This is a genomic window from Lentzea californiensis (assembly GCF_024648825.1).
Lineage (GTDB): Bacteria > Actinomycetota > Actinomycetes > Mycobacteriales > Pseudonocardiaceae > Lentzea > Lentzea californiensis.
In genome coordinates, this window is the sequence record NZ_JANBBE010000002.1 from 397,463 (window position 1) to 455,133 (window position 57,671).

Genomic DNA, 57,671 nt, shown 5'->3' on the forward strand with positions numbered 1-57,671 from the left:
CGATCAGCGTTGAACCCGCCGTGCAATGTGCACCGGAGACAACGTTGTCATCGTCGAAAATAGCGTCAACTTCGCATTGATTCAGGCGTGGTCGATGTTGATTCAGCGCCAATCAACATCGAGTCGATGTAGATCTGCGTCATCAACGTGGATTGGTTGTCGTCAACGAGCACCGGCGTTGTCGACGTGGACGGAGCTCGTCAACGTTGATCAGTCGGGATCAAAGTTGACTCGACATTGGTTGCCTGAGGTTGATTGCGGGAGCCGGGTGTCGACCGCGGGTCAGCTCGCCGCCGTGATCCGGATGCCCACCGATCCGGTCCGCCCGCGCCGCAGCTTGCTGCCGAACACCGTGATCCACCCGAACAGCCCGTACTTCTTGGTGATCCGCGACCGCACGGCATCGCTCTCGTCGTCGTCCAGCAGCGCCGCGTGCGCCTTGACCGAATCGCCCTTGGGGTTGCCGCGGACGTCGCACGGCCCGATCTCCACGTCCCCGCTGCGGCGGATCCGCTTGACCTTGCCGGTGTCCCGCCCGCTCCAGGCGTAGATGACGCCGTCGCTCTCGCCCGGCACGACCCAGACCGGGGTGGGCACCGGGGTGCCGTCCTTGCGGAACGTCGTCAACAGCAGGTACTTGCCCTCGCCCAACTCGGTGATCATGGCGCCGCAGCGTAGTCCCCAGGCCTCCCTTGTAGGCTTTCCCGCATGTCAGTCGCGGTCCGTGTCATCCCCTGTCTCGACGTCGACCGGGGCCGGGTGGTGAAGGGCGTCAACTTCACCAACCTCGTCGACGCGGGCGATCCCGTCGAGCTCGCGAGGGCGTACGACGCCGAGGGCGCGGACGAGCTGACGTTCCTCGACGTGACGGCCAGCAGCGGCGACCGCGAGACGACGTTCGACGTCGTGCGCCGCACGGCCGAGCAGGTGTTCATCCCCCTCACCGTCGGCGGCGGCGTGCGCAGCCCCGAGGACGTCAACAAGCTGCTCCGCGCCGGCGCGGACAAGGTCAGCCTCAACACCGCCGCCATCGCACGCCCCGAGCTGCTCAAGGAGTGCTCGGAGCGGTACGGCGCGCAGTGCATCGTGCTGTCGGTCGACGCACGGCGGGTGCCCGGCGGCACCGGCTTCGAGGTCACCACGCACGGAGGCCGCAACGGCACCGGCATCGACGCGATCGCCTGGGCCGCGAAGGGCCAGGAGCTGGGCGTCGGCGAGATCCTGCTGAACTCGATGGACGCCGACGGCACCAAGGCCGGGTTCGACCTGGAGCTCCTCGAACTGGTGCGCCGCGAGGTCGACGTCCCGCTGATCGCCAGCGGCGGCGCGGGCGCGATCGACCACTTCCCGCCGGCCGTGGCCGCGGGCGCCGACGCCGTGCTCGCCGCGAGCGTCTTCCACTTCGGCCAGCTCCGCATCAGCGAGGTCAAGGACGGCCTGCGCCAAGCCGGTGTCGTGGTGCGATGAAACCCGTCGAGGTGCGGGTCGCCTCGGCGGTCGCGTTCGGCGGCGCCCTGGTGTTCTTCGTGATCGGCCTGGTGCTGTGGCGCACGACCGGCGACCCGGACGTGCTGAAGCTGCCGTCGTTCATCGCGATCCTCGAACTGCCCGTCGCGGCGTCGCTGCTCATCAGGCTCCGGTTCATGCACTACCCGGCGATGATCGTGTTCATCCTCGTCGCCCTGCTGCACCTCGTCATCGTGCTGGCAGAGGGCCCGGCGTGGGCCCGCGTCGCGTCCGGGGTGCTGTCCGCCGTGCACATCTACGGAGTGGTCCTGCTCAACACCGGACCGGCTCGTGAACACCTGGGAGGTCCCCGTTGAGCGGCCAGCTCGATCCCGCCGTCGCCGATCGGCTCAAGCGCACCCCGGACGGCCTGGTGTGCGCGGTCGCCCAGCAGCGCGGCACCGGTGAGGTGCTCATGGTGGCGTGGATGGACGACGAGGCGCTGCACCGCACCCTCACCACCCGCCGCGCGACGTACTACTCGCGCAGCCGCGAGCAGCTGTGGGTGAAGGGCGAGACCTCAGGGCACACGCAGTACGTGCACGAGGTCAGGCTCGACTGCGACGGCGACACGCTGCTGCTGACGGTCGACCAGGTCGGCGCCGCCTGCCACACGGGCGACCGCACGTGCTTCGACGCCACGGTGCTGCTCGCCGAGGCGTGAGCGGTCAGTCCAGGTCGCCGGTCAGGTAGCGCTGGAGGTTCGGGGCGACCGTCCGGACGACGGTCTCCAGGTCGGTCGACGCCAGCGGCTCGAACTGCACGACGTACCGGACGATGCCGAGCCCGACCATCTGGGTCGCGCACAACGTGGCGCGGAGCTCGTGCTGCTCGGCACCGAGTTCCGCGATCACGTTCTTGAAGATCGCGTTGATGAGGAACGACTTCAGCGCGCCCGCCACCTCCGGCTGGCTGGTGACGCTGCGGATCAGGGCCGAGAACGTGCCGCCGCCGGTCGCGTCCCACACCGTCACGAAGGTGCGGACGATGCGTTCTCCCGCCTCTTCGGCCGGGCCGTCGAGAACCCGCTTGAGGATCTCGGCCGGGTCGAACGGGAGCTGCAGCACCGACTGCGCGAACAGGCCTTCCTTGCCGCCGAACCAGTGGTTGACCATGGCGGCGTCCACGCCCGCCTTGGCGGCGATCGCGCGTACCGTGGCGCCGTCGTAGCCCTTCTCGATGAACACCTCGCGGGCCGCTGCGACGAGCGCGGCCTTGGTGTCCTCGCCCGCGGCGCGACGGCCTCGGCGTTTCTGGTTGACTTGCTCCACGTGGGCCATAGTTCAACAGATGTTGAATTTATGCAACAATTGTCGGCATGGTGAGCGTCATCGGGGCTGTGGCCGCCGCTGGTCTGGGGACTGTGAGTCCTACGCGTGAGGAGTTCCGCGAGCTCGCGGTGAACCGTCGGGTCATCCCGGTGGTCCGCAAGCTGCTCGCGGACGCGGAGACCCCGGTCGGCCTGTACCGCAAGCTCGGGGCCAATCAGCCCGGCACGTTCCTCTTCGAGTCGGCGGAGAACGGGCGCTCCTGGTCGCGCTGGTCGTTCATCGGCGTGCGGTCGACGGCGGCGCTCACGGCGACGGGCGGTGAGGCGTTCTGGACGGGGACGCGGCCCGTCGGCCTGCCCGACGGCGGTGACCCGCTGGAGGCGTTGCGCGAGACCATCGAGGTGCTGCGCACCGACCCGTTGCCCGGCATGCCCCCACTGACCGGCGGCATGGTCGGCTACATCGGGTACGACGCGGTGCGGCGCCTGGAGCGGCTGCCCGTCATCGCCGAGGACGACCTGAAGATCCCCGAGCTGGTCATGCTCCTGGCGACCGACCTCGCCGCGCTCGACCACCACGAGGGCACCGTCACGCTCATCGCGAACGCGATCAACTGGGACGACTCGACCGAGCGGGTCGACGCCGCCTACGACGACGCGGTGCGCCGCCTCGACGAGATGACGACGGCGCTGCACACGCCCGCGCCGCCGACGGCCGCCGTGTTCTCGCGGCCCAAGCCGGAGTTCCGGCGCCGGCGCTCGCAGGCCGAGCACTTCGCGGCCGTCGAGAAGGCCAAGGAGGCCATCCGGGCGGGCGAGGCGTTCCAGGTCGTCGTGTCGCAGCGGTTCGAGATCGACACGGACGCCGACGCGCTCGACATCTACCGGGTGCTGCGTGCGACGAACCCCAGCCCGTACATGTACCTGCTGCGCCTCGACGGGTTCGACATCGTCGGGTCCAGCCCGGAGTCGCTGGTCACGGTGCGCGACGGCAAGGCGACCACACACCCCATCGCGGGCACCCGCTGGCGCAGCGAGGACCCCGAGGAAGACGCCCTGCTCGAGAAGGACCTCCTCGCGGACCACAAGGAACGCGCCGAGCACCTGATGCTCGTCGACCTGGGCCGCAACGACCTGGGGCGCGTCTGCAAGCCGGGGTCGGTGCACGTCGTCGACTTCTTCAAGGTCGAGCGGTACAGCCACGTCATGCACATCGTGTCGACCGTGACCGGTGAGCTGGCCGAGGGCAAAACGGCCTACGACGCGGTCGCGGCCTGCTTCCCGGCGGGCACGCTGTCCGGTGCGCCCAAGCCGCGCGCGATGGAGCTCATCGAGGAACTGGAGCCCACGCGCCGTGGCCTCTACGGCGGCGTCGTCGGCTACTTCGACTTCGCCGGGGACGCGGACACCGCCATCGCCATCCGCACCGCCCTGGTGCGCGACGGGGTGGCGTACGTGCAGGCCGGTGGCGGCATCGTGGCCGACTCGGACCCGCTGTCCGAGGACAACGAGTGCCTGAACAAGGCGGGCGCGGTGCTGGCCGCGATCGCCACCGCGCAGACGATGGCGCCGGCAGTTGAAAGCTAGCTCGCCGCTGTGGATCGCCGCGCTCCTGCTCGTGGGCGCGGCGGGTGCCTTCTGGGGCGCCGGCTCGGTGCCGGTCGCGTTGTTGTGCCTGGCCGCCGTCGCGGCGGTCGTGGCGCTGAGCGGGGTGACGCGCCGGATCCTCGGCGCGTTGCTGGTCGTCGTCGGCATCGCCGGTGCTTTCTCGGGCCACTGGCTGGCGATCGCCGGGGGCGTGCTCGTGGTGGCCTCCGGCGCGCTTCAGGTGGCTCTGGGGGCCCGGATGCCGAAGATCGGGATGGGCGGCCAGAAGCCCCGCGCGCACGACCCCGAGACGGACATGTGGCGCGCGCTGGAGCGCGGGGATGATCCGACCGACGATAAGACCCCTGGCGGGACGACCTCGAACGAGTGAAGATCATTCACGACGTTCGTGCATGTGACACGCGTACGGCCTCGGTTAGCTGCGGGGACACTTGAACCCCGGTGGCTGGGGCGTTACTCCGGCGGGGTTAGCATCCCCATAGCGGGAAGGGGAACAACACTGTGACGGTTCTCGAGTCGATCCTCGAAGGTGTGCGTGAGGATCTCGCCGCTCGCGAGGCCAAGTTGCCCTTCGCCGTCGTGAAGGAGCGGGCCGCCAAGGCCACTCCGCCGCTCGACGTGCTGTCGGTGCTGCGCGGGCCGAACGTGGGTGTCATCGCCGAGGTCAAGCGCCGCAGCCCCTCCAAGGGCGCGCTGGCGGAGATCCCGGAACCGGCCGAGCTCGCGTCCGCCTACGAGGCGGGCGGTGCGTCGGTGATCAGCGTGCTGACCGAGCAGCGCCGCTTCGGCGGGTCGCTGGCGGACTTCGACGCGGTGCGCCGGGCGGTGAAGATCCCGCTGCTGCGCAAGGACTTCATCGTGTCGCCGTACCAGGTGCACGAGGCGCGCATGCACGGTGCGGACGTGGTGCTGCTGATCGTGGCCGCGCTGGAGCAGAACGCGCTCGTGTCGCTGCTCGACCGCGTCGAGTCGCTCGGCATGACGGCGCTCGTCGAGGTGCACACGGCCGAGGAGGCCGACCGCGCGCTGGAGGCGGGTTCGTCGGTCATCGGAGTGAACGCGCGCAACCTCCACACGCTGGAGGTCGACAAAGACGTTTTCGGCAGGATCGCTCCGGGGCTACCCTCGGAGACGATCAAGATCGCCGAGTCGGGTGTGACCGGGCCCGGCGACCTGATGTCGTACGCCGGCGCGGGTGCCGACGCGGTGCTCGTCGGCGAAAGCCTGGTGACCAGCGGAGACCCCAAGGCCGCCGTGAACAAGCTCGTGACCGCGGGCTCACACCCCGCGTGCCCCCGGCCCAGCCGGTAGGGCACGGTTGATCCAAGCGCCAGAGGAGTTACCCGATGGGCCAGTTCACGCCCACACCGCATGATCCCGACGCACGTGGCCACTTCGGCCCGTGGGGCGGCCGGTTCGTCCCGGAGGCCCTGATCGCCGCGGTGGACGAGTTGGCCGCCGAGTACGACAAGGCGCGGCTCGACCCGGAGTTCGTGAACGAGTTCAAGCGCCTCCTGAGGGACTTCGCGGGCCGTCCGTCGCTGCTGACCGAGGCCCCGAAGTTCGCGGAGCACGCCGGTACACGGGTCTGGCTCAAGCGTGAGGACCTCAACCACACGGGTTCCCACAAGATCAACAATGTGCTCGGCCAGGCGTTGCTGACCAAGCGCATGGGCAAGCAGCGCGTGATCGCGGAGACCGGCGCCGGCCAGCACGGCGTGGCGACGGCGACCGCGTGCGCGCTCCTCGGCCTCGACTGCGTCGTCTACATGGGCGAGGTCGACACCGAGCGCCAGGCGCTCAACGTCGCCCGCATGCGCCTGCTGGGCGCCGAGGTCATCCCGGTGAAGTCCGGCTCGCGGACCCTGAAGGACGCGATCAACGAGGCGTTGCGCGACTGGGTCGCCAACGTCGACGAGACGCACTACCTGCTCGGTACGGCGGCGGGTCCGCACCCGTTCCCGCTGATGGTCCGCGACTTCCACCGGATCATCGGCATCGAGGCGCGCGAGCAGATCCTCGAGAAGGCCGGTCGGCTGCCCGACGCCGTCGTCGCCTGCGTCGGTGGCGGCTCGAACGCGATCGGCATCTTCCACGGCTTCATCGACGACGCGGACGTCCGCCTGGTCGGTGTCGAGCCCGGCGGCTCCGGCCTGGACAGCGGCAGCCACGGCGCGACGCTGACGGCGGGTACGCCCGGTTCGCTGCACGGCGCGATGTCGTACGTCATGCAGGACGACGACGGCCAGATCACCGAGGCGCACTCGATCTCCGCCGGTCTCGACTACCCCGGCGTGGGTCCCGAGCACTCGCACCTGAAGGACATCGGCCGCGCCGAGTACTTCCCGGTCACCGACGCCGAGGCCATGGAGGCGTTCGCCCTGCTCTCGCGCACCGAGGGCATCATCCCGGCGATCGAGTCCTCGCACGCGCTCGCGGGCGCGCTGAAGCTCGGACCGTCGCTGGGACCGGACGGACTCCTGGTCGTGAACCTCTCCGGCCGCGGTGACAAGGACATGGACACGGCCGTGAAGTACTTCGGCCTCGCTGACGGGGGACAGGCCTGATGTCGTTGTCCGACGTGTTTTCCGCCGCGCGGGCCGAGTCGCGTGCTGCGCTGATCGGCTACCTGCCCGCGGGCTTCCCGACGATCGAGGGCTCCAAGGCCCACTTCCGTTCGATGATCGAGTCCGGGTGCGATCTGGTCGAGGTCGGCCTGCCGTTCTCCGACCCGGTGATGGACGGCCCGACGATCCAGGCCGCCGCCGAGCAGGCGCTGTCCGCGGGTTTCCGCGTGCGGGACCTGTTCGACGTGGTGGCTGCCGTGTCCGACGCCGGTGGGCGTGCGGTCGTGATGACGTACTGGAACCCGGTGCTGCGCTATGGCGTCGACGCGTTCGCGCGCGACCTCGCCGCCGCCGGCGGTCTCGGCATCATCACGCCCGACCTCGTGCCTGACGAGGCCGATGACTGGATGGCCGCGTCCGAGGCGCATGGCCTCGACCGGACGTTCCTGGTGGCGCCGTCGTCGACCGAGGAGCGCATCGCGATGACCGCGCGTGCCTCATCCGGTTTCCTCTACGCCACCGCGGTCATGGGCGTCACGGGCGCCCGTGACGTCGTGTCGTCCGCCGCTCCCGCTCTCGTCGCGCGGGTTCGTGAACACACCACGCTGCCCATCGGTGTCGGGCTGGGTGTGCGCTCCGGTGCGCAGGCCGCCGAGATCGCCGGGTTCGCGGACGGCGTCATCGTCGGGTCGGCGTTCGTGTCGGCCGCGGGCGAGAGCGATGCCGCGGTGCGCGCGCTGGCCGCTGACCTCGCCAAGGGTGTGCGATCGGCTGTCGCTCCCGTCTGAACCTCCTTTGCGTCTCGTGAAGCCGCGCGGCCTGATGGCCGGGCGGTTTTGCTTTGTGTCGCTTGCGAAGCCGCCTTTGCAGCGACGGCCTCACTTCTCGGTTGTCGGGTGGCGCGGAATTGCTTGAACGGGTCGAACATCGTGCTCGCCATTGAGTGGTTGTCGGGATGGCGGCTGTGCAGTTGCCGGGAGCCTTGCCTCCTTTCGGAGCCTTTGACGTTCCTCCAAGAGCATGACATGGATTCGAACACCTGATCGAGTGAATCCAGGTCGGTTGGGACCAAAACCCCGTTTGACTGTCGGTCTGAGCTGCGAACGTGGGCTCATGTACAAGCCAGCCATTCGCCCGGCGTGCCACACTGGTACTCGCCGGGCGGTTTTCGGAGGTGATGCCCAGTGGCAGCTCCAGCAGAGACGGCACCAGCCCAGTACCTGTTGCCGAGGCACGTGGGTCCCTGGTCGCTCGATGACGTCTTGTCGCTGCCCGAGGACAACAGCCAGCGCATCGAACTCGTTGACGGGATGCTTCTCGTGAGCCCGCTGGGGTCCTACCGGCACCAGCAGCTGGTGGGGCGTGCGTACGGGTCGTTGGTCGGTGCCTGTCCGACCGATCTCGAAGCGACGATCGAGCTGAACGTGCTGCTTTCCAGCGGCCGTCTGGTGATTCCGGACTTCACCGTGGTGCGGCCGCGAGAAGCCGGCGTGATGTTCCCGGTCTCCGATGTCGTGCTCGTCGGCGAGGTGTTCTCACCGAGCACGCGGCTGAACGACGAAGGCCTCAAGCGCGGCCTGTACGCCAGCGCGGGCGTTCAGTACTACCTGATGGTCGACCCGAGCCAGCGGGAAGTCGAGGCCACACTGCTCGAACTCCAAGGCGCCGAATACGTCGAGATCGCTACCAGTGAGGCCGGGGTGCTGACGATCGAACGGCCTTTCCCGGTCACCATCAAGTTCTAGCCGTAGAGCCACTCCAGCCGTTCGTGCAGTTCGGCGATGGTCCACGAGGCGAACATCGCGTCGCGGGCCGCAGCCGCATCGCCGGCTGGGTGGTAGACCTCCCGACCCATAGCCCTCGAGGCGTGGTGGACGCGCGCGGTCCGCTCCGAGCGGAGCGTCACGTACCGCGCAAAAGAGGCGGCCACGTCCTGAGGGTCGAAGACGGAGGATAGGCAGACGGCGTCCTCCAGCGCCTGACAGGCGCCCTGCGCGGCGTACTGCAGCACGGGATGGGCGGCGTCTCCCAGCAGCACGACGCGTGAGTCCTGCCAGTTCGTGACCGGCACTCGGTCGCAGAGCACCCACGCACGCCACTCGCCGGCGAGTTCCATGATCCGAGCGGCGTCGTCGCACAACGGCGTGAAGTGCTTCATCACCTCGGCGTGCTCGACGGGCTTGCCGTTCACGGGCTCCGTGGCTCCGCTGTCCGTGGTGGCTACGAGGTTCACGAACCGTCCACCGGCGATCACGTACCAAACGACGTGGTAGCGCGGCCCCGCCCACAGCGTGACCACGTTCTCCTTCAACGACTGCGGCACCTTCTGCGAGGGGATGACCGCGCGGAACGTCGTGTGCCCGGACACCTGCGGATCCCCGTCGCCCACGAGCTGCCGCCGCACCGCCGACCGCAGCCCGTCGGCACCGATCAGCGCGTCCCCGTGCACGCGATCGCCCGACCGCAGCACCGCCGTGACCCCGTTCGCGTCCTGCATGTAGCCCTCGACACCGCTGCTGACCCGAAGGTCGATCCGCTCATCGTTCTGACAGGCGTCGAGCAACGGCGCGAGCACGTCGTTGCGGTGCACCACCGCGTAGGTGCCGAACCGCTCCCGGAAGCCCGCGTCGACCGGCAACCCGGCGATCTGCCGCCCGGACACCCCGCACCGCAGCCGCAACTCGTCCACGTGCACGGCGCGAGCCCGCACCGCGGCACCCACGCCCAGCGAGTCGAGCATGCGGAACCCGTTGGGCCCGACCTGGATGCCGGCGCCGATCTCCTCGAACGCCGCCGCGGCCTCGAGCACCGTCACCCGCACCCCGGCCCGCGCGAGCCCGAGCGCCGTCGCCAGCCCGCCGATACCGCCGCCGACCACCAGGACCGTCATGTCCGACCTTTCGGGAGTCCGCCCAGAACCGCGTCCGAGTATTTCGGTTCGTGCTCGGCGGTGGGCACGGCAGGAGGGCTCGCTTCGGGGAAGTGTCCGTGACGCTCGGTCCGCCCGGCTCGGGTCTACACGATCATGAACCCTGAGGTTGGACGTTCGGCCCGCAGGTGGATGAACGGGCACCGTTCCGCTGTCCGACGAGCGGCTCACAGCCGCACAGCCCGGCGTCCCAGAGTTCGAGCCCAACGCGCCTATGCGCTGCTACCACACACACGCGCCAGGCCGGGTACCCCCGATTTCTATTCTAGTGATCGGCACCGACAGGGTTCGGGCTCGATAACGATCGAGCGCCCCCACGGGACCCTCACGGGCCGACCGGTACGGTGGGCGCCGTGTTGGACGCCCTTCTGGCCACGATCCCGAGTCCCGACCGCGGTGTTTGGCACCTCGGTCCACTCCCCATCAGGGCCTACGCGCTGTGCATCATCGCCGGCATCGTCGCCGCGATCTGGTGGGGTGAGCGCCGCTGGGTCGCCCGCGGCGGCATCAAGGGTGAGGTCACGGACATCGCCGTGTGGGCGGTGCCGTTCGGCCTCGTCGGCGGGCGGCTGTACCACGTCATCACCGACAACCAGAAGTACTTCGGGCCGGGCAAGAACCCGCTCGCGGCGCTGGAGATCTGGAACGGTGGCCTCGGCATCTGGGGTGCGATCGCGCTCGGTGCCGTCGGCGCGTGGATCGCGTGCCGCCGCAGGGGCATCCCGCTGCCGGCGATGGCGGACGCGCTCGCGCCCGGCATCGTCCTCGCTCAGGCCATCGGGCGGCTCGGCAACTACTTCAACCAGGAGCTCTACGGCGGCGACACGACGTTGCCGTGGGGGCTTGAGATCTACCGCCGCGTCACGCCCGAGGGCCGTGAGGACGCGCTGGCGGGCATCGCCATCGACCACACGCCGATCCAGGTCGTGCACCCGACGTTCCTCTACGAACTGCTGTGGAACCTCGGTGTCGCGCTGCTGATCGTGTGGGCGGACCGGAAGTTCCGGCTGGGCCACGGCCGGGTCTTCGCGCTCTACGTCGCGGGCTACACGGTCGGCCGGTTCTGGATCGAGATCATGCGCACCGACGAGGCGACGCTGATCTTCGGCACGCGCGTGAACGTGTTCGTGTCGGCGATCGTGTTCTTCGGAGCGGTCGCGTACTTCGTCATCGCCAAGTCCCGTGGTGAGCGTGAGGATGTCGCCGCGCTGCGCGGGACAGGCGGAGATCCCGTGGCAGAGACGGCGGACGCGACCGAAGCGGAAGCCGTGGAGGACAAGGGCGTCGCCGAGGACACCGAGGCCGACGTCGCCGAGAAGGACAAGAAGAACTTCCCGGAATCCGTCAAACCGGAGTGATCTGTGCGCGTGCTCGTCGTCGAGGATGACGACCGGGTGGCCCGAGGCCTGCTGACCGCGCTGCGGCACGCGGGGTACGAGGTGCATCGGGTGGCCACGGCCGCCGACGCGCTGCGTGCCGCACCCGCCGACGTGGTGCTGCTCGACCTCGGCCTGCCCGACGGCGACGGCCTGGACGTGTTGCGCGAGTTGCGGCACCGGCCGGGCACCGCCGTCATCACGGTGACCGCGCGCGGCGAGGAACGTGAACGCGTGCTCGGCCTGCGGGCCGGGGCCGACGACTACGTGGTGAAGCCGTTCGGCACGTCCGAGCTCCTCGCCCGGATCGAGGCCGTCCTGAGGAGGACGCGCACGCACCGGGCGGAGCCGGAGGCCGAGGGGCCGCTCCAGATCGGACCGCTGCGGATCATCGCCTCGACGCGGGTCGCCACAGTGGACGGTGAGCCGCTCTCGCTGACCCGCAAGGAGTTCGACCTCCTCGCGCTCCTCGCGACCCGCAAGGGCGAGGTGGTGAGCCGCGACTTCATCGTGGACCAGGTGTGGCAGGCGCACTGGGAGGCGCCGTCGCGGACGCTGGACACGCACATCGCGGCGTTGCGAGGCAAGCTCGGCGGGCACGTCAAGATCGAGACGGTCAGGGGAGTGGGCTACCGGCTCGCCACGTGACGAGTGTCCGAGAGACATCCACAGTCCGTTGCGGAACAATCACAACCGATGCTCCGCCGACTGCTCGTCATCACCGTTCCGCTGCTCGTCGCCCTGGTCGCGGCGCTCGGCATCCCCTTGGCGTCCGCAGTCGTGCAGCGTGAGACCCAGACGACCTACCTCGACCGCCTCAGCGACGCGAGCAGGTTCGCGGCGCTCGGCGAGAGCGCGTTGCAGTCGGACCGGCTGGAGGCGCTGAGCCAGGAGATCCAGCGCTACGACACCCTCTACGACATCCCGGTCGCCCTGGTCAGCGCCGACAAGCGGATCCTGCTGGCGTCACGGCAGGGGTTCGACCCCAGCAACGACCGCGAGGTCCTGAAGTCGCTCAACACGGCGCTGAACGGCGGCGTGCGGCCCGAGCCCGAGTACACGGGCTGGCCGTGGCGCACCGGGCCGATGGTCGTCGTCGAGCCGGTCGGGCGGGACAGCGAGGTGGTGGCCGCGGTCGTCACCATCTCGCAGACGGGGGGCCTGCGGACCGAGGTGCTGCGGCAGTGGGGGCTGATGGCGCTGGCCGGGCTCGCGCCGATGCTGGCCGTGGTCGCCGCCGCCTGGCCCATGTCGCGGTGGGTGCTCAGGCCGGTCGGCAGGCTCGACGAGGCCACCGCCGCCGTGGCCGCGGGCAACCTCGACGTGCGGGCGGACGAGGTCGGCGGGCCGCAGGAGCTCCGACGGCTCGCGCGCAGCTTCAACACCATGGTCGACGTCGTCGGCAAGGCCCTGAACAGGCAGAAGGCGTTCGTGGCCGACGCGTCGCACCAGCTGCGGAACCCGCTGGCGAGCCTGCGGCTGGCCGTGGACAACCTCGAACCGCACGTGGAGGGCGAGCTCGCGCGGGAAGCGCACCAGATCGCGGTCGAGGAGGCCGAGGAGATGGGGCGCGTGCTCGACACGCTGCTCGCCGCGACCAGGCTCGACAGCGCGCGGCAGACCGAGCCCGTCGAGATCGACCAGCTGCTCGCGACGCACCGGGCGGCCTGGCAGGCGCTCGCGAGCCGGTCCGGTGTCACGCTGAGGATCGACGTGCCGGCGGGCCTCACCATGCAGGAACCGCCCGGCGGCCTCGGCAGCGTGCTCGACGAGCTCGTCAGCAACGCCTTCCGGCTCGCCAACGCCACCGAGGTCACGATCACCGGCGAGCACGGTGAGCTGCACGTCGTCGACAACGGCGACGGCCTGAGCCCCGAGGAGCGCGAGCTCGCGCTGCAGCGGTTCTGGCGCGCCACCAAGCACCAGAACATCGCGGGCACCGGGATGGGGCTCGCGATCTGCGCCGAGCTGATCGAATCGGCCGGTGGCACGCTCACCCTGCACGACGCGGATCCGGGACTGGACGTGAAGGTCGCCCTCAGCGCTTCACGGAACGGAACCAGCGCATAGCGCCGTCGTGCAGCGGCACGAGGCCGGTCGCGATGCCGGTGCGGACGTTTATCCGCGACGCCTCCGGGTGGCCCTCGACGATCCGCGCGGTCTCGGTGAACACCGTGCGCGTCACGACCTCCACGACGTCCGCGCTCAGCGACTCACGCGCCAGCAGCAGGTTCGGCACCGCGAACGTCTGGTTCGCCGCCACGCCCTCGTAGGTGGTGCTGGGGATCGTCGCCGGGATGTAGGGGCCCTTGTACTTCTCGGCGAGCCTGACCGCTTCCTGCGGGATGTTGACCAGCCGCACGTCGCCCTGCAGGTCGGTGATCGCGGGCGTCGGGATGCCGGTCAGCGCCAGCATCGCGTCCAGCGACCCGTCCGCGACGCGGCGGGACGCCTCGGCGTGCGCCATGCGTTCGTCCAATGCGGACAACCCGAAGAACTCCAGCATCCGCTTGGCGGTGAACTCCGTGCCGGAACCGATGGGACCCAACGAGATGCGCTTGCCCGCGAGATCGCCGAAGGCGTGGACCGGTGACCCCGCCGGGACCGCGATCTGCATGAAGCTGTCGTAGAGCCGGCCGACCGCGCGGACGCTCTGCGGGTCGTCGATGGGGTCCAAAGAGGACAGCGCGAGCTGGGCCTCACCCGAGCGCAGCAGCTGGAGGTTCTCGACCGATGCGGCCGTCGGGATGGCGGTGACCTTCGTGCCGGGCAACTGCTCCGCCAGCGCGGCCGCCAGGGCCCCGCCGACCTCGCGGAACACCGCGCCCTCGGGACCGGTCGCGAGCACCAGCTCAGCGGGTGCCTCGACCCTGCGCGGGGTGCACCCGGCAAGAGCCAGTCCGGCCCCTAGCAGAAGCGTGCGACGGCTGAGCGACACCGATGAAGCCTAGCTGTTACGTCAGGGCTGTCTGAAGTTTCCTCAGGTCGGCTTGTCGGGTCAGGTGGCGCGGCTCACTCTCTGTCCAACACGTAGTTCAAGGAGGAACAGTGGCCACCACGACCACAGGGCGCAAACCGATCTACAAGCACCTCTACTTCTGGGTGCTGGTCTCCATCGTGCTGGGCGCTGCCGTCGGCTTCCTGTTCCCCAAACAGGCGTCCGAGATGAAGTGGCTCGCCGACCTGTTCGTGAACCTCGTGAAGGTCGTCATCGCGCCGACCATCTTCGCGACGATCATCGTCGGCATCGCGGGCCTCGGCAACCTCGCCAAGGCGGGCGGGCTCGCGCTCAAGACGATCCTCTACTTCACCGCGATGACCACGGTGGCGCTCGCCATCGGTCTCATCGTCGTGAACATCGTGCAGCCGGGTCACCACGGCGGCGACATCGCGCTCAACGCGAGCCAGGCCGACGCGACGCTGAAGTCCGCCTCGACCGCGGAGACGGGCATCACCGGCTTCATCCTGAGCCTGGTGCCCAAGTCGTTCGTCAGCGCGTTCACCGACGGCCAGCTGATCCAGGTGCTCGTGGTCGCCATCCTCGTGGCCGTCGCGGTCGCCGGCATGGGTGAGCGCGGCGTCAAGGTCGTCTCCGCGATGGAGACGCTCTCCAAGGTGATGTTCGGCATCATCAAGATCGTCATGTACGTCGCGCCGATCGGTGCCTTCGGCGGCATCGCCTACACCGTCGGCAAGTTCGGCGGCAGCGTGCTCGGCAAGCTGCTGTGGCTGATGGGCTCGTTCTACGCCACCTGCATCCTGTTCGTCATCGTGGTGCTCGGCCTGGTCGCCAAGTTCGCGGGCTTCAGCCTCTTCAAGTTCCTGCGCTACATCAAGGACGAGATCCTGATCGTGCTCGGCACCTCGTCGTCCGAGTCCGTGCTGCCGCGCATGATGGTCAAGCTGGAGGCGGCGGGCGCCCAGAAGTCGGTCGTCGGCCTCACCATCCCGACCGGGTACTCGTTCAACCTCGACGGCACCTGCATCTACCTGACCATGGGCGCGATCTTCATCGCCCAGGCCACCGGCAACGACGTGTCGATCGGCGTCCAGATCGGCCTGCTGCTCTTCATGCTGATCGCGTCGAAGGGCGCGGCGGGCGTCACCGGCGCCGGCCTGGTCACCCTGGCCGCCTCGCTGCAGGCCTTCGAGGCCCACTCGGCCATCCCCGCGGTCGGCATCGCGCTGATCGTCGGCATCGACCGCTTCATGTCCGAGGCCCGCGCCATCACGAACGTGATCGGCAACGGTGTCGGGTCGCTCGTGGTCGCCGCCTGGCAGAAGGGCCTCGACAAGGAGCGCCTGACGTACGTCCTCAACAACCCGGACAGCGTCGACGTCGACGACCTGCTGGCCCAGCAGACCGGCGCCGAGGGCGAGGACAAGAAGGAGCCGGTCGCGGCTCACTGAGGACGTCCGTGGCCGGAGGCGACTCTTCCCGCCTCCGGCCACGAGACCTCAGACCTCCATGTATGCCGAGGTCCCGCTCTCCCCGCATGCGGCGCGGGGTGAACGGGGCCTCGGTCTCGTTTGGCAGGGAACAATCCCGCTCTGCCCGAATGGACGGCGCCCGCTCGACTCCGACTGGAGGAGGTGAGCGTCCGCTAACTGGGACGGCAGGCGGCTGAACAGCCAAAACATGTCAGTACCCGGCTCATCCACTGGCAAACCGGGAATGTCGCGCAACTCTCATCGAGCTGGCCGAAGTTGAACGTTCGGTTACGCTTACCCGGCTGTAACGAACGCCGACGTTGGCCGCAATGTCGTTCTCCGGTCGGGAATCGTTACAGTTCCATGACCTAGATCACCCATTGGCGGGTGTCCCTGGGTTTCGCGGCTGTTAAAGTCGCGTCAACACGCGGGCCATCGTCGTCCCGTGCTCCCACCTGTTGGTTCGAGGTCTGAGCACGAGGACTTTGTTCTTTAGCGAGGACGACGAAGGAGGTCTGCGCAGTGATCTTCTCCGCCATCCCCGGCCCCCAGGGTCTCTACGACCCGGCTGATGAGCGCGACGCGTGCGGCGTCGCCATGGTGGCCGACATCCAGGGCCGGCGTTCCCACGGCATCGTGAGCGATGCCTTGACAGCGCTGGCGAACCTGGAGCACCGAGGCGCCGCCGGCGCCGAGCCCACGTCGGGCGACGGTGCTGGCATTCTTTTGCAGCTGCCGGACGAGTTCCTGCGTGCTGTGGTCGAGTTCGAGCTCCCGGAACGCGACCATTACGCGGCGGGAATCGCTTTCCTGCCGTTTGAACCCGAAGAACGCGTCACCGCGATGCAGGAGATCGAACGCATCGCCGAGCAGGAGAACCTCGTGGTTCTCGGCTGGCGCGACGTTCCGGTCGATCCTGAGACGGCCGATGTCGGCCCGACCGCGATGTCGGTGGCGCCGCACTTCGCGCAGTTGTTCGTGAAGGGCACGCGGGACGAGGCCGGGATCGCCCTGGACCGCCTGGCGTTCTGCCTGCGCAAGCGGGTCGAGCACGAGGGCAGCGTCTACTTCCCGTCGCTGTCGGCGCGCACGATCGTCTACAAGGGAATGCTGACGACCGCGCAGCTGCCGGCGTTCTTCCCCGACCTGCACGACGAGCGCCTGTACTCGGCGATCGCGCTGGTGCACAGTCGTTTCTCCACGAACACCTTCCCCTCGTGGCCGCTCGCGCACCCGTTCCGGTTCGTCGCGCACAACGGTGAGATCAACACCGTCCGCGGCAACCGCAACCGCATGCGGGCCCGCGAGGCGTTGCTGGACAGCGAACTCATCCCGGGCGACCTCGCCCGGCTGTTCCCGATCTGCAACCCGGACGGCTCGGACTCGGCGTCGTTCGACGAGGTGCTGGAGCTGTTGCACCTCGGCGGCCGCAGCCTCCCGCACGCGGTGCTGATGATGATCCCGGAGGCGTGGGAGAACCACGCCACGATGGACCCGAAGCGCCGCGCGTTCTACCAGTTCCACGCGTCGCTGATGGAGCCGTGGGACGGCCCGGCCTGTGTCACGTTCACCGACGGTGAGCTCGTCGGCGCGGTGCTCGACCGCAACGGCCTGCGTCCCGCCCGCTGGTGGCAGACCGCCGACGGCCGCGTCGTGCTGGCATCCGAGACCGGTGTGCTCGACGTGCCGTCCGACCAGGTCGTCGCGAAGGGCCGCCTGCAGCCCGGCCGCATGTTCCTCGTGGACACCACGCAGGGCCGCATCATCGACGACGAGGAGTTCAAGTCGTCGCTGGCCTCGGAGTCGCCCTACGACGAGTGGCTGCACGCCGGCCTGCTCGACCTGGCCGACCTGCAGGACCGCGAGCACGTGGTGCAGAGCCACGAGTCCGTCGTGCGCCGCCAGCTCACCTTCGGCTACACCGAGGAGGAGCTGCGGATCCTGCTCACGCCCATGTCGATCATGGGCATGGAGCCGCTGGCCTCGATGGGCACGGACACCCCGGTCGCGGCGCTCAGCCAGCGCTCCCGGCTGCTCTACGACTACTTCGTGCAGAACTTCGCGCAGGTCACGAACCCGCCGCTGGACGCGATCCGCGAGGAGATCGTCACGTCCGTCAAGCGCGTGATGGGCCCCGAGCAGAACCTGCTCGACCCCGGCCCCGTCTCGTGCCGCCACGTGACGCTCGACTACCCGGTCATCGACAACGACGAGCTCGCCAAGCTCATCCACATCAACGACGACGGCGACCTGCCGGGCTTCGCCTGCACCGTCCTGTCCGGACTGTACGAAGTGGATGGTGGGGGCGAGGCGCTCACGGCCGCGATCGAGCGCGTGCGCCGCGAGGCGTCGGAGGCCATCGCGAACGGCGCTCGCACGCTCGTCCTGAGCGACCGCGACTCCGACCACCGCATGGCGCCGATCCCGTCGCTGCTGCTCGTCTCCTCGGTGCACCACCACCTGGTGCGCACCAAGGAACGTCTGCGCGTCGCGCTCGTCGTCGAGTCCGGTGACTGCCGCGAGGTCCACCACGTCGCCGCGCTGCTGAGCTACGGCGCCGCCGCGGTGAACCCGTACCTCGCGTTCGAGACGATCGAGGACCTGATCAGCCAGGGCGCCATCACCGGCGTGCCCGCGCACAAGGCCGTGCGCAACTACGTCAAGGCGCTCGTCAAGGGCGTCCTGAAGATCATGTCGAAGATGGGCATCTCGACCGTCGGCGCCTACACCGCGGCGCAGATCTTCGAGGCGGTCGGCCTGTCGAACGACCTGCTGGACGAGTACTTCACCGGCACGCAGTCGAAGCTCGGCGGCGCCGGCCTGGAGGTGCTCGCCGAAGAGGTGGCGGTGCGCCACCGCCGCGCGTACCCGGACAACCCCACCGACCGCGCGCACCGCAGGCTCGAAGTGGGCGGCGAGTACTCGTACCGCCGCGAAGGCGAGCTGCACCTGTTCACGCCGGAGACGGTGTTCCTGTTGCAGCACGCCACGAAGACGCGCAAGGAGGACGTCTTCCGCCAGTACACGGCGGAGGTCGAGCGCATCTCCCGGCAGGGCGGCACGTTGCGCGGTCTGTTCAAGTTCCGGGGCGAGGGCCGCACGCCGATCCCGATCGACGAGGTCGAGCCCGTCAGCTCGATCGTCAAGCGCTTCAACACCGGCGCCATGTCGTACGGCTCGATCTCGGCCGAGGCGCACGAGACCCTCGCCATCGCGATGAACCGCCTCGGCGGTCGCTCGAACAGCGGTGAGGGCGGCGAGGACCGCGAGCGCCTGTACGACCCGGAGCGCCGTTCCGCGGTCAAGCAGGTCGCGAGTGGACGGTTCGGCGTCACGAGCGAGTACCTCGTGAACTCCACGGACATCCAGATCAAGATGGCGCAGGGCGCGAAGCCCGGCGAGGGCGGCCAGCTGCCCGGCTTCAAGGTCTACCCGTGGGTCGCGCGCACCCGGCACTCCACGCCGGGTGTCGGCCTGATCTCGCCGCCGCCGCACCACGACATCTACTCGATCGAGGACCTGGCGCAACTCATCCACGATCTGAAGAACGCGAACGAGCAGGCGCGGGTTCACGTGAAGCTCGTCTCGTCGATCGGTGTCGGCACGGTCGCCGCCGGTGTGGCCAAGGCCCACGCGGACGTCGTGCTGATCTCCGGCTACGACGGCGGCACCGGTGCTTCGCCGATGAACTCGCTGAAGCACGCCGGGACGCCGTGGGAGATCGGCCTCGCCGAGACCCAGCAGACGTTGCTGCTCAACGGCTTGCGCGACCGCATCACCGTCCAGGTCGACGGCGCGATGCGCACCGGCCGCGACGTCGTGGTCGCGGCTCTGCTCGGCGCCGAGGAGTTCGGCTTCGCCACGGCACCGCTGATCGTCGCGGGCTGCGTGATGATGCGCGTCTGCCACCTGGACACGTGCCCGGTCGGCGTCGCCACGCAGAACCCCGACCTGCGCGCCCGCTACACCGGTCAGGCCGACCACGTCGTGAACTTCTTCGAGTTCATCGCGCAGGAGGCTCGCGAGATCCTCGCCGAGCTGGGCTTCCGCACGATCGACGAGGCCGTCGGTCACGCGGAGCTGCTCGACAAGGACGACGCGATCGAGCACTGGAAGACCGCGGGCCTGAACCTGGACCCCGTCTTCGAGGTGCCGGAGACCCCGTACCCCACGGCGAAGCGCAAGATCCGCGACCAGGACCACGGCCTCGACAAGGCCCTGGACCGCACCCTGATCCAGCTCGCCGAGGCGGCGCTGGAGGACGCGCACCAGGTCACCCTGGAACTGCCCGTCCGCAACGTCAACCGCACGGTCGGCACGCTGCTCGGCGCCGAGGTCACCCGCCGCTTCGGCGGCGAGGGCCTGGAGGACGACACGATCCGGGTCAAGCTGACCGGGTCGGCGGGCCAGTCGCTCGGCGCGTTCCTGCCGCGCGGCATCACGCTGGAGATGGTCGGCGACGCGAACGACTACGTCGGCAAGGGCCTGTCCGGCGGGCGGATCATCGTCCGTCCGCACGACGACGCGCCGTTCCGCGCCGAGGACCAGGTGATCGCGGGCAACGTGATCGGCTACGGCGCCACGTCCGGTGAGATCTTCCTGCGCGGCCGGGTCGGCGAACGCTTCTGCGTCCGCAACTCCGGCGCGCTGCTGGTGGCGGAGGGCGTGGGCGACCACGCGTTCGAATACATGACCGGTGGCCGGGCAGTGGTGCTCGGGCCGACCGGGCGCAACGTCGCGGCCGGCATGTCCGGTGGCATCGCGTACGTGCTCGACCTGGATCCCCTGTCGGTGAACCAGGAGATGGTGAATCTGCAGCGCCTCAGCGCCGAGGACCTGCGTTGGCTCAAGGACGCCGTCACCAAGCACCACAAGGCGACTGGTTCTGCCGTCGCCGCGTCGCTGCTCGGTGACTGGACCCGCCGGGCCGGTGCGTTCACGAAGGTCATGCCCGGTGACTACCAGCGCGTTCTCGAGGCCATGCGCCTCGCCCGCGCCGAGGGCCGGGACGTTGACGCGGCTGTCATGGAGGCGTCTCGTGGCTGATCCACAGGGATTCATGAAGTACACCCGGTCCGACGCGCCGAAGCGTCCGAAGCCGGAACGGTTGCAGGACTGGAACGAGGTCTACCTCCACGAGGACCCCGTCGAGCGCAACAACGCCGTGCGCACGCAGGCCACGCGGTGCATGGACTGCGGCATTCCCTTCTGCCACAGCGGAACGGCGGGTTGTCCGCTCGGGAACCTGATCCCCGAGTGGAACGACCTGGTGCGCCGCGGCGACTGGGAGCTCGCCTCGGACCGGTTGCACGCCACCAACAACTTCCCGGAGTTCACGGGTCGTCTGTGCCCGGCACCGTGTGAGGCCGCCTGCGTGCTGTCGATCTCGCACGACGCCGGTGGTGCCGTCGCGATCAAGCGGGTCGAGGAGACCATCGCGGACGTCTCGTGGGAGAACGGCTACGTGCAGCCGGCCCAGGCGACGGTGTCCTCCGGCAAGCGCGTCGCGATCGTCGGTTCCGGCCCCGCCGGACTCGCCGCCGCGCAGCAGCTGACCCGCGCGGGCCACGAGGTCGTGGTGTACGAGCGGGACGACCGGCTCGGTGGCCTGCTGCGGTACGGCATCCCCGAGTTCAAGATGGAGAAGAAGGTCCTCGACCGGCGCCTGTCGCAGCTTCGCCGCGAGGGCACCAAGTTCGTCACCGGCTGCGAGGTCGGCGTCGACATCACCGTCGAGGAGCTGCGCTCCCAGTTCGACTCGGTCGTGCTCGCCGTGGGCGCGCTGCGGGGCCGTGACGACAAGACGACTCCGGGGCGTGAGCTCCAGGGCGTGCACCTCGCGATGGACCACCTGGTCCCCGCGAACCGCGCCGTCGAAGGCGACGGCCCGGCCGCGATCTCGGCCGAGGGCAAGCACGTCATCGTCATCGGCGGTGGCGACACCGGCGCCGACTGCTACGGCACCGCGACCCGCCAGGGCGCGCTGTCCGTGACGCAGCTCGACCAGTACCCGATGCCGCCGTCGGTCCGCGACGACGACCGTTCGCCTTGGCCGGTGTGGCCGCACATCCTGCGCACGTACCCCGCGCACGAGGAGGCCGGCGAACGCCGCTTCACCGTGGCGGTCAAGCGTTTCGTGGGCGACGACGACGGCCACGTGCGCTTCATCGAGCTGCAGCAGGTGCGCGTCGAGAAGGACTCGTCCGGCCGCCGTTCCGTGGTGCCGCTGACCGACGAGGTCGAGGTGCTGCCCGCGGACATGGTCCTGCTGGCGATCGGCTTCGAGGGCGTCGAGCACATGCGGTTGCTCGACGACCTGGGCATCTCCCTGACGCAGCGCGGCACGATCTCGTGCGGCTCCGACTGGCAGACGACCGCGCCCGGCGTGTTCGTCTGCGGCGACGCCCACCGCGGCGCTTCGCTCGTGGTGTGGGCGATCGCGGAGGGGCGGTCCGTGGCGAACGCCGTGGACAGCTTCCTCACGGGTTCCTCGAACCTGCCTTCGCCGGTGATCCCGAACCAGCTTCCGCTCGCTGTGGTCTGACAACGGCGTCCGGCCTGCGGGGAGCAGCATGAACGCCCCGCGCGACAACGAAGTCGCGCGGGGCGTTCGCCTTTCTTCAGGGTCGGGCACATGTGGCCGATCCAGGGCGAGTTCAGGGGTGCCCCGGTGGAAGAGGCCGTGCCCGCGTTCTGGGACCTGGTGGAGGAGAAGTTCGGCATCACCCGCTAGCCGGGCAGGTGTCGCGGTAGGCCAGTTCCGGCAGGTGCTTCCGCCACTCGTGCGGGCTGAGGCCACCGGCCGCGACCTCGCAGGCGCGGACGGACAGGCCGCCAGGCGCCGCCTCTCCGAACGAACGGAGCAACGTGGTGGCCAGTTCGGCGCTCGTGTCCGGGCTGGGCGCCACCGCGTGCGCCGCCAAGCCGAGGCGCAGTGCCAGCCGCGGTGAGGAAACGCGCGCGACCTGTGCCTGCGCGACGAGTGCGCGCGCTGTCGCCTTGTCGCGGTCGACGCCGGCGTTGTACCACTGGGCGGCGGCGAGTCCCGCCGCACCGACCGCGGCCACCAGGAACACCGCCAGCCAGCTGACCGTGCGCCTGCGGTCGCGCCGGCGTTCGTGCCGCAGCGTGTGGATCCGGTCGCGGCTCACGGCGAGGAACCGCAGGGCGTCGGGGGAGAGGTCGTCGTCGGCCACCAGCGGTGAGATGGCGGCGAACGTGTCCTCGTTGAGCAGCAGGTGGTCGGCGCGCTCGCCCTCTGTCCACTGCGACGCGTCCAGCTCGACGGACTGGGCCGCGCGCAGGCCGATCTGGCGTTCGTCGATCGCGTCGCGCAGCGGCAGCCACTCGGTGAACAACGCCTCGTGCGCCACGCCGATCCAGCGGCCCTGCTGGTCGCCGCTCGCGGTGAGCAGGCGGTGCCGGACGAACACCTCGAACGCGTCACGGGTGTGGGCGTCCAGCTGGGCCAGGCTGACGCGTTTGCGGGTCGGACTGCCGGTGTGGTCGAGCGTGGCCAGGGACGCCAGCCGGGCGAGCAGGTCCTCCTTGCCCGTCCCGGTCTCCGCCACGGCGCTGTCGAGCACGTCGTCGGCGTGACGGGCGAGTGCGCCGTGCACGCCGCCGAGGTGCTCGTACCGTTCGCTGGACAGGGTGCCGCCTCGGGGCACGCCCATCGCCAGGTGCTGCAACGTGAACGCGAGCAACGGCAGTGCCTCACCGCTCGCCGTGTCCTCGACCAGGCGCGCGACGAGCTCCGGGTGCACCTTGAGCCCGGCCACGCGGGCAGGGCCGGTGATCACGACGTTGAGGACCTCTCTCGCCAGCGGCGCCAGCACGTAGCCGCCGAGGTGGACGCCGCTCAGTTCGGGCAACGCCCGCAGGTCGTCCAGGAACTCCGACCGCAGCGTGGCGATCACCCGCACGTTGTCCGCAAACGCTTCCCTGAGCAGGCTCGCGACGATCTGGCGGTCCTTCTCGCCGGTGCGGGTGAAGAGCTCCTCCGCCTGGTCGATGGTGATCAGCAGCCTGCGGTCCTCGTCCACGAGCTCCTGGGCCACGCCGCGCAGCCCGTCGAGGACGAGCCGGTCCTTGGTCTCGGCCAGCGTCCAGCCGAGGCCGACGCGTTCGGCGGTCTTGCGCACCGCGCGGGCGAGCGCGTCGAGCGGGTCGTTGCCCGGTAGCCACGGCGGCATGACGAGCCAGCGCGGGTCGTCCGCCAGCTGGGCCAGCAGACCTGCCCGGACCAGCGACGACTTGCCGCAGCCGGACGGGCCGACGACGGCGAGCAGGCCTGGTCCGCGGCGCACCCTGCGGGCGAGCGCACGCGTCTCGGTGTCCCGGCCGAAGAACACCGCGCTCAGCGCCGTGCTGAACGCGTCCAGGCCGGGGAACGGCTCCTGGTCCTTCGCGAGCTTGCGGCCACCGGCGTCGAACTGCCGCAGCGCCTTCTCCAGCTGCTCGCGGGCGGTGGCGTGCGGGATGTGGTTGAGGTGCCCGATCAGCGGGTGGATGACGCCGCCGAGCTGCACCGGCAGCAGGAGGCACCCGAGCGCGTCCGCGATGGCGACCTCGGCGGTGCACCAGCTCGACACGACCGACGCCTCGCTGACGACGCAGACGACGGCGTCCGCCTTGCGCAGTTCGATGTGCAAACGCTCGCGCCACGCTTCACCCACCTGAATCCCGTCGTCGGGATGAACTTCCAGAAAAGTTTCGTGGTCTCGGTCGAGCCAGTCCCGGATCTGTGTCGCGATCGCCACATTCTGCGTCGCGTGGCTGATGAAAACCCTCGCCACGACGGCCTCCTTTGGCATTCGGTCACCGATTGTGCAGATCTGGCAGGGATCGGTGGCCGGTTGTCCACTAATTGGCACATCTCCAACGCGCGAGGATCACTCTGTGCATACATACGTTTCCGTGAAACCGGAAACACTTTCGGGTGAAATTTCTGTGTGATGCGGGCGAACTCAGTCTCGTATATCGCGAAGCTTGTCCACTTCGGGCGAAACTGATAGCTGTAGATCAACTCAGTCGGGGGGTGAAGCATGCGCAGTGTTCTTCTCGCCGTCGTCGTCGCCCTGTGCGCCGTGCTCACCCCGGCCGTCTCGACCGTGTCGATCGGCGCGCCGCCGCCGAAGTCGAAGACCTCTGCCCCCAAGGAGGAAGCGCCTCGCGAGGAGCGCGAGCCGAGCCGCCTGCGCCTGCTGGTCGCGTCCGTCGACCGCACGTCCAGCGTGGCCCGTCCGACGTTCTTCACGGTGTTCACCCCGCGCGCCGTTCCCGGTGTTCTCGTTCTCGTGTCCAATGCCGAACCAATGGTGGTCTGGCGTACACCTCCCGCGCTGCAGGTGTTCCGGAACTGAGCGGTCCCCGACCCGCCGGTAAATCGAACACTTTTCACTTAGCAGTGAGGGACTCCCATGGACTTCCATCGCTTTGTTCAGCATGCCCGCGCACACGCCGCATCGCGTTCCCGTGCGCTCGGCCGCAAGCTCGCCGCAGGTCAGCAACCCACCACGATGTTCATCACGTGTGCCGATTCGCGCATCGTGACGGCCGCGATCACGGGCGCCGAGCCCGGTTCGTTGTTCGAACTCCGGACCGCGGGCAACGTGATCCCGCCCTATTCGCTGACCGCGCCCAGCAGTGAGATGGCCACGATCGAGTTCGCCGTGCTGCAGCTCGGCGTCAGCGAGATCGTCGTCTGCGGCCACTCGCACTGCGGTGCGGTCGGCGCGCTGCACGGCGGTGGCATCGACCACCTGCCCGCCATGCGCGGCTGGCTGCGTCCCGGGCGGCCGCGCACGTCGTCCGACCCGGCGATGCGCGCGGAAGGACAGGACCACGTGCGCGCCCAGCTGGAGGTCCTGCTGGCGTACCCGTTCGTGGCGGACAAGGTCGCCTCGGGTGAGTTGCGCGTCCACGGCTGGTTCTACGACATCGAGACCGGCCAGGTCTCCGCGTGTGCCGAGCACGCCTTCCTTCCGCTGTAGGGGTTCCGACGTGATGAAGAAGTACTGGACCGATCTCGGCGCATCGGTCGTCGTGTTCCTCGTGGCGCTGCCGCTGTGCGTGGGCGTGGCGGTGGCGTCCGGAGTGCCGGCCGAGCTCGGCATCGTGACCGGCGTGGTCGGCGGCATCGTCGTCGGCCTGCTGCCGGGCAGCACGATGCAGGTGAGCGGACCGGCCGCCGGTTTGACGGTGCTGGTGGCGGACGCCGTCTCCCGGCACGGGATCGCGGCGCTGGGCGTGATCGTGCTCGGCGCCGGCCTGCTGCAGGTGGCGCTGGGCTTAGCCAGGTGCGGACGCTGGTTCCGCGCGATCTCCCCGTCCGTGGTGCAGGGCATGCTCGCGGGCATCGGCCTGGTGCTGATCCTCGGTCAGCTCAGGCACCTGGTCGTCTCGCCGGTCGCACTGGCACTCGGCCTGCTCACGGTGCTGATCATGTTGCTGTGGCAGCGAAGCCCGATGCGCGTCGTACCGGGCATCCTGGTCGGCGTGGTCGTCTGCACCGGCCTGGCGGCGGCGTTCGCCTCGCCGGTCGACCGGATCAACGTCGGCACGTTGTCGGCGGACGTGCACCTGCCCGACTTCTCGTTGCTGAACACCGGGGTCATCGGCACGGCGGTGGTGTTCGCCCTCGTCGCGTCCGCCGAGTCGATGTTCAGCGCCGCGGCCGTCGACCGCATGCACGACGGGCCGCGCACGCGGTACAACAAGGAACTGGTCGCGCAGGGCGTGGGCAACACGCTCTGCGGCCTGCTCGGCGCGTTGCCCATGACGGCCGTGATCGTGCGCAGCGCGGCCAACGTGTCGGCCGGAGCCCGGACGAAGGCGTCCAGGGTGCTGCACGGCGTGTGGCTGCTGCTGTTCGTGGTGCTGCTGCCGGGGTTGCTGACGCTCATCCCGGTCGCCGTGCTGGCGGCGGTGCTGGTGCACGCCGGGTGGAAGCTGCTCGGGCTGCGCGAGGTGGTCACGTTGTGGCGCACGGACAAGGCCGAGGGCTTCATCTTCGTGCTGACCGCCGGGCTCATCGTGGGCACCGACCTGCTCACCGGCACCGTGGCCGGCCTGCTGGCCGCCGTCGTCAAGACGGCGTGGGACGTGTCCAGGCTGTCGGTCGTCGTGACGCCGGAGGGGGTGGCGTTGCGCGGCAACGCGACGTTCCTGCGGTTGCCCGTGCTGCTGGACGAGCTCGACCGCGTCGACCGGGAGCACGTCCGGATGGACCTGAGCGGGGTCCGGCACCTCGACCAGGCCTGCGGGCAGGCCATCGACCAGTGGGTGGACCAGTCCCGGCGGGCGGGCAGGACCGTCGAACTGGTCGGCAGGTAGGCGGGAGGTGCCGCGACCGCGTGGTCGCGGCACCTCCCCAGCGCTTCGCCGGAGAACTCGCCTGGAAGAGCTGGTGAACACTGGGCCGTTCGGGTGTACCGGGCTAACGGCCCTGTGGGAGATGTCGACCCTGCAGATGAACCAGTAGGGGGCGACACATGACCAGCGCAGGCTTCGACGCGAAGTTCCTCGGCACCACCGCCGGGATCCCCGTCCTCACCGAGTCGGGAGCGGCCGACGCGGTCGAGCTCGACGGCTCGACCACGATCGACTACACGCACTTCTCGCTCGCGATGAGCAAGTCCCGCAAGTTCGCGAGCTGGGTCGCGTGGAACATCGACGGCGGCGAGATGAAGGCGCTGAGCCGCACCGGCATCCCGTTCGTCAAGGACCCGCGCATCCCGGCCGCGTTCCAGACCGGCGACGAGCTCTACCGCGACAACCGGCTCGACCGCGGCCACCTCGCCCGCCGCGCCGACCTGTGCTGGGGCCCGAAGGCCGAGGCGCAGAAGGCGAACAGGGACTCGTTCTTCTTCACGAACATCACGCCGCAGATGGACGACTTCAACCAGAGCACCAAGGAAGGGCTCTGGGGCAGGCTCGAGGACGCGGTGCTCGCGGACGTCGACGTCGACAACCTCAAGGTCAGCGTCTACGGCGGCCCGGTCTTCAACGCCGACGACAGGATCTTCCGCAGCGTCGCGATCCCGCGCGAGTTCTACAAGGCGATCGCGTTCGTGGTGGACGGCGAACTGCGCTGCAGCGCGTTCCTGCTCACCCAGAACATCGTGCTGGCCGAGGCCCTCGACCTGGACGAGTTCCGGGTGTTCCAGGTGTCGCTGACCGAGCTGGAGAAGCGCGTGAGCCTCACGTTCCCGGCCGAGCTGCACGCCGCCGACACCGCGTCGGTGCAACTGCTGGGCGAGACCGAGCGCAAGCCGCTGGACGGCCTCGCCGACATCAGGTGGTGATGGTCAGGCCCTGACGCAGTTCTTCGAGGCGCTGTTCACTCCGGCAGCGCGACCTTGCGGACGTGCCCGATGGAGAACTCCCGGCTCGTACCGTCCTCGCAGTCCGCGCTCAGCACACCTTCGAGGTGCTTGGCCGGCACGATCACGTGCGTCTCGGTCTGGCGCGGGCCGCTCGCGTACTTGATCTCGACGCGGCTCCCGTCGACCAGCGCGGAGGACAGCAGCACGACCTCTTCGTCGCGCAGGAAGACGTTCTGGTCGCGCAGGATCCGCGCCGCGTCGGCCCGCGGGGTGCCCCGCCCCGCGCTCGGCCGTTCCTGCTCGACCAGCCGGACCGCGAGCTGGGCCAGCTCCACGTCGTTCATCTCGGTGCGCCACCACCGTTCCTCGCGGCGCTCGCCACGAGCCGGTGCCCGCAGCCGTTCGACGGTCTCCGCGACGGACTTCTCGCCCGCGTCCAGCCCGGTCGGCGCGTACCCGCACCGGCGTAAGACCGCGAGCGTCTCGGCCATCGGCCGGTCCGACGCCAGGACGGTCGGCGCGAGGAACCGCAGCTTCAGCGAACCGAGCCGCTTCGACTTCACGATCTCCTGCAGCAGCAGGGGATCCGAGGCCCGCACGCAGCTCGCCACGTCCGTCACCGTGAGCTGCCCGTGCCGCCTGGCCACGTCGTGCACCTGGTACTCGATCACCTGCGGCAGAGCGGCTTCGGACACTGCTGCGAGCCGCGCGAGCACCTCGTCGGCCGACAGTCCTGTGTCCAGCGCGCGCCGCACCGTGCCGGCGGACAGCCGCCACACCCGTGCCGCGTCGTTGTCCTCCAGGTCCGCCACCAGGTTCAGCGTCGCGCTCAGCTCCGGCGACGGCAGCCCGTTCACGACCGCGGTCATGTCCGTCTGGAACGCGGCCTTCTCCGTCGCCGCCGGCATCAACGCGGCGGCCGCGCCGTCGACGTCCCCGCCTTGCCGCACCGCCACCCCCAGCGGCGTGAGCGCTCCACCGGCCACCAGGCCCAGCGACTCCATCTCACCGATCACCGCCGCCGTCGCCCGCAGGTCGTGCACGGCGGGGCGTTCCCAGGCCAGGTCCTCGACGAGTTCACCGGTGTTCGTGAAGGCCTCCTCGGCGGAGAACCGTTCCAGCACACCGCGCCGCAGCGCCAGCCCGGCGGCACCGGTGTAGTCGCGCAACGCCGCCCGCGCGAGGTCCGGCTCCGGCCGCCAGTCCATCCTCCGCCAGGCCGCGACCAGCGCCGAGAGCCGCGGCCCGGGTTGCGAGCCGAGCCACGCGTCGCCCTGCGTGGTCGGCAGCAGCCGCGACCGTTCCACCCCGAGCAGCTGCGCCTCGGCCGCGAGCTCCAGCCACAGCCGCAGCACGCCGTCCGCGACCCGCAGCGCCCTGGCGACCCGCCGGATCTCCACGGTCGCCACGCCACCGGTGTAGCGGGCGTCGAACGTGTCCTGCTCGCAGTGCGCCAGCAGCCGCGCCACTCCGTCCACAGTGGACATCGCGGCGACGATCGGTGAGGTCTCGGACGCCCTGCGCGTGCCGGGGGCCTTCGGCCGCGACGTCAGCCGCCCCTCCGCCGCGCCGTTCGCGCGCACCGAGTTCACCGCGACGAGCCGCGGTCCTTCGGGCCAGGCCAGCGCCCGTTGCCTCAGCTCGCCGAACGCCCGCTCGAAGTCGCCGGCCGAGCACCGCAGCTCGGCGCACACCGTGTCGGCCGTGCCGGTGTTGTTCTGCGCCACGATCACACCGAGCAGGTCGATCGCGCCCTGGTCGAGCGTGTCCTCGGCGGCGTGCACCGAATCGGAGTCGGTCAGCTGCGTCGCCAGGTCCTTCAGCGTCCGGATGTGGCGGTCGGCGACATCACGGCGGTGCATCAGCACCGCGGCCACCTCGTCCGGCCCGAGTCGGAGGAGCCAGGTCGCGAGCGCGTTGATACGGCGGGGCATTCATCGAATTATGGCCTGGTTGTGCGCACTCAAACGAATTTTCACGCACATGGGCGATCCGCCTAGGCTGACTCGGTGACGTTCGACGGTTTCGGCGAGTACGCCATTGACTTCTACGACGGCCTGGTCCTCGACAACTCGAAGGCGTACTGGGACGACAACAAGGAGACCTACCTGCGCGACGTGCGCGCCCCGATGGAGGCGCTGATGCTCGCGCTGGAGAAGGAGTTCGGTGAGGGCAAGATCTTCCGCCCGTACCGCGACGTGCGGTTCGCCAAGGACAAGACGCCGTACAAGGACCACTGCGGCGCCGTGATCGAGAAGGGTCGCGGCGGCGGCGCGTACTACGTGCAGCTCAGTCCCGAGGGCCTGATGACCGGCGGCGGCTCGTTCCACATGCAGTCCGACCAGCTCGCCCGCTACCGGGCCTCGGTCGACGCGCACGGCGTCCTGCTGCGCAAGATCGTGGACAAGCTGCTGAAGCAGGGCTGGCAACTGGCCGGCGACGTGATGAAGTCGAAGCCGCGCGGGTTCGCCGACGACCACCCGCACCTCGACCTGCTCCGGCACCGGTCGATCTACGTGCGCAAGGTGTGGGAGCCGGACGACGTGCTGCACGAGCCGGGCTGCCTCGACCGCGTGCGCAAGTCGTGGAGGCAGCTCAGGGAGTTCAACGCGTGGTGCGAGGACCACGTCGGAGTGAGCGAACAGCCGAGGCGATAGCCCAGCCGAGACCGATCCCGAGCACGTCCACCAGCGCGTCCAGCACGTCGCCGCTGCGGTGCAACGGCGTGATGACCTGCTGGAGTACTTCTGAAATGCCTGCGTAGGCCACCAGCGCGAGCAAAATGTGAGGAATCTTCGCGTACAGGCCGGTGAACGCGAGCAGGGCGAACAGCACCGTGTGCACCACCTTGTCCGTGCCGGGCGGAGAGCTCGGCACACCTGACGCGGGGGTGAACAACACGACGACGCTGAGCGACGCCGCGATCACGAACGGAAGTACTCGACCCATTGTCAGAACATTACCGAGGAGTAGTTCGGGATCGTTCCAGGAACGGGGTCTACTCTCTCTACACGTGAGTCGACGCGCAAAGATCGTCTGTACCCTCGGTCCCGCCACTGGCACGCCGGAAAAGGTCCGTGACCTGGTAGCAGCCGGTATGGACGTGGCCAGGATGAACTTCAGCCACGGCAGCCATGCCGACCACAAGCAGGTTTACGACATGGTCCGCGCGGCAGCCGACGAGTCCGGCCGTGCCGTGGGCATCCTCGCCGACCTCCAGGGCCCCAAGATCCGCCTCGGCCGTTTCGCCGCGGGTCCGGTGGACTGGAACAACGGCGACATCGTCCGCATCACCGTCGAGGACGTCGAGGGCACGCACGACCGCGTGTCGACGACGTACAAGGAGCTCGCGAAGGACGCCAAGGTCGGCGACCGCATGCTCGTGGACGACGGCAAGGTCGCACTCGTGGTGGTCGACGTCGAAGGTTCGGACGTCGTCTGCGAGGTGACCGAGGGCGGACCCGTCAGCAACAACAAGGGCCTCTCGCTGCCCGGCATGGACGTCTCCGTGCCCGCCATGTCCGAGAAGGACATCGAGGACCTCGAGTTCGCGCTCTCGCTGGGCGTGGACTTCATCGCCCTGTCGTTCGTGCGCTCGCCCGCGGACATCGACCTGGTCCACCAGGTCATGGACCGCGCGGGCAGCAAGCGGCTCCCGGTGATCGCGAAGATCGAGAAGCCGGAGGCCGTGGACAACCTCGAGGCCATCGTCCTCGCCTTCGACGGCGTCATGGTCGCCCGCGGTGACCTGGGCGTCGAGCTGCCGCTGGAGCACGTCCCGCTGGTGCAGAAGCGCGCGATCCAGATCGCCCGCGAGAACGCCAAGCCGGTCATCGTCGCGACCCAGATGCTCGACTCGATGATCACGAACTCCCGCCCGACCCGCGCCGAAACCTCCGACGTCGCGAACGCGGTGCTCGACGGCGCGGACGCCCTGATGCTGTCCGGCGAGACCTCGGTCGGCCGCTACGCCATCGAGTCCGTGCAGACGATGGGCCGCATCATCGAGGCCGTCGAGACCGAGTCGGTCGTCGTGCCGCCGCTGACCCACGTCCCGCGCACCAAGCGCGGCGTGATCTCGTACGCGGCCCGCGACATCGGCGAGCGCCTCAACGCCAAGGCTCTGGTCGCGTTCACGCAGTCCGGTGACACGGTCCGCCGGCTGGCTCGCCTGCACACGCACCTCCCGCTGCTGGCGTTCACGCCGGAGCCGTCGGTGCGCTCGCAGCTGTCGCTGACGTGGGGCACCGAGACGTTCATCGTCCCGAGGGTGGAGTCCACCGACGAGATGGTCCGCCAGGTCGACGTGGCCATGATCGAGATCGGCCGCTACTCCGCGGGCGACCTCATGGTCGTCGTCGCCGGATCGCCTCCCGGCACCATCGGGTCCACCAACCTCATCCGGGTGCACCGCCTGGGCGAGGACGACCACGCGTAAGTGCTCTGACTCTCAGTCAGGCCTGTCGTGATGCCGGCCCTGCTCCCGCATACTGGACGTGTGCCGGGAGCAGGGCCGGTGCCTTGCCCAGACCGAGGAGAGTTCCGCAGTGACTGAGGCCGCCCGTGCCGCCGCTTCGAGCCCGTCGGGCCTGAGTGGACAATCCGCAGTGGACGACCTGGTCGCGTTGCTCGACCTGGAACGCATCGAGGAGAACATCTTCCGCGGCGTCTCGCCCGCGGAGTCGCCCGTGCGCGTGTTCGGCGGCCAGGTGGCCGGTCAGGCCCTGGTGGCCGCGGGCCGCACCGTCCCGGTCGAACGCAGGGTGCACTCGCTGCACTCGTACTTCATCAGGCCGGGCGACCCGCGCGTGCCGATCGTGTACGAGGTGGACCGCATCCGCGACGGCCGCTCGTTCACCACCCGCCGCGTCGTCGCGGTGCAGCACGGCAAGGCCATCTTCTCGCTGTCCGCGTCCTTCCAGCAGGAGGAGCAGGGCGTCGAGCACTCGTCGGACATGCCCGACGTGCCCGACCCCGAGTCGCTGCCGACGTGGACCGAGTCCGCCAAGAGCTACCCGCTGGTGAACCTGAAGTTCCCGCGCCCCATCGACGTCCGCTACGTGACCGAGCCCCCGTGGGAGTCGCGCGAGGACGGCCCGGGCCAGGCCGCGTCACAGGTGTGGATGAAGGCCGACGGCAAGCTGCCGGACGACCCGATGCTGCAGCTCTGCGTGATGACCTACGCGTCGGACATGACGCTGCTGGACGGGGTTCTGGCGCGGCACGGTGTTTATTGGGGGCTGGACAAGGTTCTCGGCGCCTCTTTGGACCACGCCATGTGGTTCCACCGGTCTTTCCGGGCCGATGAGTGGTTGTTGTACGACACGACTTCGCCGTCGGCGTCCGGGAATCGTGGGCTGGCCACTGGGCGGTTCTTCACGCAGGACGGGCAGTTGGTGGCCACGGTGGTGCAGGAAGGGCTGATCCGGGTGATCAAGTCTTCCGAGGACGGCGAGTGAGTTCGAACCACGCTTGCGAGTGATGGCATGGAGGATCTCCAATCGGGAGGCTGGTGGGAGCTGGTGGCGGAAGAGACTCCGATGAGGCGGGAGAAGGGTGATCACGTGAGCGCTGAAGCGTGGCCTGATCACCTGATCAGCCTGGACGAGTGGGACGCGATGCCAGAGGACAAGAACCTCGAGCTCGTAGATGGAGTTCCACACGTGGTACCTGCCGCCTTGCCTCATCACCAGAGGGCACAGAACCGGCTCGCGTATTGGCTTGACGAGCAGCTTCCGGAAGACCTGACCGCGTTCGACGACGTCGATGTCGTGATCGACGAGTCGCATCGGCCCACGGTGCGCAAACCGGATGTCGTGGTGGTCACGACGGAATCCGCGGAACGCAAGCCCAAGCGCTTCATGGCGTCGGACGTGGTGCTCGCTGTCGAGATCGTCTCGCCTGGCTCTGAGCGAGTCGACCGTGTCACCAAGCCGACGCAGTACGCCAAGGCCGGAATTCGGCACTACTGGTTGGTCGAGCTCGACGAGCCGATCACCTTGACCGCGTTCGACCTCGTGGACGGCGTGTACCAGGTGGCCGAGGACGCGACGGGCAAGGTCGAGTTGAGTCGTCCGTCCCCGCTCGTGTTCGACCTCGATGCGCTGGTCCGTCGCCGGTAGTCCTTCCGGGCGCCGGTTCGCGCCCTTGAATGACCAAGAGCGAACGGGATGTGGCGGTTCGGCCGGTCGTGCTGGGAATGACGCTCAAGCCTTCCGCCGCCGGTGCGTGGGCCGCAGGTTCGCCGGCGGCGTCAACGCACGCGTCTCCACCCGCTCCAACACCACCGAGCTGGTCAGGTTCCGCACCTCGGTCCGCGAAGCGATCTTGTCCATCAGGAACGCCTGCAGGTGCGTGGAATCCGCAACGGCGATGTGCAGCAGGAAATCCGCCTGCCCGGACACGTGGAAGATCGACCGGGTCTCGGGCTGCGCCATCACGAACGCCCGGAACCCGGCCACCACGGTCCGGGTGTGCGGTCGCACGTTCACCGAGATCACGGCTTCCAACGGCAGTCCGGTGGTAGCCGGGTCGACGACGGCGTGGCACCCGGTGATCACACCCAGATCGCGCAGCCGCCGCACCCGCTGCAAGCACGAAGAAGGCGCCAGCCCGACGATCTCCGCCAGAGCGCGGTTCGGCAGGGTGGCGTCGTTCTGCAACTCCTCCAGGATGTGCCAGTCGACCGAATCGAGTTCGGCTTGTTCGCGCATAACCGAACATCGTACTGACCTGCTGGAATCCACACGAACGAACCACAGAGGATCTGCGCCATGCACATCGCGTGGACGTCGTTCCTGCTGGCACTCGTGGTGATCACGGTCGTGCCCGGTCCCGACTTCGTACTGGTCATGGGGAACGCGGTCCGCAGCCTCCGCAAGGGCGTCGAGGCGGCGCTGGGTGTGCTCACCGGGCTGCTGATCCACGCGACGCTTGCGACGGTCGGGTTGTCCGCGCTCGTGGCGGCGGCGCCGACGGCGTTGTTCGCGGTCAAGGCGATCGGCGCGGTCTACCTCGCCTACATCGGCTTCATGACACTCAAAACCGCCAGCAAGCCGCTCGCCGAACAACCGCGGCAGAAGAACGTGTTCCTGCGCGGCATGTTGTGCGATCTGTTGAACCCCAAGGTGATGCTCACGTTCCTGAGCCTCATCCCGCAGGCGATGGACCCGAACGCCGCGCCCCTGCCTCAGGCGGCGGTGCTGAGCGCCGTCACGGTCGGCGTGTTCGCGGTGTTCTGGGTCATCGTGGTGCCGTCCGCTCGTCAGCTGGGCAGGCTGCTGAGCCGGCCCAGGACGCGCGCGGTGTTCGAGCGGGTCTGTGGGACCGCTCTCATCGGGCTGGCGGCGTCAGTTCTCGCTACCTGAGTCCCACGTGACGGACAGTTCGTCGCGCGTCCCGAAGCGGACCAGGTGCCGTTCGACGACGTCGCGCAGGCGTGCCACGTCCTCCTCCGACGTGCACACCACACGCATGATCAAGCCGTCGTCGGCGGCCTCGAACTCCGCCAGCCCGGCGGAGAAGCGGACGAAGCCGCGGGTGTCCTCCCAGGACCCTTCGAGGTCCTTGGCCGTGAAGTGCTTCACCAGCTGCGATCCGTACCTGGAGGCACGGTCGGTCGCCGAGCGTCCCACGCTCGTGAATTCCGTCATGAAGCCAACTTACGCCTAGCAATACGTACCGGCACGTGACGCGGTTCACCTGGCAAAACGGAGTCTGAGAACACCCTGTGACGTCTCGCGCAAAGGCGGAGAACACGGCAGGCTGTCGCCTATGACGGAAGGCAAAGCACGTATCGCGGTCACCGGTCTTGCCACGATGGGCAGCAACCTCGCGCGGAACCTCGCGCGGCACGGTTTCAAGGTTGCCGTGCACAACCGGACGCCCGCGAAGATGAAGGCCCTGCTCGACGAGCACGGCCACGAGGGCGACTTCGTCGGCGCCGAGACGCTGCAGGACCTGGTGGACAGCCTGCAGACGCCGCGCCAGATCATCATCATGGTCAAGGCGGGTGGCCCGACCGACGCCGTCATCGACGAGCTGAGCGGGCTCCTGGAGCCCGGCGACATGGTCATCGACGGCGGCAACGCCCACTTCAACGACACGCGCCGCCGTGAAGCCGCGCTGAAGGAGAAGGGGCTGCTGTTCGTCGGCGCCGGCATCTCCGGTGGCGAGGAGGGCGCCCTCAACGGCCCCAGCATCATGCCGGGCGGTCCCGCTGAGTCCTACAAGCACGTCGGGCCGGTCTTCGAGGAGATCGCGGCCAAGGTGGACGGTCAGCCGTGCTGCGTGCACGTCGGGCCGGACGGCGCCGGGCACTTCGTGAAGATGGTCCACAACGGCATCGAGTACGCCGACATGCAGCTCATCGCCGAGGCGTACGACCTGCTGAACCGCATCGGCGGGCAGACGCCGGCCGAGATCTCCGAGGTCTTCACGCAGTGGAACTCGGGCGACCTGGAGTCGTACCTGGTCGAGATCACCGCCGAGGTCCTCAAGCACGTCGACGCGGACGGCACGCCGCTCGTCCAGGTCATCGAGGACGCGGCCGAGCAGAAGGGCACCGGCCGCTGGACCGTGCAGGAGGCGCTGGAACTGGGCGTCCCGGTCACCGGTATCGCCGAGGCCGTCTTCGCCCGCAGCCTGAGCGGTCACACCGACCAGCGCAAGGCCGTGCGGGACGCGTTCGGTGCCAGCCAGGTCGTCGCGAAGCCGGACGCCGAGCTGGTCGACGACGTGCGCCAGGCGCTCTACGCGTCGAAGGTCGTCGCTTACGCGCAGGGCTTCGACATGATGCGCGAGGCGTCGAAGAACTTCGGCTGGGACATCGACCTCGGTGCGATGGCGACGATCTGGCGCGGTGGCTGCATCATCCGCGCGCAGTTCCTCAACCGCATCCGCGAGGCGTACGACACGAACGCGGACATCGCGTCCCTCCTGGTGGACGACTACTTCCGCGACGCGGTGCAGAACGCCGAGGCCGCCTGGCGCAGGGTCGTGGTCCGTGCGGTCGAATCCGGCGTGCCGACGCCGGGCTTCGTGTCCGCTTTGGCCTACTACGACGGACTTCGCTCCGAACGGCTGCCCGCCGCGCTCGTGCAGGGACAGCGGGACTTCTTCGGGGCGCACACGTACAGGCGCACCGACAAGCCCGGTAGCTTCCACACGTTGTGGTCGGGTGATCGATCAGAGGTGGAAGCGTGAAATTTCGAGTTCTGGGGGCGGTCGTCGCTGTGGCGGCAGGGGTGTCCCTGACGTCCAGCGGCGGCGCCGTGGCGGTCGGCAACGAGGCGCTCACGGCTGATCTCGACACGATCCTGGCCGACAACGCGCTCAAGGGCGCGGACGTCGGCCTGGTCGTGCGGGACGCCGCCACAGGCGAAGTGATCTACACCAGGCAGAGCAGCAGGCGTTCCCAGGTGGCGTCGAACATGAAGCTGCTCACCACGACGACGGCGCTGGACCTGCTGGGCCCGGACTTCCGCTGGAAGACCGAGCTCGTGTCGAGCGGCACGAAGTCCGGGTCGACGCTCAACGGCGACCTGGCGCTGCGCGGCGGTGGCGACCCGACGATGTCCCGGCTGCGCTACCAGCAGCTCGCGGACACGTTGAAGGCCAGCGGTGTCACGACCGTCAACGGCGCGTTGGTCATCGACGACACGAAGTTCGACGCGCAGCCGTACGGCACGGGCTGGGCGTGGGACGACGAGCCGTTCTCCTACAGCGCGGAGACGTCGGCGCTCACGCTCTCGCCGGACGCGAAGTTCAGCGCGGGCACGGTCGTCGTGCGCGTCAAGCCGGGCGCCGCGGCGGGCGCCCCGGCCGTCGTCACGACCGAACCGGCGAACGACCACGTGCAGGTCGTGTCCACGGCGACGACCGGCAACGCCGGCCTCTTCGTGGAACGCGAGCACGGCACGAACCGCATCATCGTCAGCGGGTCGACGTCCGTCGAGGCCACCAGGCTCTCGTCGGTCAAGGACCCGACCGGCCTCGTGACGTCGGTGTTCCAGAAGGCGTTGCAGGCCAGCGGGATCACCGTCACCGGCGGTGTGAAGCGGCAAAAGGCTCCGGCCGGTGCCACGGTCCTCGCGACCGACACGTCGATGACGCTCCGCGAGCTCAACGTGCCGTTGCTCAAGGACAGCAACAACATGCTGGCCGAGGTGCTGGTCAAGACCGCGGGCGGCTCGTTCACCAACGGCATCAACCAGCTCAGCACCAAGTGGTCCGGCCTGGGCGTCGACCCGAACGCGGTCGAGGTCTTCGACGGCTCCGGAATGTCGCGGCTCGACCAGTTCTCGCCGGACGACCTCACGTCGGTGCTGATCAAGGCCAGGACCAAGCCGTGGTTCCCCGCGTGGCAGGCCTCGCTGCCCGTCGCCGGTGTCGACGGCACCCTGGTCAACCGCATGAGGAACACCCCGGCCGCGGGCAACGTGAAGGCCAAGACCGGATCGCTTTCGGGCGTCTCGGGCCTGGCGGGTTACGTGAAGACCGCGGCGGGACGTGACCTCGTGTTCTCGGTGGTGCAGAACAACGTCCTGCTGTTCAACAGCCCGAAGAACATCGAGGACAGGATCGCTGTGCGCCTGGCCTCGGAGGGCGGCTCGGTCTCGCCACAGGTCCAGACGGTGCCGCAGCAGCGCAAGGCTCCGGCGCAGGACCGCACGAAGGTTCCCGCACAGGAGCGCTTCGACGTGGAGTGCTCCTGGATCGGCACCTGCTAGCCCCGACCTTCGTTGTTGATGAGGGGAGCTTTCATAAACCTCAGGTTTATGAAAGCTCCCCTCATCTCGTTTCTACGCCGGGGCAGGCACGGGTTCGAGCCCGTTGCGGTCCGGGTCCACCAGGTACACGCGGGCGTTCGAGATGTCGAAGTACATGCCCTTCAACGTGAGCGTGCCCGCCACGATCGCCTCGCGCACGCTCGGGTAGCCGAGCAGGTTGTCCAGCTGCTGCGCGACGTTCGCGACCGCGAGCCGGTCCGCCACCGGCAGTTCCGCGCAGCCGGGCGCCGTCGGCGCGTGGAACCTGATCAGCGACGGCTCGGCGTTGCGCAGCCACGAGCGCAGGTGCGAACCGCGCGGCGCGGACCCGCTGACCAGCGCCTTCATCGCGCCGCAGTCGGAGTGTCCACACACGACGATCGTGCTGACGTTCAGGATCTCCACGGCGTACTCGACGGCCGCCCCGACCGACCTGTCACCGGCGGACGACATCGGCACCAGGTTGCCGATGTTGCGCACGCAGAACAGGTCGCCCGGCCCGGACGTGGTGATCAGGTTCGGCACCACGCGGGAGTCCGCACACGTGATGAACAACTGCTGGGGGCGCTGTCCGCGCACCGCCAGCTCGTGCAGGAACGGCCGCACCAACGGCGCGGAACGGCGTTCGAACTCGTGCATCCCGCGCAGCATCGGGTCGGTTTCCGCCGAGGCCCGCTGCGAAGGCAGCGTGACGGCCTCGGGCGTGCCCTGCCAGTGCGACCACGGTGCGAACCAGCGCGGCAGCGGGCCGGGCAACGTCTTGAGCCGCCCCGGTTTGCCCTGGTCCGCCCGGTCGAACCAGGTGTCGTGCACCTCGTCGACCCGCACCCGGCCGCCGAGCCGTTCGTAGCCCTCACGCCAGTCGTTGATCGCCTCGTAGGACGCGTGGTCCAGGTAGTCGACGTGCAGCTCCAGCACGACGGTCTCGCGCTGCGGCATCCTGCGCAGCTCGCGCACGAGCCGTCCGACTCCCAGGAACACCAACGATCCGTGCACGCACACCCGGTTGCCCTCGACGCGCACGGAGCAGTGCGTCAACCGGTACAGCGCTCGCAGCAACGCGATGACGAGCCCGGCGACCACACCCTCCAGCAGTCCGAAGAGGACGACGCCGAGGACGGTCGCGGCGTAGACCACGAATTCCCCGTGCTGCAGCAGGTTCCGCATCCGCTGGAACGACACGAGCTTGAGCCCGACGACGAACAGCACGCCCGCCAGCGCGGACAACGGGATCAGCTCCAGGGCGGGGGTGAACGCCAGCACGGCCACCGCGATCCACACACCCTGCAGGACCGCGGCGTACCGGGTCTTCGCTCCCGCCGCGACGTTCGTGGAGCTGCGCGCCAGGCCACCGCTGATCGGGAACCCGCCCAGCGCGCCCGCGAGCACGTTGCCGGTGCCCTGCGCGACGAGTTCCCTGTCCAGCCGGGCGCGCGGCCCGTCGTGCAGCCGGTCCGTGGCGACGGCGGACAGCAACGACTCCATGCTCGCCACCAGCGCGACCGTGACGACGGCCATGACCACCGTGCCGGCACTGCCCTGCGGCATCTCCGGGAACGTCAGCGCGTGGCTGTCCGGCAGGTCGACGTGGGTGACGTCGAGGCGCAGCACGAACGCCATGGCGGTCGCCAGGACGACGGCCACCAGCGGTGCGGGGACCAGTGAGGCACGCGGAACGTGCGGCCACAGCAGCAGGACCGCGATCGCCACCGCACCGGTGATCACCGAACCGGGTGAGGGCTCGGCCAGTTCGCCGGCCAGCAGGGCGAGGTTCGCGGGCACGGACGACGACGCCGTGCCGCCCAGCACCACCACGAGCTGCCCGGCGGCGATCGAGATGCCGATGCCCGCGAGCATGCCGTGCACGACGGCGGGGGACAGCGACATCACCACGCGGCTGATCCCGGTGAGTCCCAGCGCGACCTGCAGCACGCCCGCGGCCAGCGTGATCGCCGCGGTGGCCGCCCACCCGAACTGCGCCACCAGCCCGGCGACGATGACCATGAGCCCGGTGCCCGGCCCGCTGATCTGCAGCGGTGCCCCGCTGAGCGCGCCGACGACCACGCCGCCGATGACCGCGGAGATGATGCCCGCCATCAGCGGCGCGCCCGTGGCGTGCGCGATGCCGAGCGACAGCGGGATCGAGATGAGGAACAGCACGAAGCTCGCGGGCAGGTCGTGCTTCAGGACCAGCGGTGGACCGTGCGGGGTGTGGTCGCCGGTGTTGGACCTGGGCTGATGGTTCACGAGACGTCCCTTGCTGAATGGCGGCATGGCCCTGTGCGACGGCGGCACAGGGCGGGAGGGGAGTGAGCTCAGGAGATGGCGCCCGACGTTCTGAGTCGCGCCACCAGGTGCTCTAAAGGCAGCATGCGGCGCGGCCGGACGGCTGCGAGCTCGTCGGCGCTGTCATGCGGGGTCGGCACGGGAACACCTCCGTGTCGGCACAGGCATCGTCGGGCGGGATCAGGCCGCGTCGCCCTCAATGATGAGGCCGGAATCGGTGCTGTGACAGATCTTTCAGCCAACCGTGTTGATCTTGGGTGGCGCCGTCACGCGAGGTGATCACGGAGAAGGGCCGGCTCCGGTCGGGGGGTGCGGAGCCGGCCCAGGCCGGGGTGGAACTGAAGAACTATCGAGTTCCGGGAATTCAGCCTACCGAGCGCAGGTGCTTGCCGTGCGAAGTCTCCTGGCCGACGACGGTCAGGATCAGCTGAGCCGAGAGATAAGCACGGCACGGTGCGGGCATTCGCCGTGAGAACCAGCCGCGCTTGCAGGTCGCGCACCGGCCGTGCTCGTCGGGCTGGTGCTCGTCGAGCAACGCCTTCACCACCGCGACCACCCTCGGCAACTCAACCCTGGCGAGTACGAGAGCGGTCTGGTCGTCGCCGCGTTCGGCGAGATCGGTGAGTGTGGCCAGGTGGGAGTGCAGCGACTTGTCCAGTTGGCTGAACACCGTGACGGCCATCAGGCTCAGAGCTCCAGTCCTTACGTAAGCAGCCCATGCAGACTGTCGCGCCGAACCTGCGATCTGCAAGTTGCAGTACACGAATGGATGACGTCTCTTTGCGACACGCTGGTTTGCTCTCAAACTGAGAACGACCAGAACGTGGATGGCACCCAGGAGGAGTCATGCGGGGCAGCAGCCCGACCCTGCGCAAGCGCCGGCTCGTGAGCGAGCTCCGGCGTCTGCGTGAAGTGGCCGGGCTGACGATCGAGGAGGTCGGTGAGCGCCTGGAGTGCTCAGCCTCCAAGATCAGCCGCATCGAGACGGGTCGTGTGGGGGTGAGCCCGCGTGACGTGCGGGACATGCTCACCGCCTACGGTGCGGACGCCGCCACCCTCGACGAACTGGTCCAGCTGGCAAGGGAAGCCCGCCGCAAGGCGTGGTGGGACGAGTTCGGTGACATCGTGCCCGGTCGTTACGTGGGGTACGAGGCCGACGCGGACTCGATCAGGACCTACCAGGGCCTGATGATCCCGGGCCTGCTGCAGTGCGAGGCGTACACGAGGGCGTTGATCTCCCAGGTGCTGCCGGACGCGCGCACCGCGGAGATCGACCGGCGCGTCCGGTTGCGCAAGGCCAGGCAGGCCCTGCTCAGTGAGGACGACCCGTTGCGCCTGCACGTCGTGATCGACGAAGCCGCCCTGCGCCGGCTCGTCGGCGGCGCCGAGGTGATGCGCGTGCAGATGGCGCGTCTTCTCGAAGTCGGTGCGTTGCCGAACGTCACGATGCAGGTCGTGCCGTTCAGCGCCGGTGGTCATGCTGCGATGGACGGCCCGTTCGTCATCCTGAGCTTTCCCGAGCAGCTCGACTCCGACGTGGTGTACATCGAAAGCACCAGAAGCGGCGTCTACCTGGAACAACAGTCAGACGTCCATTCCTACGCCGAGATGTTCGAGCGTCTCGTGAGCTCCGCCCAGACCCCGCGGGAATCGGCAACCCTGATCACGGAGATCGCTCGCACTCTCGCGTGACTGCGATCGGGAGTGAACAGAGTGGAAAGCTTGCAGTGGCGCAAGAGCAGCCGATCCTCGGCCGGTGGGCCCGACTGCGTGGAGATCGCGCTCGTCGCCTCCGGCACTGCCGTCCGTGACAGCAAGAACGCGGACGGAGGGCGGCTGGAGTTCGGTGGCGCGGGGTGGGACACCTTCCTCGCCGCCGCGAAGACCGGCTCTTTTGTCAGCTGATCGTCAGATGCACGAGGAAGGCCCCGGCTGGAGTTCCAGCTGGGGCCTTCTCGCGTAAGGGGACGTGGGCCGGCCGGCGTTCCGCCGCCGCGGGCTGGATGCCCCTTGCACGCCGGCCGACCCACGTCGATCATGGGGAGCAGCGGGTGTTCCGCTGTCCGGTCCAACCTGCTCCGACTCCGGGATCTCGGGTTTCCGTTGATCTCGCCGTCTGTGGTTGGTTGGACACGCTAAGCGTAAGAATGCCTTCTACAGCACGACTGGAGCCCGACTGAAGTGATCTTCAAGCTCCAGGTGGCCCACAGGCGAAGGACAGATCGGTGACGCACGGCGAGGAACCCCTTCGGTTCGAGGTTCTCGGCCTTCTCCGGGTCGTTCGCGCAGGTCAAGAGGTTGATCTCGGTGCGGCGAAGCAGCGTGCCGTCCTCGCGGTCCTGCTGCTGGCGCGCAACACACCGGTGAGCCGCGGGCACATCATCGAGGCCGTCTGGGGCGACAACGTGCCCTCGAGTGCGGTCAACCTGGTCCAGACCTATGTGGCCGGACTGCGCAGGGCCCTCGAACCGGCCCGCGCCAGGAGGGCTCCCGCCGAGCTGCTGACGTCGGTGGGCGACGGCTACCTGATGCGCGTCGAGCCCGGTGCCCTGGACCTCGACGTGTTCGAACGTCAAGTGCTGCTCGCGAACCGCATGCGCGCCGCCGGTGACCTGGCCGGAGCCGCGGTCGAGCTCGACGACGCGCTGGCGTTGTTCCGCGCCGAGCCGCTGGGCGGCGTGTCCGGTCTCTTCGCCGACGTCGAACGCGGCCGTCTCGTCGAACGCCGGCTGGCGGTGCTGGAGGAACGCGCCGAGCTCGGTCTCGCGATCGGGCAGGGCCCGGAGATGGTCTCGCAGCTGAGCTTGATGGTCGTCGAGCACCCGCTGCGCGAACGCGGCCACGGGCTGCTGATGAGGGCATTGGTCCAGGCGGGCCGGCAGGCGGAGGCGCTGGCCGCGTACCGGGAGGCCCGCTCCGTGCTCATCGAGGAACTCGGCGTCGAGCCGGGGCCCGAACTGCGCCGCGTGCACCAGGCCGTGCTGGCGGGGGACAGTCCCGAGCCGGAACGGGTGCCCGTGCGCGTGCCGCAGCCGGTGTCCGCGCCCGAACCCGCTCCGGTGACGATCCCCGCGCAGCTGCCCCGCGCGCCCGTCGCGTTGATCGGCCGGGACGCCGAGCTCGGCTACCTGGACGCGTTGCTGCGCGGCCACGACGGCCCGGTGATGCTGGTGACCGGACCGGCGGGCGTGGGCAAGACCGCGCTGGCACTGCACTGGGCGCACCGCGTGCGCGACGAGTTCCCGGACGGCCAGCTCTACGTCGACGTGCACGGGTACGACCCGAACCGGGAGCCGCTGGAGATCGGCGAGGTGCTCAACCGGTTCCTGCGCGCCCTGGGCGTGCCGGCCGGCGACACCCCCGTCTCCGTCGACGAACGCTCCGCGTTGCTGCGCACGTTGCTGGCGGATCGCCGGATGCTCGTGATGCTCGACAACGTCCGCAGCTCGGCCGACCTGTTACCGCTGCTGCCGGGCGCGCCGTCGTGCGTCGTCGTGACGTCGCGGCGTCGGTTGGTCGGGCTCGTCGCGCAGGTCGAGGCGAAGCTGGTCGAGCTGGACATGCTCGACCCGGAGGCCGCCGTCGACGTGCTGGGCCGCATCGCCGGCCGGTCCGACATCGAGGCCGGTGCCCTGCGTGAACTGGCCGAACTGTGCGACGGCCTGCCGCTGGCGCTGCGGATCGCCGCGGCCCGTCTCGCGGTGTCGCCCCGCCTGCGCGTCGCCGAACTGGTCGAGGAGCTGCAGGACGAGCAGGGCCGCCTGGCCGCGCTCGGCCTGGAGGACGGCGAGGGCACCGTGCGAGCGGCTCTGGACGCCTCGCGCCGTGCGTTGCCCGAGGAGCCGTCACGACTGCTGGCGATCGTCGGCCTGCACCCCGGCGCGGACCTCACCCCGCACGTGGTCGCGGCCATGGGCGACGTCCCGTTGCTGGAGGCCCAACGCGCGCTGGACGCGTTGACGGCCGCGAACCTGCTGTCCGTCAGCGAACCCGGCCGGCACGTCGCGCACGACATCGTCCGCGTCTACACCAAGACCCTGGCCGGTGAGCTGTCCGAGCCCGAACGCCGTGCCGCGACCGGCCGGATGCTCGACTACTACCTGCACTGCGCGGACCTCGCGGACGGCCTGCTGCCGATCAACCGCGGCAGCGTCCTGGTCGCGCCGGAACACCGGCCCGTGCACGTGCCCGCGATCTCCGGTGCCGCGGACGCGACGGCGTGGTTCGACGCCGAGCGCGCCAACCTGATCGCCGCCGCCGAGCTCGCCTCGGGGTCGGGCTGGCACGTGCACGCGTGGCAGCTGCCGTACACGTTGTCGCGGTACCTGTGGCTGCGGACCGAGCGCGAGACGTCGTTGCGCCTCACCGAAGCCGCGTTGCAGGCCGCCATCGCCCTGAACGACGACGACGCCCGGTTCGTCATGCAGTTCAACCTGGGCGTCGCGCTGCTGCAGTTCGAACGGTTCGAAGAGGCGTTGCAGGCCCAGCAGGGCGCGCTGGAGGTGGCGCGCCGCAAAGAGGACGTGCACCAACAGGCCCGTGCCCTGACTACGGTCGCCGGCACGTTGCAGGACCTGGGCCGGGCCGCCGAGGCCGAGGAGCACTACCGCGAGGCCATGGAGATCTCGCGGATCGCGGGCTCGAAGTGGGCGGAGGCCAACGCCCACCACCACCTCGGCCTGCTCTACCTGAGCACCCAGCGCTTCGACGACGCGATGCCGTGGCTGCGGGTGGCGTTGCGGATGTACCACGAGGTCGGTGAGCAGTGCGGGGAAGCGGCCTGCCACACCGACATCTCCACGGCTCTGCTGGAGACCGGTGACACGGACGGCGCACTGTCGGCCGCCCGTACGGCGTTGGCCGTGGCGTGCGACGCCGTCTCGCCGTACCACCAGGCGTTGGCGCACGACCGGCTCGCGGCGGTGTTCGAGCAGCTCGGCGCGGCTGGGGCTGCGGCGCACTGGCAGCGAGCGCTGGCGTTGTTCACCGAACTCGGCGCACCTGAGGCCGACGGGGTGAGGGCCCGGCTGGCTCGCGCGCGTGCGGTGACGGTCGGGTAAGGGCTTCCGCAGGCAGGACTGCGTGATCGCCCGATGCCTGAGGTGAGGCCTCAGGACGAACCTCAGGCTCATGAACGAATGGACCCCTGAGGCGATCAAGGCGGAAATCGACTACCGGCGTGGTACCGCGGTGTGCAACTGGCAGCGGTCGAACGGCAACGGGCCGTCGTGGCTGAGCCGGTTGATCCACCGCACCTCTGGAAAACCCAGCAGCACCCGCTCATGACGTGTGACAGCATGCCCCTTGTGGCGCGCCTTGGTTCCGGAATTCCCCTCGTCGCACGCGATCGGGAGCTCGACCGGTTGCGTGCCGCGCTGGCGAAGGCCGGGGAGGGCGCCGCTGGGGCAGTGCTGCTCGCGGGTGACGCCGGTGTCGGCAAGACCCGGCTGATCGACGAGCTGGCCGCCGGCGCCGAGGACACCCTGGTCCTCATGGGACGGTGTCTCGACGCGGGCGAGACCGGCTTGCCGTACCTGCCGTTCGCCGAGGCGCTGGGCACGTTGAAGAGCGACGTGTCGCACCGGCCCGCGCTCGCGATGTTGCTGCCCCAGCTGGCGTTGCCGGCCGCACGCGAGCCCGGTACCGAGGGCATGATCGCGCCGAGCCTGGTCCCGGGACGCAGGCCGGAGCAGGACGTCGGCCAGCTGCAGCTGTTCGACGCCGTGCTCGGGCTTCTCGGTGATCTCTCCGAACAGCAGCGCGTGCTGCTCGTCGTCGAGGACCTGCACTGGGCCGACGCGTCCACCCGGTACCTGCTGTCGTTCCTGTTGTCCCGCCTGCGTTCCCAGCGCCTGCTGGTCGTCGGCACCTATCGCGCGGACGACCTGCACCGCAGTCATCCGTTGCGCCCCTTGCTGTCCGAGCTGGTCCGGCTGTCCGCCGTCGACCGCCTGGACCTCTCGCCGTTCAACGCGGCGGACGCCCGCCGGTTCGTCGAGGCCCTGTCCGACGACCTGCCCGAGGACGTCCTCCGGCAGGTCGCGGAACGCTCCGAGGGCAACGCCTTCTTCGCCGAGGAACTCATCGCGGTGGCCACCTGTGACGACGCCAGGTCGTTGCCGTCCGCACTCGCCGACGTCCTGCTCAGCCGGGTCGAGAGCCTCAGTCTCGAGGCGCAGCACGTCGTCCGCGTCGCGTCGGTGCGGGGCCGCCGGGTCCGGCACTACCGGTTGCACGAGGTGTCGGGCATGGCCGACCTCGCGTTCGACGCGGCGTTGCGCGAACTGGTCCAGCACCACCTGCTCGTCGTGCACGACGACGAGGTCTACGCCTTCCGTCACGCGTTGGTCCGGGAAGCCGTCTACGGCGACCTGCTGCCCGGTGAACGGGTCCGGTTGCACGCCGCCTACGCCCGCCACCTGGCGCAGCACCTGGAGGAGCGCGGTGCCTCGGCGGCGCTGGCCCACCACGCCTTCGAGAGCCACGACCTGCCGACGGCCCTGAACGCGTCGATCATGGCGTCCAAGGAGGCCGAACGCGCCGGCGCGCCCGCGGAGTCGTTGCGGTACTTGGAAAAAGCCCTCAACCTGTGGAACGCCGTTGCCGAGGCGGATCGTCCGTCCGATGTGGACGAGTCCGTGCTGCTGCGGCGCGCGTCCTGGGTCGCGGGCACGGCCGGGCAGCCGGAACGCGCGGTCGCGTTCGCCCGCAGTGCCACCAAGGCGATCAGCGCCGAGCAGACGCCGGAGGAGGCCGCCGAGATCTGGTTGCGGCTCTCGCAGGCGCTGTCGATCCTCGACGGCAACGAGGAGGAGCACTTCCTGGTCCTGGCCAAGGCGCTCCAGCTCGTGCGGGACCGCGAGCCCAGTCCCACGCGCGCCCGTGTGTTCGCGGGCAAGGCTTCTTCTCTGCGCCAGCAACGCAAGGACGCCGAAGCGCGCGAAGCGGCGGAGCTGGCGATCGCGGACGGCCAGACGGCGAACGCGCCGGGTGCGATCGCGGACGGCCTGGGCACCATGGCGATCCTCGACGACCACGCGGACCGGCCGGAGGACGCCAAGGCCAGCTTCGAGCGCGCGATCCAGCACGCGCGCGAGGTCGGGGCGTTCAACAACGAACTGAGGGCTTGGTACTACTACGGGATGATGCACTACGACCGCGGCGAACTGGCCGAGGCGGCGCGCGTCTACAACCTCGCGGGGGCCAGGGCCAAGGAGACCGGCCTGACCTGGAGCATGTTCGGCCTGGAGATCCGCATCCTGCAGGTGCTGGTGCACTACTACATCGGCGACTGGGACTACGCGGCGTGGGCCAGCGAACCGCCCGGCATGTCCGTGTCGTCGACGGTGCTGGCGCGGCTGGCGTCGGCGAGCACCCACCTCACGGTCTCGCGCGGCGACCTGGCCGAGTCCGAGCGGATGATCACCAAGCTGCGCAGCGACTGGCACCGCGACATCCAGATCGCCCTGATCACCGGCGGCACGGGCGCGGAGCTCGCGTTGTGGCGCGGTCGTCCGGAGCTGGCCGTCGAACGCGTCACGGACGCGCTGGAGTGGGCGCGCAAGCTCGGCGGTCCGTGGATGCTCGCCGGGATCAGGATCGGCGCGATCGGCATCGCGGCGCACGCGGAGATCGCCGCCAAGGCACGCCGCAAGCGCGACACCGAGGCCGGGCGGAACGCGGTCACCGCCGGTCACGAGCTCGCCGAGCACGTGCGGCTGACCGCGCGGAACGGCAAGCCGCGCGCGGGCACCCTCGGTCCGGAGGGACGCGCCTGGCTGGCTCGTGCGAACGCCGAGGAGTCACGGCTGCGGGGAGCGGGCGATCCGGAGCTGTGGCACAAGGCCGTCGACGAGTTCGGCTACGGGGTCGCGTTCGAGCAGGCGCTGTGCCGGTGGCGGCTCGCGGAGGCGTTGCTGGGCGCGGAACGCCGGGACGAGGCCGCCGAGCAGCTGCGCCTGGCCGACGAGGTGGCGACGCGGCTCAAGGCCGTTCCGCTCGCCACGGCCGTCGCGTCGTGCGCCAAGCGGGCCCGCATCAGCCTCAGGGCCGACGAACCGGTGCGCGAACAGGTCGACCTCTTCACCCCGCGGGAACGCGACGTGCTCGGCCTGGTGGCCGCGGGACGGACGAACCGCGAGGTCGGTGAGGAGCTCTACATCAGCGAGAAGACCGTTTCCGTGCACCTCTCCCGGATCATGGCGAAGCTGGGGGCGTCGCGGCGCGCGGAGGCCGTGGCCATCGCGTACGACCGGGGTCTGCTGGAATAGCGCCGGTTGTCATACCTCAGGCTGATGCGCAACGCGTCGCGGAGTTGATGTCCGCTCACTCAGCTTCCTCATAGCTTCTTCCTCAGCAAGGAACATCCCCTGTGAGGAAGGCACGAGACATGTCTGCACTGGTGTCCGAGGTCGGCACCCGGACCGCCGCGGCGGCCCACAACCTGGTGAAGGTCTACGGCAAGGGTGACACCGCGGTGCGGGCGCTCGACGGCATCGACGTCGCCTTCCAGGCCGGCCGCTTCACCGCGATCATGGGCCCGTCCGGCTCCGGCAAGTCCACGCTGATGCACTGCCTCGCGGGACTGGACACGGTGGACAGCGGCGAGATCCACATCGGACAGACCGAGATCACCAAGCTCAACGACAAGGACCTGACCAAGCTGCGCCGCGACCGCGTCGGCTTCGTGTTCCAGGCCTTCAACCTGCTGCCGACGCTGACCGCCGAGCAGAACATCCTGCTGGGCCTCGAGCTCGCCGGCCGCAAGCCCGACCGGGAGTGGTTCGACACGATCGTCAACGTGCTCGGCCTGCGCGACCGCCTGACCCACCGCCCGACCGAGCTGTCCGGTGGCCAGCAGCAGCGCGTGGCCTGTGCCCGTGCGCTCGTCGCCCGTCCCGAGGTCATCTTCGCCGACGAGCCGACCGGCAACCTGGACTCGCGCAGCGGCGCCGAGGTCCTCGACTTCCTGCGCATGTCGGTCCGCAAGATGAGCCAGACCGTGATCATGGTGACGCACGACCCGGTGGCCGCGAGCTACGCGGACCGCGTGGTGCTGCTCGCCGACGGCCGGCTCGCGGGCGAGATCCACCAGCCCACCACCGAGTCCGTCGTCAACGCCCTCACGCACCTGGGGGCGTGAGGTAGATGCTGAAGACCATCCTCGCGGGCCTGCGAGCCCGCACGGCGAGGCTGGTGCTGTCCAGCATCGCCATCGCGCTCGGCGTCGCGTTCGTGACGGGCACGCTCGTGCTCGGCGACGCGGTCGGGGAGCAGACCAGGGACAACTTCGCCCGCGGCGCCCGCAACGTCGACGCGGCCGTGCACATGGGGGAGAACAGCCCCAACCGGGAGGACGGCATCCCCGCCGACTTCCTGCAGAAGATCCGCAACACTCCAGGTGTCGAGGGCGCGGACTCGCGTGAGTTCGGCAGCGCCGCGTTGCTCAGCGGCGAGGGCAAGGCGCGCAGCGCGCTGGTGCAGCCGCTGCCGACGACGGAGAAGCTGCGCGACTTCAACCTCAAGGACGGCAAGTTCCCGGTCAAGGCCGACGAGGCCGCGATCGACACCAAGACCGCCCAGGTCGCGAAGCTCAAGGTCGGTGACAAGCTCAAGCTGCTCGACGAGAGCAACGCCGAGCACGCGTTCACCATCGTCGGCACCTACCAGCAGGGCGCCAGCAGCATCTCGATGTCCGGCAGCGACCACGTCGTGGTCTCGCCGGAGGGCCTGCGCACGGTGATCCCGGCGCAGCGGATCTACGAGATCGTCGCGGTCGCGAAGCCCGGTGTCTCGCAGCAACAGCTGGTCGCCGACATCACCAAGGCGATCGGCACCGGCTACGAGGTGCAGACCGGTGAGCAGCTGACGCAGGCCACGCTGGCCCAGGTCGGTGACGCCGCGAGTGAGATCAAGACGTTCCTGCTCGCGTTCGCCGCGATTTCGCTCGTCGTCGCGGGCATGGTCATCTACAACACCTTCACGATCCTCGTCGCCCAGCGCACGAAGGAACTCGCGCTGCTGCGTTGCGTCGGGGCGAACCGCTCGCAGGTGTTCCGCAGCGTGCTCGCCGAAGCGCTCTTCATGGGTCTCGCGGCGTCCGTGCTCGGCCTCCTCGGCGGACTCGGCGTCTCGGCCGGCCTGCAGGCGTTCATCAGCACGGTGGGCGGCGGAGGCCCCGGTGGCGAGGACGCCCCGATCCGCCTGCCGATCTCGTGGGTGACCATCGCCGCCGGCTTCGGTGTCGGCGTGGTCGTGACCGTGCTGTCGGCCGTGCTGCCCGCCCGCCGCGCCACGAGGGTCGCCCCGGTGGCCGCCCTGCGTTCGCAGCCGGACAGCTCCGACGACGTCGCCCGCACCGGCAAGGTCCGGATCGTCGTCGCGGCACTGATCGCGCTCGTCGGTGGCGCCGCCGTCTACTTCGGACTGCAGCAGGAGAAGGAAGAGCCGGCGATGTTCATCACCGGTGGCGCCACGATGATCCTGTTGCTCGCGGTGCTGCTCCTCGGCCCGCTGTACGTGCCGGTGGTGAACCGCCTGTTCGGCAAGGCGCTGCGCGGTGTCCCGGCGAAGCTGGCCTCGGCCAACGCGGGCCGCAACCCCAAGCGCACGGCCGCCACCACGGCGGCGCTGATGATCGGCGTGACCATCGTCGCCATGGTGACGGTCGTGGCCGGCAGCGGCCGCGCGACCATGAACGAGCAGGTCGACAAGCGGTTCCCGTCCGACTACGCGGTCAAGTCGAACGTCTACAGCCAGCCGCTCACGCAGAAGTTCACCGACGAGCTCGCGAAGGTGCGCAACGTCGCCCAGGTCGCGCCCGAACTCAGGGCCTACGGCGAGTCGCCCAAGCTCCAGTACGCCGACGTCACCGGGTACCCGACGGACGCGATCGGTTCCCTGGTGCGCCCGGACCTCGCCGGCGGCACGCTGGCCGGGCTCAAGGACGGCGAGCTCGCCATGCGCGAGAAGGAGGCCAAGGACGCCGGTGTCACCATCGGCTCCACCGTCCCGATCAGCGGCAAGGACTTCAAGGTCGTCGCGCTGATCAAGGACAACAGCTACGGCACCGGCATCGTGACGCTGAAGTCCGCCGAGTCCCTGCTCAAGGAGCCCGTCAAGGGCTACCAGAACGTGCTGGTCAAGCTCGTGCCGGGCACTGACATCACGGTGGCGCGCGCCGACCTGGAGCGGTTCATCGCGACCTCGCCGGTGGCGGTGCTCGACTCCGCGGCCGAGACCAAGGCCGAGCTGAACTCCCAGATCGACCAGATCCTGATGTTCATCTGGGCCCTCGTCGGCCTGGCGCTCATCATCGCCCTGTTCGGCATCGCGAACACGCTGACGCTCTCGGTGCTGGAACGGACCCGCGAGTCCGCCCTGCTGCGGGCGCTGGGCCTGACCAGGGGCCAGCTGCGGCAGATGCTGGTGGTCGAGTCGATCCTGATGGCGCTGATCGGCGCGGTCGTGGGCGTGCTGCTCGGCGCCGGGTTCGGGTGGCTGCTGGTCGAGGCGATCTCCAACTCGGAGTTCACGATCAGCTTCTCCATCCCGTTCGGTCAGATCGGCATCATGCTCGGCCTGGCCGTGGTCGCGGCGGTCATCGCGGCGGCCCTGCCGGCCCGTCGCGCGGCCAGGAACTCCGTGGTCGCGGGCATGGCGGAGGCGTAGGGGACACCCCGCCCGGCCTCGCTGTCGGGGGCCACGGCCGGGCGGGTTCGGGAGTGCGGAAACAGGGGCCGCACGACCGGGGGATCGGTGGAGGTCCGGTGCCGTCGGGGCACCGGGCCTCCGCTGCGTTCACGCCCGGTTCGGCATCCGTCGAAACGGCAGGTGATCGGCGCTTCGGAAAAAATCTTGGGGACCGCGCGTCACTTTTGGCCCGCAGGCCCCTCTACCTGGGGTGAGGGACGACCGGAGCGAGGGCCCGGTCGTCCCTCTTCGTCGTTTCCGAGGGGCCTGTGACCGCTCCGTCCGGAACGTTCGGCGTTTCGGTCCAGGTTTTTGTTGCCTGCCTCCACAAAGTTACGGAACGATGTCGACCGCTTGACACCCGCGCGTCTCCGGTTGAGTGTGAGAGCGCTCTCATCACAGTTAAGCGCCGCTCACGGCGTCGTCGAGGAGGACGGATGAGCAGAAGGCTGGTCGGCAGCGCCGCTGCGACCCTCGTGATGGTTTTGGCCGCTGGATGCGGCGGGGGATCCCAGGCTGACGGCAAGATCGAGCTGTCGCTGGGCCTCTTCTCCGACTTCGGCTACGACAAGCTCATCGAGGAGTACATGGCCTCGCACTCGAACATCAAGATCGAGCAGCGCAAGGTCAAGATGGAGCAGCACAACACGCAGCTCGCGACTCAGCTCGCGGGTGGCCGTGGTGCCGCGGACATCGTCGCCCTCGAGGAGGGCGTGGTCTCGCAGTTCCGCGCCTCCAAGGACAAGTTCGTGAACCTGGCGGAGTACGGCGCCAAGGACCTCAAGGACCAGTGGGCCGGGTGGAAGTGGAACCAGGGCACCGCCGACGGCGGTGAGTTCGTGCTGGGGCTGGGCACGGACATGGGCAGCCTCGGGCTCTGCTACCGCGCGGACCTGTTCGCGGCGGCGGGCCTGCCCACCGACCGGACCGAGGTCGCCAAGCTGTGGCCGACCTGGGCCGACTACGCGAAGGTCGCCGACCAGTTCGCGGCCAAGACGCCGAACGTGAAGTTCGTCGACACCGGCCGCAACGTCTACAAGGCGATCCTCGACCAGACCGAGGAGGGCTACTTCGCGAAGGACGACTCGTACATCGCGGAGAAGAACGACAAGGTCAAGACGGCGTTCGACACGGCGGCGGCGCTCGGCACCAAGGGGCAGACCGGTGCTCTCGAGCCGTTCAGCCAGGACTGGAACGTCGCGCTGAAGCAGGGTTCGTTCGCCACGACCACGTGCCCGGCCTGGGCGCTCGCGCTGATCAAGGCGGGTGCCGGCGACGCGGCTGCCGGGAAGTGGGACGTGACGACGGCGCCCGGCGGTGGCGGCAACTGGGGCGGCTCGTTCCTGGCCGTCCCGAAGCAGGGCAAGCACCCGAAGGAGGCCTACGAGCTCGCCAAGTGGCTCACGGCCCCCGAGCAGCAGAAGCGGATCTTCAAGGAGACCGGCAACCTGCCGAGCCAGCCGAAGGTCTACCAGGACGCAGAGGTGCAGGCGACCGTCAACGAGTACTTCAACAAGGCTCCGGTGGGTCAGATCTTCGCGACCTCCGCCGAGTCGCTGAAGCCGACCTACCGCGGCACGAAGGACTCGAAGGTCGGCCCGGTGTTCGCCACCGCGCTGACCCGCGTGGAGCAGGGCAAGCAGTCCGGGGCTGAAGCGTGGACGCAGGCCCTGAAGGAAGCGACGGACGCCGCCAAGTGACGGTGACTCGTCCAGAGACCGAGGCGGCTCCGGCCGTCTCGGTTTCGCCTTCCAAGGAGCCGAAGCGCTTCCGGCTGAGCCACTGGGACGCCAGGTACACGCCGTACCTGATCATCGCGCCGTTCTTCCTGGTGTTCGGGATCTTCGGGCTGTACCCGCTGGTGTACACGGCGTGGGTGTCGCTGCACGACTGGCAGCTGATCGACGGCAACCAGGGGTTCGTCGGTGTCGCCAACTACGTCGAGCTCTTCGGCGACGCCAAGTTCTGGAACGCGCTGTTCAACACGCTGAGCCTGTTCGTGCTCTCGACGGTGCCGCAGTTGCTGGCCGCGCTGGGCCTCGCCGCGTTGCTGGACCGGGGTCTGCGCGGGAGCGCGTTCTGGCGGGCCGGCGTGCTGCTGCCCAACGTCATCTCGGTCGCCGCGGTGGCGCTGGTGTTCGCGCAGTTCTTCGGCCGCGACTTCGGCATCGTGAACTTCCTGCTCGGGTTCGTCGGCATCGACCCGATCGACTGGCGTGCCGAGACGTGGGCGTCGCACCTCGCGGTGTCGACCATGGTCATGTGGCGCTGGACCGGCTACAACGCGCTGATCTACCTGGCGGCGATGCAGTCCGTGCCCAAGGACATGTACGAGTCGGCCACCCTGGACGGCGCGGGGCGCTGGCGGATGTTCTGGTCGATCACCGTGCCGTCGATCAAGCCGACGATCCTGTTCACCGTCGTCACCTCGACGATCGGCGGTCTGCAGCTGTTCGCCGAACCCGCGCTGTTCGACCCCGGGTTCGCCGCCAACAACTCCACCGGTGGTTCCGACCGGCAGTTCCAGACGCTGGTGCTCTACATGTACGAGAAGGGCTTCCGGTTGTTCGACGCCGGCTACGCGGCCACCGTCGCGTGGATGTTGTTCGTGGTCGTCCTGATCGTCGCGATCATCAACTTCGCGCTGACGCGCCGCATCGCGGGCAAGGGGTGATCGCATGAAGAACGCCAAGGCGGGACCCCTGCTCTACGGGTTCCTGGTCGCCGTGCTCGCCGCGTCGATCTTCCCGCTGTACTACTCGTTCATCGTCGCGTCGAAGGACAACTCCGTCCTCGGCGAGAAGGTCCCGCCGCTGGTCCCCGGCGGCAACCTGGTCGAGAACATCACCCGCGTCTTCGACACCGTCGACTTCTGGCTCGCCATGCAGAACTCGTTCATCGTGGCGTCGAGCGTGGCGATCTCGAACGTCGTGCTGGGCACGCTGGCCGGGTTCGCGTTCTCGCGGCTGCGGTTCCGGGGCCGCGACTCGCTGTTCCTGGTCGTGCTCGGCACCGCGATGGTGCCGACGCAGCTCGGCGTGATCCCGCTGTACATGCTGATGTCCGACCTCGACTGGTACGGCACCCTGCAGGCGGTCATCGTGCCGGTGCTGATCGGCTCGTTCGCGGTGTTCTGGATGCGCCAGGCGTGCGAGGAGACCGTGCCGTACGAGCTGATCGAGGCGGCACGCATGGACGGCTGCTCGGTGCTGCGGACGTTCTGGCACGTAGGGTTCCCGGCGGTGCGGCCCCAGGCGGCGGTGCTGGGGATGTTCACGTTCATGACGGCCTGGAACGACTTCTTCTGGCCGTTGATCGTGCTCGACCCCAACGACAGCCCGACGGTCCAGGTGGCCCTGTCGACGCTGGCCAGCGGGTACTACACCGACTACTCGCTGATGCTCGCCGGCGCCTCCATCGCGGTGCTGCCGGTGATCGCGATCTTCGTCCTGCTGTCGCGTCAGATCGTGGGCGGCATCATGCAGGGCGCCCTAAAGGGATGACACTCAGCAGGGCTCAAGCCACAAGGATGTGAATGTATGACGACCGACTCGGACGTCGAGGTCGGGCAGGAGGTGCTGACCTTCCCGCCGGACTTCCTCTGGGGAGCGGCGACCGCGGCGTTCCAGATCGAAGGTGCGACCACGGCGGACGGTCGTGGCGCGTCGATCTGGGACACGTTCGCCGCGACGCCCGGCAAGGTGCTGGCCGGTGACACGGGCGACCCCGCCTGCGACCACTACCACCGGTACCGGTCCGATGTGGACCTGATGGAGTCCCTCGGCCTGGCCTCGTACCGGTTCTCCGTCGCGTGGCCCCGGATCCAGCCCAACGGCAGCGGCAAGGTCGAGGAGCGCGGGCTCGCGTTCTACGACCGGCTGGTGGACTCGCTGCTGGAGAAGGACATCCAGCCGCTCGCCACGCTGTACCACTGGGACCTGCCGCAGGTCCTGGAGGACTTCGGCGGCTGGCGCAACCGCGACACCGCCTACCGCTTCGCGGAGTACGCGGCCATCGTGCACGAGCGGCTCGGCGACCGGGTGCAGGCCTGGACCACGCTGAACGAACCGTGGGTCTCGGCGTTCCTGGGCTACGGCAACGGGATCCACGCGCCGGGCATCACCGACGCGGTGGCGTCACTGGAGGCGGCGCACCACCTGCTGCTGGCCCACGGGCTCGCCACGCAGGCGTTGCGCGCGCAGGCACCGGAGTCGCACCGGCTGTCGATCGTGCTCAACTTCAGCACGATCTGGGGCGACGACGCGGAGGCCGTCCGCAAGGTCGACGGCCTGCAGAACCGCATCCTGCTCGACCCGGTCCTCGGCAAGGGCTACCCGCTCGACGTCCTGCAGGACACGACGTGGCTGGGTGACTGGACGAACGTGGTCCGCGACGGGGACATGGAGACCATCGCGACCCCGGTCGACTGGATCGGCGTGAACTACTACAACCCGACCCGCGTCGCGCCGGCCGACCCGGACTTCGTGCCGGCCGGTCCGCACGCGGGCCTGCGCGGTGTGTCCATCCAGCCGCCGCAGGGCGAGCTCACCGGCTTCGGGTGGGAGCAGAACGCCGACGCGTTCACCGAACTGCTGGTGCGCCTGTCCCGGGACACGGCGGGGGTGCCGCTGGTGGTGACGGAGAACGGGTCCGCGTTCCCGGACGTCGTCGACCCGGCGGGTCGCGTGTACGACGTCCAGCGGACGAAGTACCTGGTGGACCACGTGCGCGCGGTGCACAGGGCGATCTCCGAGGGTGCCGACATCCGCGGCTACCTGGCGTGGTCGCTGCTCGACAACTTCGAGTGGGCGGCCGGGTACTCGCAGCGGTTCGGGATCGTGCACGTCGACTTCGAGACGCAGCAGCGCACGGTCAAGGAGAGCGCGGCCACGCTGTCCCGGATCATCGG

Annotated in this window: 48 protein-coding genes (1 of these 48 cut by a window edge); 37 read left to right on the forward strand and 11 right to left on the reverse strand. The window is 69.3% G+C overall.

What is annotated here, in order from left to right:
- Nucleotides 1–282 precede the first annotated feature (282 nt).
- Nucleotides 283–663 carry a PPOX class F420-dependent oxidoreductase gene (locus LX88_RS12820; RefSeq protein ID WP_258947988.1) on the reverse strand — a complete coding sequence of 127 codons (381 nt, stop codon included), beginning with the start codon at nucleotides 661–663 and terminating at the stop codon, nucleotides 283–285.
- Nucleotides 664–708: 45 nt separating this feature from the next.
- On the opposite strand from LX88_RS12820, the gene hisF reads away from it, so the two are divergent.
- The 3 genes from hisF to hisI are packed head-to-tail and all read left to right on the forward strand — an operon-like array spanning nucleotide 709 to nucleotide 2,170.
- The gene (gene hisF, locus LX88_RS12825; RefSeq protein ID WP_030477027.1) at nucleotides 709–1,467 is read left to right on the forward strand and encodes an imidazole glycerol phosphate synthase subunit HisF; all 759 of its coding nucleotides are present in this window, start codon (nucleotides 709–711) and stop codon (nucleotides 1,465–1,467) included.
- A complete protein-coding gene (locus tag LX88_RS12830; protein WP_258947989.1) occupies nucleotides 1,464–1,823 on the forward strand; it encodes a hypothetical protein in 360 nt (119 codons plus the stop codon). The genes hisF and LX88_RS12830 overlap by 4 nt, the downstream gene beginning before the upstream one ends.
- Nucleotides 1,820–2,170, forward strand: coding sequence for a phosphoribosyl-AMP cyclohydrolase (hisI, locus tag LX88_RS12835; protein ID WP_258947990.1), 351 nt, complete (start codon nucleotides 1,820–1,822; stop codon nucleotides 2,168–2,170). The genes LX88_RS12830 and hisI overlap by 4 nt, the downstream gene beginning before the upstream one ends.
- A gap of 4 nt (nucleotides 2,171–2,174) precedes the next feature.
- On the opposite strand, the gene LX88_RS12840 is transcribed toward hisI, so the two are convergent.
- A complete protein-coding gene (locus LX88_RS12840) occupies nucleotides 2,175–2,777 on the reverse strand; it encodes a TetR/AcrR family transcriptional regulator (RefSeq protein WP_372511284.1) in 603 nt (200 codons plus the stop codon).
- Nucleotides 2,778–2,824: 47 nt separating this feature from the next.
- Between LX88_RS12840 and LX88_RS12845 the strand changes: the two genes are divergently transcribed.
- The 6 genes from LX88_RS12845 (at nucleotide 2,825) to LX88_RS12870 (ending at nucleotide 8,696) form a co-directional block, all read left to right on the forward strand.
- Entirely contained in the window at nucleotides 2,825–4,363 is a 1,539-nt protein-coding gene (locus LX88_RS12845) for an anthranilate synthase component I (protein ID WP_258947992.1), read from the forward strand.
- Nucleotides 4,353–4,754, forward strand: coding sequence for a Trp biosynthesis-associated membrane protein (locus LX88_RS12850; protein WP_258947993.1), 402 nt, complete (start codon nucleotides 4,353–4,355; stop codon nucleotides 4,752–4,754). Before LX88_RS12845 ends, LX88_RS12850 begins: the two co-directional genes overlap by 11 nt.
- Before the next feature lie 131 nt (nucleotides 4,755–4,885).
- A complete protein-coding gene (trpC, locus tag LX88_RS12855) occupies nucleotides 4,886–5,695 on the forward strand; it encodes an indole-3-glycerol phosphate synthase TrpC (RefSeq protein ID WP_258947994.1) in 810 nt (269 codons plus the stop codon).
- A 35-nt stretch (nucleotides 5,696–5,730) separates the two neighbouring features.
- On the forward strand, nucleotides 5,731–6,951 hold the full coding sequence (trpB, locus tag LX88_RS12860) for a tryptophan synthase subunit beta (RefSeq protein ID WP_258947995.1): 1,221 nt from the start codon (nucleotides 5,731–5,733) through the stop codon (nucleotides 6,949–6,951).
- Nucleotides 6,951–7,739, forward strand: a complete 789-nt coding sequence (trpA, locus tag LX88_RS12865) for a tryptophan synthase subunit alpha (protein WP_372511285.1) — start codon at nucleotides 6,951–6,953, stop codon at nucleotides 7,737–7,739. Before trpB ends, trpA begins: the two co-directional genes overlap by 1 nt.
- Nucleotides 7,740–8,135: 396 nt before the next feature.
- Nucleotides 8,136–8,696, forward strand: coding sequence for a Uma2 family endonuclease (locus LX88_RS12870; RefSeq protein WP_245983246.1), 561 nt, complete (start codon nucleotides 8,136–8,138; stop codon nucleotides 8,694–8,696).
- Here LX88_RS12870 and LX88_RS12875 read toward each other — a convergent pair.
- Nucleotides 8,693–9,841: an FAD-dependent monooxygenase gene (locus LX88_RS12875; protein WP_258947996.1), complete on the reverse strand. Its 1,149-nt coding sequence runs from the start codon at nucleotides 9,839–9,841 to the stop codon at nucleotides 8,693–8,695. The two genes, LX88_RS12870 and LX88_RS12875, sit on opposite strands and share 4 nt — an antisense overlap.
- A 383-nt stretch (nucleotides 9,842–10,224) precedes the next feature.
- Here LX88_RS12875 and lgt point away from each other — a divergent pair, with 383 nt between their 5' ends.
- The 3 genes from lgt to LX88_RS12890 are packed head-to-tail and all read left to right on the forward strand — an operon-like array spanning nucleotide 10,225 to nucleotide 13,326.
- Nucleotides 10,225–11,238, forward strand: coding sequence for a prolipoprotein diacylglyceryl transferase (gene lgt, locus LX88_RS12880; RefSeq protein WP_372511286.1), 1,014 nt, complete (start codon nucleotides 10,225–10,227; stop codon nucleotides 11,236–11,238).
- Between the two features lie 3 nt (nucleotides 11,239–11,241).
- Entirely contained in the window at nucleotides 11,242–11,904 is a 663-nt protein-coding gene (locus LX88_RS12885) for a response regulator transcription factor (protein WP_258947997.1), read from the forward strand.
- 48 nt (nucleotides 11,905–11,952) lie between these two features.
- Nucleotides 11,953–13,326: a sensor histidine kinase gene (locus LX88_RS12890; protein WP_258947998.1), complete on the forward strand. Its 1,374-nt coding sequence runs from the start codon at nucleotides 11,953–11,955 to the stop codon at nucleotides 13,324–13,326.
- On the opposite strand, the gene LX88_RS12895 is transcribed toward LX88_RS12890, so the two are convergent.
- Nucleotides 13,295–14,194, reverse strand: coding sequence for a TAXI family TRAP transporter solute-binding subunit (locus tag LX88_RS12895; RefSeq protein WP_258947999.1), 900 nt, complete (start codon nucleotides 14,192–14,194; stop codon nucleotides 13,295–13,297). The two genes, LX88_RS12890 and LX88_RS12895, sit on opposite strands and share 32 nt — an antisense overlap.
- Before the next feature lie 110 nt (nucleotides 14,195–14,304).
- Between LX88_RS12895 and dctA the strand changes: the two genes are divergently transcribed.
- From dctA to LX88_RS12910, 3 genes are all read left to right on the forward strand, one after another.
- Nucleotides 14,305–15,666 carry a C4-dicarboxylate transporter DctA gene (gene dctA, locus LX88_RS12900; RefSeq protein WP_258948000.1) on the forward strand — a complete coding sequence of 454 codons (1,362 nt, stop codon included), beginning with the start codon at nucleotides 14,305–14,307 and terminating at the stop codon, nucleotides 15,664–15,666.
- 543 nt (nucleotides 15,667–16,209) lie between these two features.
- Nucleotides 16,210–20,733: a glutamate synthase large subunit gene (gltB, locus tag LX88_RS12905; protein ID WP_258948001.1), complete on the forward strand. Its 4,524-nt coding sequence runs from the start codon at nucleotides 16,210–16,212 to the stop codon at nucleotides 20,731–20,733.
- Nucleotides 20,726–22,231, forward strand: a complete 1,506-nt coding sequence (locus LX88_RS12910) for a glutamate synthase subunit beta (protein ID WP_258948002.1) — start codon at nucleotides 20,726–20,728, stop codon at nucleotides 22,229–22,231. Before gltB ends, LX88_RS12910 begins: the two co-directional genes overlap by 8 nt.
- A gap of 178 nt (nucleotides 22,232–22,409) precedes the next feature.
- On the opposite strand, the gene LX88_RS12915 is transcribed toward LX88_RS12910, so the two are convergent.
- Complete coding sequence (locus LX88_RS12915) at nucleotides 22,410–24,485, reverse strand: nSTAND1 domain-containing NTPase (RefSeq protein WP_258948003.1); 2,076 nt, start codon at nucleotides 24,483–24,485, stop codon at nucleotides 22,410–22,412.
- 249 nt (nucleotides 24,486–24,734) lie between these two features.
- Between LX88_RS12915 and LX88_RS12920 the strand changes: the two genes are divergently transcribed.
- The 4 genes from LX88_RS12920 (at nucleotide 24,735) to LX88_RS12935 (ending at nucleotide 27,995) form a co-directional block, all read left to right on the forward strand.
- Entirely contained in the window at nucleotides 24,735–25,052 is a 318-nt protein-coding gene (locus LX88_RS12920; protein WP_258948004.1) for a hypothetical protein, read from the forward strand.
- Between the two features lie 57 nt (nucleotides 25,053–25,109).
- Nucleotides 25,110–25,682 carry a carbonic anhydrase gene (locus LX88_RS12925; protein ID WP_258948005.1) on the forward strand — a complete coding sequence of 191 codons (573 nt, stop codon included), beginning with the start codon at nucleotides 25,110–25,112 and terminating at the stop codon, nucleotides 25,680–25,682.
- 13 nt (nucleotides 25,683–25,695) lie between these two features.
- Nucleotides 25,696–27,024 carry a SulP family inorganic anion transporter gene (locus tag LX88_RS12930; RefSeq protein ID WP_258948006.1) on the forward strand — a complete coding sequence of 443 codons (1,329 nt, stop codon included), beginning with the start codon at nucleotides 25,696–25,698 and terminating at the stop codon, nucleotides 27,022–27,024.
- Nucleotides 27,025–27,182: 158 nt separating this feature from the next.
- Complete coding sequence (locus tag LX88_RS12935) at nucleotides 27,183–27,995, forward strand: DNA/RNA non-specific endonuclease (protein ID WP_258948007.1); 813 nt, start codon at nucleotides 27,183–27,185, stop codon at nucleotides 27,993–27,995.
- 35 nt (nucleotides 27,996–28,030) lie between these two features.
- On the opposite strand, the gene LX88_RS12940 is transcribed toward LX88_RS12935, so the two are convergent.
- On the reverse strand, nucleotides 28,031–29,950 hold the full coding sequence (locus tag LX88_RS12940) for a helicase-associated domain-containing protein (protein ID WP_258948008.1): 1,920 nt from the start codon (nucleotides 29,948–29,950) through the stop codon (nucleotides 28,031–28,033).
- A 75-nt stretch (nucleotides 29,951–30,025) separates the two neighbouring features.
- Here LX88_RS12940 and LX88_RS12945 point away from each other — a divergent pair, with 75 nt between their 5' ends.
- On the forward strand, nucleotides 30,026–30,673 hold the full coding sequence (locus LX88_RS12945) for a DUF2461 domain-containing protein (RefSeq protein WP_258948009.1): 648 nt from the start codon (nucleotides 30,026–30,028) through the stop codon (nucleotides 30,671–30,673).
- On the opposite strand, the gene LX88_RS12950 is transcribed toward LX88_RS12945, so the two are convergent.
- The gene (locus LX88_RS12950) at nucleotides 30,621–30,965 is read right to left on the reverse strand and encodes a VanZ family protein (RefSeq protein WP_258948010.1); all 345 of its coding nucleotides are present in this window, start codon (nucleotides 30,963–30,965) and stop codon (nucleotides 30,621–30,623) included. The two genes, LX88_RS12945 and LX88_RS12950, sit on opposite strands and share 53 nt — an antisense overlap.
- A 64-nt stretch (nucleotides 30,966–31,029) precedes the next feature.
- Between LX88_RS12950 and pyk the strand changes: the two genes are divergently transcribed.
- From pyk to LX88_RS12965, 3 genes are all read left to right on the forward strand, one after another.
- A complete protein-coding gene (gene pyk / locus LX88_RS12955; protein ID WP_258948011.1) occupies nucleotides 31,030–32,454 on the forward strand; it encodes a pyruvate kinase in 1,425 nt (474 codons plus the stop codon).
- Between the two features lie 109 nt (nucleotides 32,455–32,563).
- Nucleotides 32,564–33,475 carry an acyl-CoA thioesterase II gene (tesB, locus tag LX88_RS12960; RefSeq protein WP_258948012.1) on the forward strand — a complete coding sequence of 304 codons (912 nt, stop codon included), beginning with the start codon at nucleotides 32,564–32,566 and terminating at the stop codon, nucleotides 33,473–33,475.
- Between the two features lie 105 nt (nucleotides 33,476–33,580).
- Nucleotides 33,581–34,138, forward strand: a complete 558-nt coding sequence (locus tag LX88_RS12965) for a Uma2 family endonuclease (RefSeq protein WP_258948013.1) — start codon at nucleotides 33,581–33,583, stop codon at nucleotides 34,136–34,138.
- Between the two features lie 84 nt (nucleotides 34,139–34,222).
- Here the strand turns inward: LX88_RS12965 and LX88_RS12970 are convergent, their stop codons facing one another.
- Nucleotides 34,223–34,729 (reverse strand): Lrp/AsnC family transcriptional regulator, encoded by a 507-nt coding sequence (locus tag LX88_RS12970; RefSeq protein ID WP_030476997.1) that lies wholly within the window; start codon nucleotides 34,727–34,729, stop codon nucleotides 34,223–34,225.
- A 60-nt stretch (nucleotides 34,730–34,789) separates the two neighbouring features.
- On the opposite strand from LX88_RS12970, the gene LX88_RS12975 reads away from it, so the two are divergent.
- Nucleotides 34,790–35,383: a LysE family translocator gene (locus LX88_RS12975; RefSeq protein ID WP_258948014.1), complete on the forward strand. Its 594-nt coding sequence runs from the start codon at nucleotides 34,790–34,792 to the stop codon at nucleotides 35,381–35,383.
- Here LX88_RS12975 and LX88_RS12980 read toward each other — a convergent pair.
- The gene (locus LX88_RS12980) at nucleotides 35,366–35,668 is read right to left on the reverse strand and encodes a DUF2218 domain-containing protein (RefSeq protein WP_090009912.1); all 303 of its coding nucleotides are present in this window, start codon (nucleotides 35,666–35,668) and stop codon (nucleotides 35,366–35,368) included. The two genes, LX88_RS12975 and LX88_RS12980, sit on opposite strands and share 18 nt — an antisense overlap.
- A 121-nt stretch (nucleotides 35,669–35,789) precedes the next feature.
- On the opposite strand from LX88_RS12980, the gene gnd reads away from it, so the two are divergent.
- Nucleotides 35,790–37,220 (forward strand): NADP-dependent phosphogluconate dehydrogenase, encoded by a 1,431-nt coding sequence (gnd, locus tag LX88_RS12985; RefSeq protein WP_258948015.1) that lies wholly within the window; start codon nucleotides 35,790–35,792, stop codon nucleotides 37,218–37,220.
- Nucleotides 37,217–38,746 (forward strand): D-alanyl-D-alanine carboxypeptidase/D-alanyl-D-alanine endopeptidase, encoded by a 1,530-nt coding sequence (gene dacB, locus LX88_RS12990; protein ID WP_258948016.1) that lies wholly within the window; start codon nucleotides 37,217–37,219, stop codon nucleotides 38,744–38,746. The genes gnd and dacB overlap by 4 nt, the downstream gene beginning before the upstream one ends.
- Nucleotides 38,747–38,818: 72 nt before the next feature.
- On the opposite strand, the gene LX88_RS12995 is transcribed toward dacB, so the two are convergent.
- Both LX88_RS12995 and LX88_RS13000 read right to left on the reverse strand, forming a co-directional pair.
- Nucleotides 38,819–41,032 carry a SulP family inorganic anion transporter gene (locus LX88_RS12995; protein ID WP_258948017.1) on the reverse strand — a complete coding sequence of 738 codons (2,214 nt, stop codon included), beginning with the start codon at nucleotides 41,030–41,032 and terminating at the stop codon, nucleotides 38,819–38,821.
- Between the two features lie 403 nt (nucleotides 41,033–41,435).
- Nucleotides 41,436–41,753, reverse strand: coding sequence for a hypothetical protein (locus tag LX88_RS13000; RefSeq protein WP_089917134.1), 318 nt, complete (start codon nucleotides 41,751–41,753; stop codon nucleotides 41,436–41,438).
- 164 nt (nucleotides 41,754–41,917) lie between these two features.
- Between LX88_RS13000 and LX88_RS13005 the strand changes: the two genes are divergently transcribed.
- The 11 genes from LX88_RS13005 to LX88_RS13055 all read left to right on the forward strand — a co-directional run.
- Entirely contained in the window at nucleotides 41,918–42,763 is an 846-nt protein-coding gene (locus tag LX88_RS13005; RefSeq protein ID WP_258948018.1) for a helix-turn-helix domain-containing protein, read from the forward strand.
- 21 nt (nucleotides 42,764–42,784) lie between these two features.
- Entirely contained in the window at nucleotides 42,785–42,976 is a 192-nt protein-coding gene (locus LX88_RS13010; protein ID WP_245983242.1) for a DUF397 domain-containing protein, read from the forward strand.
- A gap of 320 nt (nucleotides 42,977–43,296) precedes the next feature.
- The gene (locus LX88_RS44245) at nucleotides 43,297–46,131 is read left to right on the forward strand and encodes an AfsR/SARP family transcriptional regulator (RefSeq protein ID WP_258948019.1); all 2,835 of its coding nucleotides are present in this window, start codon (nucleotides 43,297–43,299) and stop codon (nucleotides 46,129–46,131) included.
- Between the two features lie 70 nt (nucleotides 46,132–46,201).
- On the forward strand, nucleotides 46,202–46,357 hold the full coding sequence (locus LX88_RS13020; RefSeq protein WP_258948020.1) for a hypothetical protein: 156 nt from the start codon (nucleotides 46,202–46,204) through the stop codon (nucleotides 46,355–46,357).
- A gap of 11 nt (nucleotides 46,358–46,368) precedes the next feature.
- Nucleotides 46,369–49,341 (forward strand): helix-turn-helix transcriptional regulator, encoded by a 2,973-nt coding sequence (locus tag LX88_RS13025; protein WP_258948021.1) that lies wholly within the window; start codon nucleotides 46,369–46,371, stop codon nucleotides 49,339–49,341.
- A 119-nt stretch (nucleotides 49,342–49,460) separates the two neighbouring features.
- Nucleotides 49,461–50,213: an ABC transporter ATP-binding protein gene (locus tag LX88_RS13030; protein WP_258948022.1), complete on the forward strand. Its 753-nt coding sequence runs from the start codon at nucleotides 49,461–49,463 to the stop codon at nucleotides 50,211–50,213.
- Nucleotides 50,214–50,218: 5 nt separating this feature from the next.
- Nucleotides 50,219–52,741: an ABC transporter permease gene (locus tag LX88_RS13035; protein ID WP_258948023.1), complete on the forward strand. Its 2,523-nt coding sequence runs from the start codon at nucleotides 50,219–50,221 to the stop codon at nucleotides 52,739–52,741.
- A 458-nt stretch (nucleotides 52,742–53,199) separates the two neighbouring features.
- A complete protein-coding gene (locus tag LX88_RS13040) occupies nucleotides 53,200–54,462 on the forward strand; it encodes an ABC transporter substrate-binding protein (protein ID WP_258948024.1) in 1,263 nt (420 codons plus the stop codon).
- A 74-nt stretch (nucleotides 54,463–54,536) separates the two neighbouring features.
- Complete coding sequence (locus LX88_RS13045; protein WP_307790250.1) at nucleotides 54,537–55,436, forward strand: carbohydrate ABC transporter permease; 900 nt, start codon at nucleotides 54,537–54,539, stop codon at nucleotides 55,434–55,436.
- A gap of 4 nt (nucleotides 55,437–55,440) precedes the next feature.
- Nucleotides 55,441–56,265, forward strand: coding sequence for a carbohydrate ABC transporter permease (locus tag LX88_RS13050; RefSeq protein WP_258948025.1), 825 nt, complete (start codon nucleotides 55,441–55,443; stop codon nucleotides 56,263–56,265).
- 36 nt (nucleotides 56,266–56,301) lie between these two features.
- Nucleotides 56,302–57,671 carry the 5' portion of a GH1 family beta-glucosidase gene (locus LX88_RS13055; RefSeq protein ID WP_258948026.1) on the forward strand. It continues 37 nt past the right edge of the window, so only the first 1,370 of its 1,407 coding nucleotides appear in the window; its start codon is at nucleotides 56,302–56,304; the stop codon falls past the right edge of the window.

Excerpts from the sequence above, each read along its gene's own strand:
- LX88_RS12820 (WP_258947988.1), bottom strand. The coding sequence starts at position 663 with ATGATCACCGAGTTGGGCGAGGGCAAGTACCTGCTGTTGACGACGTTC.
- hisF (WP_030477027.1), top strand. The coding sequence starts at position 709 with ATGTCAGTCGCGGTCCGTGTCATCCCCTGTCTCGACGTCGACCGGGGC.
- LX88_RS12830 (WP_258947989.1), top strand. The coding sequence starts at position 1,464 with ATGAAACCCGTCGAGGTGCGGGTCGCCTCGGCGGTCGCGTTCGGCGGC.
- LX88_RS12845 (WP_258947992.1), top strand. The coding sequence starts at position 2,825 with ATGGTGAGCGTCATCGGGGCTGTGGCCGCCGCTGGTCTGGGGACTGTG.
- trpB (WP_258947995.1), top strand. The coding sequence starts at position 5,731 with ATGGGCCAGTTCACGCCCACACCGCATGATCCCGACGCACGTGGCCAC.
- trpA (WP_372511285.1), top strand. The coding sequence starts at position 6,951 with ATGTCGTTGTCCGACGTGTTTTCCGCCGCGCGGGCCGAGTCGCGTGCT.
- LX88_RS12875 (WP_258947996.1), bottom strand. The coding sequence starts at position 9,841 with ATGACGGTCCTGGTGGTCGGCGGCGGTATCGGCGGGCTGGCGACGGCG.
- LX88_RS12890 (WP_258947998.1), top strand. The coding sequence starts at position 11,953 with ATGCTCCGCCGACTGCTCGTCATCACCGTTCCGCTGCTCGTCGCCCTG.
- LX88_RS12920 (WP_258948004.1), top strand. The coding sequence starts at position 24,735 with ATGCGCAGTGTTCTTCTCGCCGTCGTCGTCGCCCTGTGCGCCGTGCTC.
- LX88_RS12925 (WP_258948005.1), top strand. The coding sequence starts at position 25,110 with ATGGACTTCCATCGCTTTGTTCAGCATGCCCGCGCACACGCCGCATCG.
- LX88_RS12930 (WP_258948006.1), top strand. The coding sequence starts at position 25,696 with ATGAAGAAGTACTGGACCGATCTCGGCGCATCGGTCGTCGTGTTCCTC.
- LX88_RS12935 (WP_258948007.1), top strand. The coding sequence starts at position 27,183 with ATGACCAGCGCAGGCTTCGACGCGAAGTTCCTCGGCACCACCGCCGGG.
- LX88_RS12940 (WP_258948008.1), bottom strand. The coding sequence starts at position 29,950 with ATGCCCCGCCGTATCAACGCGCTCGCGACCTGGCTCCTCCGACTCGGG.
- LX88_RS12950 (WP_258948010.1), bottom strand. The coding sequence starts at position 30,965 with ATGGGTCGAGTACTTCCGTTCGTGATCGCGGCGTCGCTCAGCGTCGTC.
- LX88_RS12970 (WP_030476997.1), bottom strand. The coding sequence starts at position 34,729 with ATGCGCGAACAAGCCGAACTCGATTCGGTCGACTGGCACATCCTGGAG.
- LX88_RS12975 (WP_258948014.1), top strand. The coding sequence starts at position 34,790 with ATGCACATCGCGTGGACGTCGTTCCTGCTGGCACTCGTGGTGATCACG.
- LX88_RS12980 (WP_090009912.1), bottom strand. The coding sequence starts at position 35,668 with ATGACGGAATTCACGAGCGTGGGACGCTCGGCGACCGACCGTGCCTCC.
- gnd (WP_258948015.1), top strand. The coding sequence starts at position 35,790 with ATGACGGAAGGCAAAGCACGTATCGCGGTCACCGGTCTTGCCACGATG.
- LX88_RS13000 (WP_089917134.1), bottom strand. The coding sequence starts at position 41,753 with ATGGCCGTCACGGTGTTCAGCCAACTGGACAAGTCGCTGCACTCCCAC.
- LX88_RS13005 (WP_258948018.1), top strand. The coding sequence starts at position 41,918 with ATGCGGGGCAGCAGCCCGACCCTGCGCAAGCGCCGGCTCGTGAGCGAG.
- LX88_RS13020 (WP_258948020.1), top strand. The coding sequence starts at position 46,202 with ATGAACGAATGGACCCCTGAGGCGATCAAGGCGGAAATCGACTACCGG.
- LX88_RS13025 (WP_258948021.1), top strand. The coding sequence starts at position 46,369 with ATGCCCCTTGTGGCGCGCCTTGGTTCCGGAATTCCCCTCGTCGCACGC.
- LX88_RS13030 (WP_258948022.1), top strand. The coding sequence starts at position 49,461 with ATGTCTGCACTGGTGTCCGAGGTCGGCACCCGGACCGCCGCGGCGGCC.
- LX88_RS13035 (WP_258948023.1), top strand. The coding sequence starts at position 50,219 with ATGCTGAAGACCATCCTCGCGGGCCTGCGAGCCCGCACGGCGAGGCTG.
- LX88_RS13040 (WP_258948024.1), top strand. The coding sequence starts at position 53,200 with ATGAGCAGAAGGCTGGTCGGCAGCGCCGCTGCGACCCTCGTGATGGTT.
- LX88_RS13050 (WP_258948025.1), top strand. The coding sequence starts at position 55,441 with ATGAAGAACGCCAAGGCGGGACCCCTGCTCTACGGGTTCCTGGTCGCC.